Genomic DNA, 47,528 nt, shown 5'->3' on the forward strand with positions numbered 1-47,528 from the left:
CGGGGCGTTGGTGCGGCTGGCTCCCATCAAGGACATCAAGACCCTGCTCTATGCCTTTTGGGAACTGAGCGCCCGGCGGAAGAACGTCCGGCTCCACATCCTGGGCGGGGTGGACGATGCGGAGTACGCGGCCGAGTGCACGGCACTGGCCCGGCAGCTGGGGCTGGAGAACGTCCGGTTCACCGGGCGGGTGGACAGCGCCGCGTACCTGCACCGGCTGGACTTCACCGTCCTGACCAGCATTTCGGAGGGGCAGCCGCTCTCGGTGCTGGAATCGCTGGCGGCCCGCCGCCCCTGTGTGACCACCGATGTGGGCTGCTGCCGGGAGCTGCTGGAAGGAGCCCCCGGTGACACACTGGGCCGGGCCGGGTACTGTGTGCCGCCCATGTACCGGCAGGGCCTCGCGGACGCGATGGAGAAGCTCTGCGCGAGCCGTGCCCTGCGGGAGAAGCTGGGCGCGGTCGGGCAGAAGCGGGTGGCGCAGGATTACCGCTACGAACAGATGCTGGAGCAGTACCGTGCCCTGTATGCAGAGACCGCGCAGGCGCACGGCCTGCCGGATCAAACGGATTCGGAGGAATTATGGCTGGAATTGGGTTCGAACTGAAAAAGCTGTTCCGCCGCAAAGGGCTGCTGGCGGGTCTGCGGGCCTACGGCTGCGCGGGCATCCTCTGCACCGGGCCGATGCTGCTGGGTGTGCTGCTGCAATTGGGCATCCTGGTGCTCTGCAGCTGGGCCGGGGCGGCGAAGACCGAGCAGGACCTTCTGGTCTGCATGGTGACGGACACCCTGCTGGCCTCGCTCACCGTGACGAGCCTGTTTGCCATGCCGGTGACCCGGTTTCTGGCGGACATGCTCTATGAAGAGCAGGAGCAGCTGGTGCTGCCCTCATTCTGGGGCGCGAACGCTCTGTTGCTGGCGGGCGGATGTGGGCTGTACGGGCTGTTTCTGCTGGTGTCCGGTGCGACGCTTTTGCAGGGGCTGCTTTGCCTGGCCCTCTTTGCGGAGATGATCGTGAACTGGAACGCCATGAGCTTTCTGACCGCTCTCAAGGACTACCGCAGCGTCCTCATCGCCTTTGCGGCGGCGGTGGGCACGGCCTTCGGGGCCGGGGCGCTGCTGGTGCTGCTGGCGCGCGCTCCGGCGCTGGAAGGCTTTCTCTTTGCAGTGGCGCTGGGGTACGGCGTCATGCTGATGCTGGACGTCTGGCGGCTCTGCCGCTATTTTCCGGACCGGCAGGGCAGCCCCTGGCTCTTTCTGCGCTGGGTGGACCGCTTTCTGCCGCTGGCCCTGACGGGCCTGTGCACCGACATCGGGCTGTTTGCCCACCTCGTGCTGGTCTGGCTGGGCCCCATCGGTGTGCAGGTGAAGGGGCTGTTCTACGGGGCACCGTATTACGACGTCCCGGCATTGCTGGCCTTTCTGAGCATCCTGGTCACCACGGTGAACTTCGTGGTGTCGGTGGAAGTGCAGTTCTACCCCCGCTACCGCACCTATTACAGCCTGTTCAACGACGGCGGCGTGGTGGGCGATATCACCGCCGCCGGGGAAGAGATGCTGGCGGTGCTGAACCGGGAACTCTTCTACACGGCCCTCAAGCAGCTGTTCACCACGGCAGGGGTCATCTCGCTGGAAGCGTTGGTGATGGGGTATCTGCCGCTCGGCTTCAATGACCTGATGCACGGATACTTCCGCACCCTCTGCGTGGGGTATGGGCTGTATGCGGTGGGCAACACGGTGCTGCTCATCCTGCTCTATTTCACAGATTACAAAGGGGCGCTGGGGGCGGCGCTGAGCTTTGCGGGAGCGGCTGCGGGGCTGACGGCCCTGTCCCTGCGTTTTGACCCGGCGTATTACGGCTTCGGGTTCCTGGCCGGGGCAGCGGTGCTGTTCCTGACGGCGCTGCTGCGGCTGGACCGGTTCACCCGGAACCTGCCCTACCGCATCCTCGGCCAGCAGCCCGTCGTGGCCGAGGAAAAGGCCGGGGCATTCACCCGGCTGGGGCTGTTTCTGGAGCGGCACAGCCTGCAGAAAAAGGAGGAAGCATGATGCAGGGAAAAACGATCCCCCGCCGCAGAGTGCTGGCCCTGGGGGCTGCACTGGCGGGGTTCTGCGTGGGGTGCAGCGTTCTGCCCACGGCGGAGGAAACGGCGGCGTCGGAGGAAGTTTCCACGATTTCGGGAACGCCGGTGGAAAAACAGCCCGATGACAGCATCCACCTGCGGGACAATGACGGGCTGTATACGGTCTATGACGACAGCGGCGTTGTGACCATGTATCTGACCGTCACCCGTGGGAACGAAGCCGAGAACACCGACCATACCTGGGCGGAGATCAATTCCTATTCGGTCTACGACTACGAGTACATGCAGGTGCCCCGCTACCAGACGGCGGCCTTGCTGCAGGTGGGAGACGAGAACGGCCCGCTCCTCTCGGAGGTGGGCTATGGGGAGACGGTGCCGAACGCGACGGTCCAGATCCGCGGCCAGACGTCCAGCCGGAACGCCCAGAAAAACTATAAGATCAAGCTGAAGAAGAACAAGGGGACCTGGCGGGGCCAGCGGACCATTGCACTGAACAAGCATCAGGGCGACGGCCTGCGCTTCCGCAACAAGATGGCGTATGACCTCATCCGGGGCATCCCTCAGATGGTGGGCCTGCGCACCCAGTTCGTGCATCTGTATGTGAAGGACCTGACTCAGGCGGACAGTGGGGCTTTTGTGGACTATGGGCTTTATACCCAGGTGGAGCAGCTGAACCCGACCGCCCTGAAGGCCCATGGGCTGGACCAGAACGGCCAGCTGTACAAGGTGAACTTCTTCGAGTTTTTTCGGTATGAGGACGCCATCCGCCGGAAGACCGACCCGGCCTATGACCCGGTCGCCTTTGAACAGCATCTGGAGATCAAGGGCAGCGACGACCACACAAAGCTCATCGAAATGCTGGAAGCGCTCAACGACGAGACCGTGCCGATGGAGGAACTCTTTGAGACGACCTTCGACACCGAGAACATCGCCTACTGGATGGCGTTTCAGCTCCTGATGGGCAACACCGACACCCAGAGCCGGAACATGTACCTCTACAGCCCGCTGAACAGCGCGCGGTGGTATATCCTCGACTGGGACAACGACGCCATGCTTCCCCGCACCGAGTGGGCGTTCCGGAACTATTCCGACAGCCTGAGCTGGGAGCGGGGCGTGAGCAACTACTGGGGCAACGTGCTCTTCCGCCGCTGTCTGCAGACCCGGTGCTTCCGGGAAAAGCTGGACGCCGCCGTGGAGGAACTATTCCGCTTTTGCAGCGCGGAACGCATCGGGGAGATGACGGCGCAGTACCGCAGCGTGGTGGAGCCCTTCGTTTGGCAGCAGCCGGATATCCTCCACGAGCCGCTGAGCCGGACTGAGTACGACACCGTGGCCAGAGGGCTGCACCGGGAGATCACCGAGAACCGGGATGCCTACCGTGAGAGCCTGCACAAGCCGATGCCGTTCTACATCGGGATGCCGGAGCCAGCCGGTGAACAGCTGAGGCTGCTGTGGGATGCCTCGTTCGACCTGAACGCCGAGGACATCGTCTACACCGCCGAGCTGGCGAAGGACTACCAGTTCACGACAACGTTCTGGTCGGAGGCGGACATCCGGCTGCCGGAAACGGTGGTCTATGCCCTCCCGGCGGGGCACTATTTCCTGCGGGTGCGGGCGACGAACGCCTCCGGCTACACGCAGGATGCCTTTGATTACTACGTGATGGAGACCGGCAAGGCCTACGGCATGAAGAGCTTTTTTGTGGAGGCCGACGGCAGCGTGACGGAGGACCTGTATGAAGAGTGAGACCATCTTCCCCGCACCGGTCCACGCAAAAACGCAGCTGCGCACCCGCACCGGCGAACGCTACCGCCACGAGCTGAAGTACCGGATCTCGTACGGCGAAAAGGCGGCGCTGGAGCTGCGGCTCGCGCCGCTTTTGCAGCGGGACGCCCACGCCGGGCCGGGCGGGTATCTCATCCGGAGCCTTTATTTTGACGACTGCTGGAACTCCGCCTATGCCGAAAAGGATGCGGGCATCCTGGCCCGCAAAAAATACCGCATCCGCATCTACAACGGCAGCGATGCCGTCATCCGGCTGGAGCGGAAGAAAAAAGTGGGCAGCTGGATCTGCAAAGAGGAGGCCGCCCTCACCCGTGCGGAGCTGGAGAAACTTCTGAGCGGGGACTACGGCTTCCTGCTCGCTTCGCCGCAGCCGCTCTGCCGGGAGTTTTACTTCGAGTGCGTCTCCAACCTGCTGCGGCCCCGCGTGGTCGTGGACTACGAGCGGGAACCGTGGGTGCAGAAGGAGGGAACGGTGCGCATCACCTTTGACCGGGACGTCCGGGCGGCAGTGGGCGGCTGGGACCTGTTCGACCCGCACCTGCCCACTTTGCCGGTGCTGGACCCCGGCACCCTGGTGATGGAGGTGAAGTTTACGGAATTTCTGCCCCAGACCCTCCGGGAGCTGCTGCCGCCCAAAGCGCAGGAGTGGACGGCCGTGTCCAAATATGTGCTCTGCTGCGACAAAACGGCCTACTGCCACGGCAGTTCCGGCTGGCAGGGCTGAACCAATGCGAAAGGAACAACGCTATGAGTGTGAAGGATTTCATCAAAAAATCGGTGCTGGAAAATTTCAGTCCCTACAATGTCCCGCAGATGGCGGCGGCTCTGCTGGCGGCTGTGCTGCTGGGGGCGCTCATCTACTGGGTCTACCAGCGGTTCTATGCGGGGGTCCTCTTTTCCCGCAGTTTTGCAATGACGCTGGTGGGCATGTCGGTGCTCACCTGCATGGTCACGCTGGCCATCAGCTCCAATGTGGTCATCTCACTGGGCATGGTGGGCGCACTGTCCATCGTGCGGTTCCGCACGGCGGTCAAGGACCCGCTGGATCTGCTGTATCTGTTCTGGGCCATCACGGCGGGCATCACCACCGGCGCGGGGATGTACCTGCTGGCCGCGTCGGCGTCTGCGGTGATGATCGGGGTCCTCGCCCTGCTCTCCCGCTGGCAGACGGCAGGCCGCATCTATGTGGCGGTGCTGCACTATCAGGGCGAAAAGCCGGGGGATGAAATCGTCCGTGCCCTGGGGCGGAACCGGTACGCGGTCAAATCAAAGACGCTTCGGGGCGAGGCGGTCGAGATGGCGGTGGAGGTCTGCTGCAGGGACGATGTCCGGGATGTTACCGACCGGCTGCAGGAGATCGAGGGCGTGGAGGACGTGACCATGATCCAGTACAACGGAGAATACCATGGCTAAGCGGCACACCGCTGCGGCGGCCGCCTGCCTGCTGCTGGCCGGGTGCCTGGTCTGGGCGGGGCGGAAGCGGACCGTGACCTATCTGCCGGACGAGAGCGCCTTCCCCAATGCGCAGATCGGCTATGCGCCCGGTGTGCTGGACAGCGGCACCGAGGGTGCCACCCTGCGCTATCTGGGACTGACCTGGCGGCAGCTGGAACCCGAAGAGGGGGCCTACGCCTGGGAGGCCATCGAGCAGACCTGCCATCTGGCGGAACTGCGGGCGCAGGGAGTCCATCTGGTGCTGCGCATCTCCTGCGATGAGCCGGGGGACGAAGCACATCTCGACATCCCGGACTGGCTCTATGAACAGACCGGCACCGGCCGCTGGTACGACATCGCCTACGGAAAGGGCTATGCGCCGGACTACACCGACCCTGTGTTTTTTGCCGCCCACGAGCGGCTGCTGCGGGCGGTGGGGGAGCGGCTGGGGGCCGACGGTTTCGTCAGCTATGTGGAGCTGGGGAGCCTCGGCCACTGGGGCGAGTGGCACGTCAAGTCCGGGGAGGGGCTTCCCTCCATGCCCGATGAGGCTGTCCGGGACCGCTATGCGGCGCTTTACCGGGAGGCATTCCCGCAGGCTGCGCTGCTGATGCGGCGGCCCTTCCGGTTCGCGGCCGAACACGGGCTCGGCCTTTACAACGACATGACCGGCTTGCCCGAAGACACCGAAGAGTGGCTGGGCTGGATCGCCTGCGGCGGCTGGTATGAGGGCGACCCGGAGGGGCTGGTCCCCATGCCGGATGCCTGGCAGACGGCCCCCATCGGCGGGGAGCTGACCAGCCGACTTTCGATGGAGCAGCTGCTCACCACCGACCTGAGCCGGACCGTTTCCCTCATCCGGCAGTCGCACATGAGCTTTCTGGGGCCGAAGACGGCGGAAATCGCTTTCCGGGAGGGATATGATGCCGTATTGGCCGCTCTCGGCTACCGGCTGCGGGTCACGGAAGCGTCGCTGCGGCGGGTGACGGGCGGCACGGTGCTGACCCTGACTTTTACGAACGATGGTACGGCCCCGTTTTACTGGGACTGGCCCGTGAACGTCTATGTGGAGGAGGCGGACGGCACGACCGTGGAGGCCCAGCCGCTGGCGCTTTCTCTGCCGGATCTGCTGCCCGGCGGCTGCCAGACCGTGAAAACGAAACTGGCCGGTGTGCCGGGCCGCTGGTGGGAGGAGCAGGACCGGCGCATCACGCTGGGCATCGTGGACCCGATGACCGGGCGGGATGCCGTCCGATTTGCGATGCAGACGGCGCAGGAGGACGGCCGCACCGTCCTCTTTGCGGGAGAATAGAGCCCAAAAAGCCTGAGACCTTGCAGAAAAGGCCTCAGGCTTTTTGGGCTGCGGATGCAGCGATCAGGAATATAGGAAACGGAGAATGGCAGAAAATTACAGGATGCGCACCCGGATGACAGCGGGAATCGCCGCCAGCTTGTCGGCCAGAGCCGCGTTCACGGCACCGGTGGCATCCAGCATGGTATAGGCCATGTTCTTTTTGCTCTTGTTGACCATGTTCTCGATGTTCAGACCGGCCTCGGTGGTCAGCGCTGTGATCTGGCTGATCATGCCGGGCTCGTTCTTGTGGATGATGCAGATGCGCCGGCCGCCCGCACGGGGCTGGACGACCTCCGGCAGGTTCACCGAGTGGGTGATGTTGCCGTTCTTGAGGTAATCGCTGATCTCCTGCGCGGCCATGACAGCGCAGTTGTCTTCGGCTTCCGGGGTGGAAGCGCCCAGATGCGGGGTGCAGATGACGCCCGGCCTGCCCAGCAGTGCTTCGGCGGGGAAGTCGGTCATGTAGCCGGAGACCCGGCCGTTCTCCAACGCCTCCAGCAGGGCGGGGGTGTTCACCAGCTCGCCGCGGGCGTAGTTCAGGATTTTCACGCCGTCCTTGCACAGGGACAGCGTCTGGGCGTTGATGGTGTCCCTGGTGGTGGGCAGATAGGGCACATGGATGGTGATGTAGTCGCACAGGGGGAGCATGTCGTTCAGGTTCACGCAATGGTGGACCTGGCTGCTCAGGTTCCAGGCGGCATCAATGGAGATGTAGGGGTCGTAGCCGTAGACCTCCATGCCCAGCGCAATGGCGCAGTTGGCCACGCGGGAGCCGATGGCACCCAGACCGATGACGCCCAGCGTCTTGCCCTTGATCTCGTTGCCCACGAACTGCTTTTTGCCCTTTTCCACGCTCTTGGCCAGAGCGGGGTCGCCCGCAAGGCCCTGCGTCCACTGGGCGGCGGCGGCCACATTGCGGCTGCCGGCAATGAGCATCCCGACGACCAGCTCAGCCACGGCGTTGGCGTTGGCACCGGGGGTGTTGAAGACCACGATGCCCTGCTCGCTGCAGCGGTCCAGCGGGATGTTGTTCACACCGGCACCGGCGCGGGCAATGGCCAGCAGATTCTTGTTGAAGGTGGTGTTCAGCAGGTCGGCGCTGCGGACGAGGATCCCGTCCGGCGCGTCGGCATCCACCGAGACATCAAAAAGGTTTTTGTTCAGCTTCGCCAGGCCCACCGGGCTGATGGCGTTCAAGGTTTTGATGGTAAACATTACGCATTCTCCTTCCGGAACTGCTCCATGAAATCGACCAGCTTGTCAACGCCCTCGGCGGGCATGGCGTTGTAGATGGAGGCGCGCATTCCACCGACGAGGCGGTGGCCCTTCAGGTTGACGAAGCCTGCCTCTGCGGCCTCGGCGCAGAACTTTTTGTCCAGATCGGCGTTGGGGCTGGTGAAGGTGACATTCATCGTGCTGCGGTAGCGGTGCTCGACGGGGTTGGTGAAGAAGTCCTGCCCATCGAGGTAATCGTACAGCACCTTGGCCTTGGCTTCGTTGATCTTCTGCATGTTGGCCAGACCGCCGATGTCGTTTTCGAGGTACTGAAGCACCAGACCGGTCATGTAGATGCACCAGCAGGGGGGCGTGTTGTACATGCTGTCCTTGGCCAGCAGGGTGGTGTAGTTCATCATGGTGGGCACGGTGTCAGCGGCGTGACCCAGCAGGTCGTCCCGGACGATGGCGATGGCCATGCCGGCGGGGGCAACGTTCTTCTGCACACCGAAGTAGATGCAGCCGTACTTCGTCACGTCCACGGGCTTGGAAAGGATCATCGAGCTCATGTCCGCCACCAGCGGGATGCCCTCCACCTGCGGGACCTCGACGTACTGGGTGCCGAAGATGGTGTTGTTCTGGCAGATGTGGATGTAGCTGGCATCCTTGTCGTAGGCGATGGCGTTCACATCCGGGATGTAGGTGAAGTTTTTGTCCTTGCTGGAGGCCACGATGTTCGCTTCGCCGAACTTGGCGGCTTCCTTGGCGGCCAGATTCGAGAAGTTGCCGGTGACAAGGTAGTCGGCCTTGCCGGTGGTCATGAAGTTCAACGGCACCATGGCGAACTGCTGGGTCGCACCGCCCTGGAAGAAGCCGACCTTGTAGTTGTCGGGGATGTTCATCACCCGGCGCAGCGAGGCCTCGGTCTCGGTGATGATGGCATCGAACCACTTGCTGCGGTGGCTCATTTCCATCACGCTCTGGCCGCTGCTGCCGTATTCAAGCAGTTCGGCCTGGGCCTGCTTCAGGACCTTTTCGGGCAGCATGCTGGGGCCTGCGCTGAAATTGTAAACTCGTGCCATAATGCGACTCTCCCTTTCCTGATTCCGCGCCGCCCGAATCTCCGGCGGCATTGTGCTCTGGTTTTGTCCGTAGTATAATGGTTTTGAGGGTGCGAAAACAAGAGCATCTTTGCACAAAGATGCGCGTCTGACCGTGCACTGAAAGCACGGAACACACAAATGTATTTGACACAAACACAGAAACGGAGACGAATGTAAAATATGCTGCAAAACAGGGCAGAGCAGCCAAAATCCTGCCCTTGAAAAACGCGGGACTTTTCGGTAAAATCAAATAAACAGAGACAAATGTAAAACAAAAAAGGAGGGCGAACCCTGCAATGTATGGCATCCCGGACCGTCTGAGACCGCTTTCGGCGGCGGAAGAACAGGTGCTGCTGGCCGTGTGGAGCTGCAAACAGCCCGCCTCCCGGCGGGACATCGGAGAGAAGCTGGCCGCAAAAGGCTGGCGGCCGGCCACCGTGCTGAATTTTCTCTACCGGCTGGAAGACAAGGGCTGGGTGAAGAGCGGCAAAGAGCAGAACCGAAACACCTACACGCCCACCCTCACGAAACGCGCCTACGGCGTCTGGACCATGCGCCAGCGGCTGGATGCCGTTTTTGGCGGCGACCTGGCCGAGGCCGTCCGCGCCCTTGTCAGCGAGAGCGGCTGCTCCCAGAGCCAGCTGGAACAGGCGATGGCCGTGCTGGAAGAAAAGCACGCCGAGGCCGAAGAATATGATCTGTATGACCCGTATGGGTGAGCCCTCTCAGTCACGCTTCGCGTGCCAGCTCTCCCGAAGGGAGAGCCATTGGCAGGCCGGTATTGGCTGTGCTGGACGAAACGGCTTTCGCAGAGCCGGAACGATGGGGCTTCGCTGGCTGGACAGCGAGCCGGAAAGAGGAGGAAAGAACGATGACTTGTAAAAATCGCGCAAAGAACTGCGGCGGCTGCCCGCTGCTGGAACTGCCCTATGCAGACCAGCTGAAGCAGAAGGAGGAAAAAGTCCGCGCCCTGCTGGGCAGATACGGCCCGGTGCACCCCATCCGGGGGATGGAGACGCCTTACCACTATCGGAATAAGGTGATCTCGACCTTTGCCGCCGGGCAGGGTGGAAAACTCGTGTCCGGCATCTATGCCGCCGGGACCCATAAGGTGCTGCCGGTGGAGCGCTGCCTGCTGGAAGACGAGGTGCTGGATACCGTGCTGAAAGCCGTCCGCGCAGCGGCAGCGGCCTGCCGGTATCAGCCTTTCCGGGAAGACCAGGGCACCGGCCTGCTCCGCCACTGCCTGCTGCGCCGGGGCGCCGCCACCGGGCAGGTGATGGTGGTGCTGGTCACGGCCCAGCCCATTCTGCCCGGCGCAAAGAACTTTGTCCGCGCCCTGCTGGCAGAGGCTGAAAAGCGGCAGGTCCCCGTGACGACCATCGTGCAGAACTACACCCCCCGCCGCACCAGCGTTGTGCTGGGCGAGCAGGAAAAGGTGCTCTACGGCAAGGGGTTCATTCTGGATGAACTCTGCGGCAAGACCTACGCGCTCAGCCCCCGCAGCTTCTATCAGGTGAACCCGGTGCAGACGGCGGTGCTCTACGGTCTGGCCGTGGAGGCCGCCCAGCTGACCGGCAGAGAGGTCGTGCTGGATGCCTACTGCGGCATCGGCACCATCGGCCTGACTGCCGCCGACCGGGCAAAGCAGGTGGTGGGCGTGGAGCTCAACCGGGACGCGGTGCGCGACGCCATCGGCAACGCGAAGCACAACGGCGTCAAAAACGCCCGGTTCTTTGCCGCCGACGCCACGGCCTGGATCTGCGAAGCCGCTGCCGCCGGGGAGCGGGCCGACGTCATCTTCATGGACCCGCCCCGCGAAGGCTCGACGCCCCAGTTCATCGAGAGCGTCGTCCGCATGGCTCCCAGACGGGTGGTCTACGTCAGCTGCAACCCGGAGACCATGGCCCGCGACCTGGCTCTTCTGACGAAAAAAGGCTACCGGGCCGAGGGCTTCACCCCGGTCGATATGTTCCCGAACAGCGAGCATATTGAAGTGGTCTGTGCCCTGTCCCGACAGGAGCAACGGAAGCAAAGCCGCCGATGAAGCATTCCGGGGCCTTTGGCCGCGAAAATGTGAAAGAACGCGGGGTCTGGTTGAGAAAGACACTGCAACGTGATATACTAAAATAGCATATACGTGCCTTGATTACAGAAATCCAAAGGTGAAATGTCTTACAATGAACGGTTATTTTTATGTCTTGACGGCCATTGACCTTTTTGTGCTGAGCTTCATGTGCATCCTCACAAAGTTCAGCGAATCCCTGAACAAAAAGCAAAAACGGGGATTTTTTCTGGCCTTTGCGCTGATTGCGGGGATCTCGGTGCTGGAGGTTGTGACGCTGGCGGTGGATGGCGCACCGGCGGGCTACCGCTGGCTGAACATCCTGTCCAACTATCTGGGGTTCGGCCTCTCCCCGGCGGTGTCCCTCTGCCTGGTGTACGTCATGGACCGGAAGAAAATGGTGAACTTCTGGTTCCGGGCGGCCGTGTGCTGCGAGGGGTGCTACCTGCTGTTTCTTGCTCTGTCCATCCCCGCCGGGCTGGTGTTCTCCGTCAGCGAAGACAACGTCTATTCCCGCGGGCCTTACTTTTGCATTTACATCCTGATGTACCTTGCGGCCATCGTGTACCTTTCGGCGTCCACCATCGTCACGGCGCGGGAGTTTCAGAACCGCAGCCGGGTGCTGATCTACCCCCTGATGCTCTTTCTGACCATCGAGACCATCATTCAGGTGGCTCTGCCGAGCCTCCACGTTACATGGCTGTGCGTTACCCTGCTGTCGGTGCTGTACTTTATTTATTGCAGTGAGATGTGGAACCAGCTGGATGCCCTCACCGGGCTGCTGAACCAGAACAGCTACCTGAACCGCACCGCAGAGATGCGCCGCAGCGGCGGGGTGCTGGTGGTGTTCGATGTGGACGACTTCAAGCAGGTCAACGACCGCTACGGCCACTTACAGGGAGACGTCTGCCTGGCCGAGATCGCCCACTGCATCAAAAAAGCCTATGCCCACTGCGGCTACTGTTACCGCATCGGCGGCGACGAGTTCTGTGTGCTGCTGAAAAACGCAGACCGGGAGGCCTGGTGCGCGCAGGAATTTGAGCGTTGGCTGGCACTGCGGCGTGAGGTCGTGCATTGTCTGCCCAGAGTGTCCCTGGGGTCGGCACCCATTTCGGGGGAGGACCTGCTGGCCGTGAAAAACCAGGCCGACCGGGAGATGTACCGCTGCAAAAAGGCCCGGAAGGCTGCGGCGGCTGCAATGGAAAGGGCCGAAAGTGGGAGGCCCTGACCCATAGGCGGTACAAAAGGGGAGGAAGCCATGAGCGAATTTTCACACTTAAAAAACAAGCTGCTGGCTGAGCAGGTCGAAGACCAGATCTACCATTATATTCTGGATACCCCGCTGGAGCCGGGGGCAAAACTGCCCAACGAGTTTGCGCTGGCGGAAAAGTTCCGGGTGGGGCGCAGCACCATCCGGGAGGCGGTCAAGCTGCTGTCCAGCAAAGGCATCGTGGAGGTGCGGCAAGGCTCCGGCACCTATGTGGTCACAACGGTGAAAGGGCTTTCGGACCCGCTGAATCTGCGCAGTGTGCAGGATAAGAATGCGCTGGCCTTTGATCTGGTCAACCTGCGGCTGCTGCTGGAACCGGGCATCGCGGAGATCGCGGCCCAGAACGCGACCGACGAGGACATTGAGCGGCTGCGGCGGCTGTGCGAGCGGGTCGAGACCAAGATCCACAATGGCGACCGCTACATTGAAGACGACATCGCCTTCCACACCTGCATTGCCGAGAGCAGCAAGAATCTGGTGGTGGGGCAGCTGATCCCCATTATTGATACGGCGGTGATGATGTTCGTGAACGTCACCCACAAAAAGCTCATCGACGAGACCATCATGACCCACCGGATGATCGCGGAGGCCATCGCCAGGCACGACCCCATCGGGGCAAAGTCGGCCATGGTGATGCACCTGAACTTCAACCGCACCTATATCAAGAAGATCTACGACGGCGAAGATCCCGATGATGGGACAGTTGGAATGGCGGGATTTCTCAAATGATACCGGCCCTGCACGGCGAAATACCGTGCAGGGTATTTTTATGTCCAAAGTCATCTGATGACTTTTTACCCCGGCAGTTTGCAAAACCCGGCTGTGAGGGTGAATTTTATGAAAAAGTCGCCCGAAATTGGGCAGAGTGCATGATGTATCCCAGATTTTTTGCGCAAATAGTAGGACGTATATGGAACAACTTGCAAAAAGATGTCTGCAGATTTACAATTGAATCACAAAAGGTTCTACGAAAAAAGGACGAAAACAAGCGATATTTGGAGGTAGGGATTATGGAACTTCGTTCACAGGAAGTCCGCACGCTGGCACCTGAAAACGACCCGCTGAAAATGGGGATGGGCTGGAAGGTCGAGGATCTTGCAAAGCCGCAGATCCTGGTGGAAAGCACCTTCGGCGACAGCCACCCTGGCAGCGCCCATCTGGATCAGTTCGTCAGAGAGGCCGTGCAGGCGGTCAACGAGAACGGCGGCAAGGCTGCCCGCTATTTTGCCACCGATATGTGCGATGGCATCGCACAGGGTCATGACGGCATCAACTACTCGCTGCCCCACCGGGACGCCATCGTAAATCTGGTGGAAGCACAGGCCAACGCCAGCGTCTACGACGGCGGCGTGTTCATCGCCAGCTGCGACAAGTCCGTGCCCGCCATGCTGATGAGCATCGGCCGCCTGAAGGACATGAGCGCCATCGTCGTCACCGGCGGCGTCATGGAGGCTCACACCCTGCCGAAAGAGTATGTGGTCAACGACCCGGCCTGCGCCATCAACGAGCTGCTGACGTTGGAGCAGATCGGCAAGTTTGACGCCTGGGAAAAGACCGGCGTCATCCCCAACAGCCAGCTGGACTACTACAAGCACAACGCCTGCCCCAGCTGCGGTGCCTGCTCCTTCATGGGCACTGCCTCCACCATGCAGGTCATGGCCGAGGCGCTGGGCCTGATGCTGCCGGGCACCGCCCTGATGCCCGCCACCGCTCCGGAGCTGAAGCAGGCTGCCTACGACGCCGGCAAGCAGCTGATGGAGCTGGTCAGGAAGGGCATCACCGCCAAGGACATCGTGACTAAGGAGAGCTTTGAGAACGCCATCATGGTCCACGCCGCCATCTCCGGCTCCACCAACGCGACCATGCACCTGCCCGCTGTCGCGCATGAGTTCGGCATCGAGATCGACGCCGACACCTTCGACCGGATGCACCGGGGTGCGCACTACCTGCTGAACATCCGTCCCTCCGGCGACTGGCCCGCACAGTACTTCTACTATGCAGGCGGTGTGCCCCGCGTGATGGAAGAGATCAAGTCCATGTTGCATCTGGACGTGATGACCGTCACCGGCAAGACGCTGGGCGAGAATCTGGAGGAGCTGAAAAAGAACGGCTTCTACCAGCACTGCGACGCCATCCTGGCCGAAAAGACCGCCGGTTTTGCCCGCCCGGTCAGCCGCGAGGATATCATCCACAGCTTCGACAACGCCAAGGGCACCGACGGCAGCATCGCCATCCTGAAGGGCAATCTGGCTCCGGAAGGCTGCGTCATCAAGCACACCGCCTGCCCCAAGAACATGTTTGAAGCCACCCTGCGCGCCAAGCCCTACGACAGTGAGGAGGAGTGCATCTCCGCTGTCCTGCACGGCGAGGTGAAGCCCGGCGACGCCATCTTCATCCGCTACGAAGGCCCCCGCGGCAGCGGTATGCCGGAGATGTTCTACACCGGCGAGGCCATCTGCGCCGACCCGAAGCTGGCTTCCAGCGTGGCCCTCATCACCGATGGCCGCTTCTCCGGCGCAAGCCGCGGCCCGGTCATCGGCCATGTCAGCCCGGAGGCTGCGGTGGGCGGCCCCATCGCACTGGTGGAGCAGGACGACCTGATCCAGATCGATGTGCCGGGCCGCAAGCTGGCCATTGTGGGCGTGAAGGGTGAGCCGAAGACCCCCGAAGAGATGAACGCCATCCTCGCCGAGCGCCGCGCCAACTGGAAGCCCAAGGCTCCCAAGTACACCAAGGGCCTGCTGAAGCTCTACTCGCAGCATGCCGTCAGCCCCATGAAGGGCGCTTACATGGAGTAAAACACTCCGAAAAAATAACAAAAAGGAAACTGCCCGGTGCGTTTTTCCGGACGGCTTGGATAAGTGCAACAAAAAATCAAAAAATGGAGGAACTATTATGACAGCAGTTGCGACTCCCGATGCGGCACGGCTGGTATTTGCTGCCGTAGCAGGCCTGATCCTGTTGCTCATTCTCATCATCAAATTCAAAGTCCACGCCATGATCTCCATTCTGGTGGGTGCCGTTGGCATCGGCCTGATGGCCGGAATGCCCCTGTCCGACATCGTTGGCTCGGTCAATGAGGGCATCGGCAACACCCTGAAAGGCATCGCCCTTCTGGTGGGTCTTGGCTCCATGTTCGGTGCCATTCTGGAAGAATCCGGCGGAGCACAGACGCTGGCCGTGACCATGGTACGGAAGTTCGGCGACGAAAAAGCCGCGTGGGCACTGGGCATCACCGGTCTGGTGGTGGCCATGCCGGTCTTCTTCGATGCCGGTCTGATCATCCTCATCCCGCTGGCGTTCTCGCTGGCAAAGCGCACCAAGCGCTCCGTTCTGTACTACGTCATCCCCTTGCTGGCCGGTCTGGCGGTCGGTCATGCGTTCATCCCTCCCACGCCGGGCCCTGTGCTGGTGGCGACCATGCTGGGCGTGGACCTGGGCTGGGTCATCCTCATCGGCATCTTCTGCGGCATCTTCGCCATGATCGCCGCCGGCCCCATCTGGGGTTCCATCTGCGGCAGGAAATACAGGATCGAAGTCCCCGAACATGTGGCGCAGCAGGATGATATCGACGAGAGCAAGCTGCCCAAGTTCGGCACCATCGTGGGCATCATCCTGATCCCGCTGGTCCTCATCATCGCAAACTCCGTGGCCAAGGTCGTGCCCGCTCTGGCTGGCATTCAGCCGGTCCTGGCTTTCCTCGGCGAGCCGTTCATGGCTCTGCTGCTGGCCACCATCGCTGCCATGTATCTGCTGGGCACCCGCCATGGTTACAGCAACGCCCAGCTGGAAAAGATCATGACCAAATCTCTGGAGCCCACCGGCATGATCCTGCTGGTCACTGCCTGCGGCGGTGTGCTGCGCTACATGCTGCAGAACTCCGGCCTGGGTGATGTCATCGGCAACGCCGTGGCAAACGCCAGCCTGCCGCTGGTGCTGGTCGCCTTCATCGTGGCCGCTCTGGTCCGCATCTCGGTCGGTTCGTCCACCGTTGCCATGACCATGGCCGCCGGCATCATCTCCGCCATGCCTGGCATCAGCGAGCTGAGCCCGCTGTACCTCGCCTGTGTCACCGCTGCCATCGCAGGCGGCTCCACCGTCTGCTCTCACTTCAACGACTCCGGCTTCTGGCTGGTCAAGAGTCTTGTGGGCATGGATGAAAAGACCACCCTCAAGACCTGGACCATCATGGAAACGCTGGTCGGCGGTGTGGGCTTCCTGGTGGCACTGGTCATCTCCTTCTTTGCCTGACCGCCCGTCCGGGGCCTGCACCCCCGGATGAGCGTCTGGGTGCTCTCCGATCCGATTCGTTTACCTCCTTCGAAATCAGCCGCTCCGGTTTTTGCTTTGCCCGGAGCGGCTGATTTTTTTATTTTCAATTTGTTCAAAAACCTCACAAAGAAACTCCATTTTTATCCGGTACAATAAGGGTGCAGTCAGGGAGGAACGAACGATCCTCCCGCAGGATGCCAATGCAGGCAATGAAAACCGCACACCTCGGCAGAAAACCGATGCTGCGGCCCCCTTTGAAAAAAAACACTGTCCCCCGCGGATGCGAGGCAATAGCCAATGCGGCGGGCAGACTACCAACCATCTCCTGACAACCGCAAATGTTTGGGAGTTCTCATACGACAGGCAGCGCCGCTTTCTCCTCCTTTCCACGGCGCTGCCTGTTTTTGCATTTTTGGCAGAATGCAGCACAAGACCCCCGGCGCAGGCCGGGGGTCTTGTGCGTTGTACGGGGTGCGGGCGGATGAAAGGCAGTTCAGAATAAGAGCTTGCGGAGCGTGCTTTCCCGCAGGCCGGCCAGCTTGTCCGGCCAGGTGTTCAGGCGGCAGAGCCGGTGGAGCAGTTCGGCCTCGGCAAGGTCGTTTTTTGCCGCAGAAAGCAGTACGCTCCGTGTAAAAAGATGAATGTTTTCCGAATCGGAATAAAAAATCAGCTGAACATGGCCGGAAAAAAGGGCAAACAGGGCCGTGCGCAGCTCATGAGAGCCAAACAGCGGGAAAAGGTCGCTGTTTTTCAACAACAAAACGTCCGCCTGTGGAAAAAATGCGCGGGCTGTTTCTTGCAAAGAAGCTTCGTCCGGCCAGAAGGGCGCAGACTCGGTCATCCGGGGCGCATAGCAGACGAAGGTGCCGACATCCCGCGCGGCGGCGATGGCCTTGAGGTGAGTCAGCCGGGCGGGGGAGTCCAGCAGGCAGGCGGAGGAGAAGCAGAGCGCGAAGGCGTCCCGGAAAGTGTCGGCGTCCAGCTGTTCCGGGGCATAGCAAAGCTCGGAGGAGCGGGTGCGATAGGGGAGCGTCTCGCCCGCGCCGGAGAAGACCACCGGGGTGGGGGCTGCATCCGTGAAGCAGAGGCGGGAGCAGTCCACACCGTCTGCCGCCAGCTGGGCTGCTGCCTTGCGGCCAAAGGAGTCGGCCCCCAGCTGGGAGAGAAGCACCGCCCGCCCGCCGCAGCGGGTGTAGGCGCGGCAGAGTCCGGCCCCCCAGCCGCCGACCTGCACCTGAAACTGTCCGGCAAGCTCCGGCGGTGTGTCAGCGGTCAGTTCCAGCCAGGTTTCGCCCAGGCAGAGCAGGGGCTTTTCCGGCATGGCGGCTCCCTCCTTTCCATCAAAATAGGGTACAAGTATACACCCGGTAAAAGCGATTCGTCAACGGGAAATCTGGCGGGAGCTCTATATGAGCCGCATCTCCGGGAGTTTTTCCCGGCGAGTCAAAGGGCATTCCATGCCCTCCCCAATGTTTCGCGTCGGGTCCCTACCTCGGATACTCGCCGGTAAAACTCCCCTCGTGCGGCGGGGAAAAGCAACCGTTCCGTGGGAGCGGTCTGCCGCACGAGATTGACATTTTGCGTAAACCTGTGCTAAACTGGCGAACAAGTGTAAGAATGGACAGAAAGGACGCTTCATGAACCTGACAAAGCAGTTTTTCAAATACGTTTCCCAGAACATTTTCGGCCTGCTGGGAACGTCGTGCTACATCCTGGCGGATACCTATTTCATTGCGCAGGCGGCGGGCACCGACGGCGTGACCCTGCTGAACCTCTGCCTGCCCATCTATAATCTCATCTTTGCCTTCGGCTCGATGATCGGCCTGGGCGCGGCCACCCGCTATGCCATCCTGCGGGCGCAGGGGGATGCGCGGGCGCAGCGCTATTTCTCCAATGCCATTTTCAGCGTCTGCATCCTGGCGGTGCCGTTCATGCTGGTGGGCATCTTCCGCCCGGACGGCCTGCTGCGGCTGATGGGCGGCGATGCGGACATCGTGGCGCTGGGCATGAACTATGCCCGCATCTTCCTGATGTTCACCCCCTTCTTTATGTGCAACTATGTGGTGGCGTCCTTCGTCCGCAACGACGGCGACCCCTCGCTGGCCATGGTGGCGACGCTGAGCGGCAGTCTGTTCAATGTGGTGTTCGACTACATCTTCATCTTCCCGATGGGCCTGGGTCTGCCCGGTGCGGCGCTGGCAACGGCCATCTCGCCGATATTGAGCATTGCCGTATGCAGCGCACATTTTATAAAGAAGAGCAACACCATCACCTTTGTGCGCAAGGCACCGTCCGTCAGGCTGCTGGCCCAGAGCTGCCAGCTGGGCATCTCCGGCTTTGTCGGGGAGCTTTCCTCCGGCGTGACGACCACCGTATTCAACTTCCTGCTGCTGCGCCTGGCGGGCAATGTGGCTGTGGCGGCCTATGGCGTCGTGGCGAACTTTGCGCTGGTGGCAACAGCCATCTTCAACGGCGTGGCGCAGGGCGCGCAGCCGTTGGTGAGCCAGTGCTACGGCAAAAATGAGATGGCCGGGGCCAGAAAGCTCCTGCTGCTGGGCTGCGGCACAGCGCTGGGACTGGCGGCGCTGCTGTACGGCGTCGTGTTCGGGTATACCGATGTGCTGACGGCTCTCTTCAACAGCGAGAACTCCGCGCTCATGGCTGAGTTTGCCCACAGCGGGATGCGCATCTACTTCGTGGGGTACTTCTTCGCGGGCTGCAACATCGTGGCGGCGGGCTATCTGGGGGCCGTCAACCGCCCGGCGGAGGCCTCCATCACCTCACTGTGCCGCGGCATGGTGGCCATCGTGGTCTGTTCGCTGGTGCTGAGCGCACTGTTCGGGATGAACGGCGTCTGGGCGGCGTTCCCGGTCTCGGAGGCCATCACACTGGCGCTGACCGTCTTCCTGCTGAAGCGGAAGGCCGGAAGGGCATAAAAAAGCGGGGCAGAGCAGCCCCGGTACATTAAATATAGAGCTCCTGCTCCCGTTTGCTTTCGGCGGGCGAGAGGGGGCGCACTGCCTGACCGGCCATGGCCCGCCACTGCGCGGGGGAGTGGCCGGTCTCTTTTTTGAAGACGCGGCAGAGGTAGTTCGCTCCGGAAAAGCCGCACAGGCTGGCGATGACGTCCAGCGTGTATTCCCGGTGGAGGAGCAGACGCATGGCCGCTTCGATGCGGACGGTGGTCAGATACCGTCCCGGCGGCACCCCCACTGCGGCCGTGAAGGTGCGGACGAGGTGGCTTTTCGAGACGCCCAGCCGCTCGCTGAGCTCCTCCACGCCGTAGAGGCCCGCGTAGTTCTGGCGGATGTCCTCGATGGCGGCGGTGACGAGGGGCGGCAGGGAGGGCGCAGCGCTGTCGGCCCCCGACAGCTCGCACAGCAGTGCAAAGGCGAGCTGGCTGACGGCGCGGCTGTGCGGGGCGCTGAGAAGCTCTGCTCCGGCCTCTGCGGCCAGCCGCCCCATCAGTTCGGCGGCGGCAGGGCAGGTCTCGCCGCGGGCCAGAAAGGGCAGCTCGGTCAGCCCGGCGAGGAACTGCGCCGCCGCCTGCCCGGTGAGCTGGATGCAGAGCAGATGGCAGCCGCCCTCCGGGGCAAGGGCCAGCGGAGCGCGGCTCAGGATCAGATGGCCGGCAGACACGCTCTGGGGCGGCAGGACGAGAGCCGACCCCGCCGGGGACGGCCCGGCAGCGGGCAGGGAAGCCGTGCATTTTCCGCTGGAGACCAGGCACACCCACAGCCCTTCGCCCGCCAGCGTGAGGGGGCTTTCGGGCTGGACATCCTGCACCGAGGCCAGCGCTGCGGTGGTGCTCCAATCAAAAATCAATATCTGACACCTCAAATCAATAAAATGCTATTTTATATCACAAAATAATCTGCTATTATAATAACAACGAAAGCACCCCTCGTCAAGAAGCGGTGCGAACCTGATAAAAAATAATGGAGGCAAATGACCTATGGCTTCGATTAGCTGCCAGCACATTTACAAGATCTATCCGGGCGCTACCGCTCCTTCTGTTACCGACTTCAACCTGGAGATCCAGGATAAGGAATTCATCATCTTCGTCGGCCCCTCTGGCTGCGGCAAGTCCACCACCCTGCGCATGATCGCCGGCCTGGAGGAGATCTCCAAGGGCGAGATGTACATCGGCGGCCGTCTGATCAACGACGTCCCCCCGAAGGACCGCGATATCGCCATGGTGTTCCAGAGCTACGCTCTGTATCCCCACATGACCGTTTACAAGAACATCGCATTCGGTCTGGAGCTGCGCAAGACCCCGAAGGACGAGATCGACCGCCGCGTCCACGAGGCTGCCAAGATCCTGGAGATCGAGCACCTGCTCGACCGTAAGCCGAAGGCTCTGTCCGGCGGCCAGCGCCAGCGTGTTGCTCTGGGCCGCGCAATGGTCCGTAACCCGGCCGTCTTCCTGCTGGACGAGCCTCTGTCCAACCTGGATGCAAAGCTGCGTACCAGCATGCGCACCGAGATCATCAAGCTGCACAAGAAGCTGGCTACCACCTTCATCTACGTTACCCACGACCAGACCGAGGCTATGACCATGGGCGACCGCATCGTCGTTATGAAGGACGGCATCATCCAGCAGGTCGATACCCCGCAGAACCTGTATGATATGCCCTGCAACATGTTCGTCGCAGGCTTCATCGGCAGCCCCCAGATGAACTTCCTGGACGGCACCGTGACCAAGAATGGCGACCAGTATGCCATCGACCTGGGCGGCGATTCCATCCCCCTGCCCAAGGAGAAGACGGCAGACGGCAAGCTGGACTCCTATGTCGGCAAGAAGGTCAAGATGGGCATCCGTCCTGAGGACATCGACGACGAGCCCGAATTTATGGCAAAGCATCCGGACTGCCACCTGGAAACTCAGGTCGACGTCTCCGAGATGATGGGCGCTGAGATCTACCTGTACCTGGAGTACAAGGGCAACAAGATGACCGCTCGTGTGGCTCCCACCTCCAAGGCCCGCAACGGAGACACCGTCAGGGTCGCCTTCGATCCGCACAAGGTCCATGTCTTCGACGTCGAGACCGAGCAGACCATCCTGAACTAAGTTTTTCCAGGGATCGCTTTTGGTCCTCCTAATAGCAGCAGCCGCCGGGAAGAGATTCCCGGCGGCTGCTGTTTTTGCGTATTTTATTCGCTTGAAAAAACGGATGTCAGGCGTCTGCCTTTTCGGTCAGCACAAAGGTCAGCTCTGCGGTGGCGGCGCACTTGCCGTCCACATAGGCCGAGGCTTTGCCGATGCCCACCGGGCCGTGCTGTTCCACCAGCTCGCAGTGGAGGGTGAGCACATCGCCGGGTGTGACCTGTTTGCGGAAGCGGGCGTTTTTGATGCCGCCGAAAAGGGCGAGCTTGCCCTGATTCTCCGGAAGACTGAGCGCCGCCACAGCGCCGGTCTGGGCCAGTGCTTCGAGGATGAGGACACCGGGCATGACGGGCGCACCGGGGAAGTGGCCGTTGAAAAATTCTTCGTTGCGGGTCACGCATTTGCGGCCAATGGCCCACTGGCCCGGCTCGTAGTCCAGGATGCGGTCCACGAGGGCGAAGGGGTAGCGGTGCGGGAGGATGGCTGCGATCTGCTCTGCCGTGAGGGCATGGGGCGTTTCGCGCACGATGCGGGGTTCAGCCATGGCTCAGCCCTCCCATTTCCGGAACACGAGGCAGGCATTGTGCCCGCCAAAGCCCAGACTGTTGCTGAGCGCGTATTCCATCTTCATGGAGCGGCCGGTGTTGGGAACGTAATCCAGGTCGCATTCCGGGTCGGGCTGCTCGTAGTGGATGGTGGGCGGTGCAAACTGGTCGCGCAGCGCCAGCGCGGTGAACACGGCTTCCACGCCGCCTGCGCCGCCCAGCAGATGGCCGGTCATGCTCTTGGTCGAAACGACGGCGATGTCCCCGGCATGGGCACCGAACACCGCATGGATGGCGGCGGTCTCGCAGCTGTCGTTCATGTGGGTGCCGGTGCCGTGGGCATTGATGTGGTCGATGGCTTCCGGAGCGACCTGACCGTCGGCCAGCGCCAGCTTCATGCAGTCGATGGCACCTGCGCCGCCGGGGGCCGGTGCGGTGAAGTGGTAGGCGTCGCAGTTGGCACCGTAGCCCACCACTTCGGCATAGATGTGCGCACCGCGCGCTTTCGCGTGTTCCAGTTCTTCCAGCACCAGCACACCGCTGCCCTCGCCCATGACGAAGCCGCCGCGGCGGGCGTCGAAGGGCAGGCTGGCGGCATCCGGGTCGGAAGCCGTGGAAAGCGCCTTCATGCTGGTGAAGCCGCCGATGCCCAGCGGGCTGATGCAGCTTTCGGCACCGCCGCAGACCATGACCGGCTCATAGCCATCACGGATGCGGTGGAAAGCATCGCCCACGGCGTTGGTGCCGCCTGCACAGGCAGTCACCGGGCAGGTGCACATCCCCTTCAGCCCGAAGCGGATGGCGATCTGCGCTGCGGCCATGTTCGCGATGGACATGGGGACGAAGTAGGGGCTGACCTTCTCCATCCCTTTTTCCTCGCCGCGGGTGTGCTGCTCTTCGATGGTGGGCAGACCGCCGATGCCGCTGGAAAGGATGACGCCGATCTGGCGGGCTTCCGCTTCGGTGTCCAGGCCGCTGTCCGCAATGGCTTCGGCGGCCGCAGCCAGCGCCAGCAGGGTGAAACGGGCCATCTTGCGGGCTTCTTTTTTGTCTACGACGGTCTCCGGGTCAAAGTTCTTGACTTCGCCTGCCAGCTTGCACTTGAATTCGCTGGCATCGAACTGGGTGATGGGCCCGATACCGCATTTGCCTGCCATGGCAGCATCCCAGCTTGCGGAAACGTTGTTGCCCAGCGGGTTCACAGTGCCAAGGCCGGTGATCACGACTCTGCGTTTTTCCATGCGAAAGTTCTCCTTTTACATTGCCATGCCGCCATCCACACAGAGCACCTGCCCGGTGAGATAGCTGCTTTGTTCAGCGGTGAAGAATGCCACCGCGTTCGCCACATCCTCCGGGCTGCCGGCCCGGCCCGCCGGGATGCCTTTGGCCATTTCGGCGCGGACGGCTTCCGGCAGAGCGGCGGTCATATCGGTCTCAATAAAGCCGGGCGCAACGGCATTCACCGTGACGTTCCGGCTGGCCAGCTCCCGCGCCAAACTCTTGGTCAGGCCGATGAGGCCGGCCTTGCTGGCAGCATAGTTGGTCTGGCCGGCATTGCCCCGCAGCGCCACAACGCTGGAAAGGTTCACGATGCGGCCATACCGCTGGCGCACCATGCGGCGGGCGGCTTCCTTACAGCAGAGGAAAGCACCCTTGAGGTTGGCGTCCAGCACGGCGTCAAAGTCCTCTTCGGTCAGGCGGAGGATGAGGTTATCGCGGGTGATGCCCGCGTTGTTCACCAGGATATCCACCCGGCCAAAGGCGGCCGCGGCGGCGTCAAACAGCGCTTTGCAGCCTGCGGCGGTGGAAACATCGGCCTGCACGGCCACGGCGTCTGCGCCTGCGGCTTTGCACAGCGCGACGGTCTCGGCCGCAGCGGCTTCGCCGTGGCAGTAGTTGACCACCACGTTCACGCCCTGTTTTGCCAGTGCGGTGCAGACGGCGCGGCCGATGCCGCGGCTCCCGCCGGTCACGACGGCGGCGCGGGTCAGAGTCTGTTCGCTCATACGGTCTCCTTTTTCCATGCGTCCAGCACGGCGTCCAGTTCTTCCGGGGTCTCCACCGCAGCGCATTCGACGCCGGGCAGAGTCTTTTTCACAAAACCGCTCAGGGCCTTGCCGGGGCCGACTTCCAGAATGTGGTCCACGCCCAGCTCGCCCAGACGGCGCAGGGTATCTTCCATGTAGACGCTGCTCTTCACCTGCCGGACCAGCAGGGCCGGGATGCTGTCCTCCGCAGCCTTTTCGCGGCCCAGGCAGTTGAACAGCACCGGAACGCGCATTTCGCCGAAGGATTCGGTCTCGAACCGGCGGGCGAGGGCGTCCCCGGCGGGGGCCATGAGCCTGGTATGGAAGGGGCCGCTCACGTTGAGCGGGATGCAGCGGCGGGCACCGGCGGATTTCGCCAGCACGGCAGCCTGCTCCACCGCAGCCTTTTCGCCGCCGATGACCAGCTGACCCGGACAGTTGTAGTTGCAGATCTGGACACAGCCCAGAGCCGAAGCCTGTTCGCAGCACTGTGCAAGGGTCTCGCGGTCCAGATTCAGCACGGCAGTCATGCCGCAGTCGATGCCGTTGGCGGCATCGGCCATGGCTTTGCCGCGGTAGGCGGCCAGCTCGATGGCCTGTTTCGCGGTGAACACCCCGGCTGCTTCCAGCGCGGAATATTCGCCGAGGGAAAGCCCGGCGGTGTATGCGGGCTGTACGCCCTTTTCGGCCAGCACGGCGGTCACGCCGCAGGCAAAGGCCACCATGCAGGGCTGGGTGTATTGGGTCTGCCCCAAAACGCCGTCCGGGTCCTCAAAGCAGACGCGGTGCAGGTCAAAATCCAGCACGGCGCTGTCGAATGCGGCCCGGAAGGCGGGCGATGCTTCGTAAAATTCTTTGCCCATGCCGGGGTGCTGCGCACCCTGGCCGGCATACAACACGGCAAGTTTCATGCGTTCTGCCTCCATTCGGTCACAAGTTCGTCCATCAGTTCACGGACGGTATACATCCGGTCCAGCCGGCCCACATTGTCCCCGCAGAAGAAAAGACCTTCCTCCACGTTGCCCTTGACCGCTTCGATCAGTGCATGGGTGATGCAGTAGGGCACACAGGCGGGGTCGCAGGTCTTCAGGCAGCGGGCGCAGTGCCGGGGCGGAAAGCGTCGGCCTTCCGCCAGCGCCTGCACCAGCGGCGTGTTCAGTGCCCGGCCCGGCATCCCCACCGGGCTGTGGATGATGCGCACATCTTCGGGGCGGGCCTTCAGCAGAACGTCCTTGTACCCCTGCGCAGCATCGCACTCCACCGTTGGGATGAAGCGGGTGGCCAGCTGGACGCCTGCGGCCCCCAGCTTCGTAAAATGGGCCATGTCGGCACCGGTGTAGACGCCGCCCGCCACGAAGACCGGGATGGGGTGGCCGAACTGTGCCTCATAGGGCCGGACTTCGGCCAGGACCTCCGGCAGGATGTCGTCCAGCGTCTGGCAGGCCCCGGCAAGAAGCTCTTCTTCCGAAAAGCCGAGGTGCCCGCCCGCCTTGCAGCCTTCGATCACCACAAAGTCGGCGGTCCGGCCGAAGGCCTTGGCCCAGCGGCGCAGGATGAGCTTTGCCGCCCGGCCGCTGGACACGATGGGGGCGATGGCCACGTCCGGCGTATCCACAAGGCCGGGCAGTTCCAGCGGCAGACCCGCACCGGACACCACGGCATCCACGCCAGCTTCGACCGCTGTGCGGATGGCGGCGGCATAGTCCTGTGTGGCTACCATCGCGTTGATGGCCACCATGCCCGCGCCCTTGGCGAGGTCTTTGGCCTTTCGGATCTCCGCCGCCAGTGCGCGGTGGTTGGCGCGGACCGGGTCGCGGGCAAAATCCGGTTCCCGGTAGCCTGCATCGGCGGTGGAGATGCACCCCATGCCGCCGCAGGCCGCCACGGCCCCGGCCAGCCCGCCCAGCGAAACGCCTACGCCCATGCCGCCCTGCAGGATGGGGACGGACAGAGTCTTTTTGCCGAGGGTCAGCATTCCTCGTTCAGCGCGGCGATGCGCTGCCTCCCGCTGTTCCACAGGTCGTCGAGGATGTCTGCCACCGGGCGCACCTCGTGGAGCATACCGGCCACCTGACCGGCCATCAGGCTGCCGGTGGCGGTGTCGCCCTCAAAGACGGCGCGGCGCAGGCTGCCCAGCGTGTACTTTTCCAGCTCCATCTTGTCGGCTCCGGCCTTTTCCTGCCGGACATATTCCCGGCTCATCCGGTTTTTCAGCACACGCACCGGCGAGCCGCCGATGCGGCCCGTCACGATGGTATCGCTGTCCTTGGCCTTGAGCAGGGCCGCCTTGTAGTTTTCGTGGATGGGGCACTCCTCGCTCACGAGCAGGCAGGTGCCCACCTGCACACCGCAGGCACCCAGTGCCAGCGCGGCGGCCAGCTGACGGCCGTCGGCGATGCCGCCCGCTGCGATCACGGGAACGCTGACGGCGTCCACGACCTGCGGGACCAGCGCCATGGTGGTCATTTCGCCCACATGGCCGCCGCTTTCGGTGCCTTCGGCGATCACGGCGTCAATGCCCAGCGGCTCCAGATGCTTTGCCAGAACGGCGGCGGCGACCACGGGGATCACCTTGATGCCGGCGGCTTTCCATGCGGGCACATATTTGCCCGGATTGCCTGCGCCGGTGGTGACCACCTGCACGCCCTCTTCCACCACGATCTTTGCAAATTCATCGGCCTGCGGGTGCATCAGCATGATGTTCACGCCGAAGGGCTTGTCCGTCAGCTGCTTGCAGCGGCGGATGTTCTCACGCAGGGTGTCGGCGTTCATGCCGCCTGCGCCGATGATGCCCAGCGCACCTGCGTTGGAGCAGGCAGCGGCAAACTCGCCGGTGGCGATGTTGGCCATGCCACCCTGGATGATGGGGTATTTTGTGCCTAAAATTTCATTCAACAGTTTCATACGCACTCTTTGTATTGAAAAATCGCGCCGCCCCAGGTCAGCCCGCCGCCGAAGCCGATGCAGGCCAGCAGCTGGCCGGGCTTCAGCTGCCCGCTTTCGGCCAGCTCGTTGAGAGCGACCGGGATGCTGGCGGCGCTGGTGTTGCCGTGACGGTCCATGTTCTTATAAAATTTTGCCGGGTCGGCCCGCAGCGCCTTGACGCAGTGGTCGATGATGCGGCTGTTGGCCTGATGGCAGACCACCCACGACAGATCGTCGAGGGTGCGCTGCGTTTCGTCCAGCACGGTGTGCAGACAGTGGGGCAGTGCCTCCACGGCAAAGCGGAAGACGGCCTTTCCATCCATCGTGATGGGCGCGGAGCCTGCGCGGGACGGCCCGCCGGCGTGGAGCACATCGCTGCCGCGCGCGCCCAGCGTGAGCGCAAAGGGGGTGTCCGCCAGCTGGAAGACTGCGGCACCGGCTCCATCCCCGAACAGCACACAGGTGGAGCGGTCGGCCGGGTCCATCAGGCGGGAAAGTGCTTCGCACCCGATGACCAGTGCATACTGCCCGCCCAGTGTCGCCAGCAGGCCCCGCGCCACGCCCATGCCGTAGAGGAAGCCGGAGCAGGCCGCGTTGACGTCCAGCGCAGGCCGGTCTTCGGGCAGACCCAGAGCCGCCTGCACCTGGCAGGCTACACTGGGGGTGGCATCCGGCGCAGACAGCGTGGCGCAGATGCAGCAGGCAATGTCCGCCGGGGCAAGGCCGCTGCGCTCCAATGCCTGTTTTGCCGCCCGGACGGCCAGCGTTGCAGCCGATTCTTCGTCTGTGCACCAGTGCCGGGTGCGGATGCCCGTGCGGCTGGTGATCCATTCATCGCTGGTGTCCACCATGCGGCTCAAGTCCTCGTTTGTGACCGTCCGGCCAGGCAGTGCCCCGCCGGTGGCGATCAGCTGCAAACCCTTCATGCGTTCCTCGTTTCTCCGATCTGGCGGTATTTTTTGTAGCGCTGGTCGGCCAGCTGCCGGCCATTCATGCGGCACAGCTCCCGCAGGTGGTTGCGCAGAGCAGTATCCAGGTGTTCGAACAGGACTGCATGGCCGCGCTGTGCGCCGCCCAGCGGCTCCGGGATCACTTCTTCCACGATGCCGTCGCGGTACAGGTCCTGCGCGGTCAGCTTCATCATCTCGCAGGCTTCGCCGCTGCGGGAGGCATCCTTCCACAGGATGCTGGCAAAGCCCTCCGGGCTGAGCACCGAGTAGACGGCGTTTTCCAGCATCAGGATGTGGTTGGCCACGCCCAGTGCCAGTGCACCGCCGGAAGACCCCTCGCCGGTGACGACGGCAATGACCGGAACGGTCAGGCCGCTCATCTCCATCAGGTTCCGCGCAATGGCTTCGCCCTGCCCGCGCTCCTCGGCATCCTTGCCGGGGTATGCGCCCGGCGTGTCGATAAAGGTGATGATGGGGCGGCCGAACTTTTCAGCCTGCTTCATCAGACGCAGGGCCTTGCGGTACCCTTCCGGGCCGGGCATCCCAAAGTTGCAGGCCAGATTCTCTTCCAGCGTGGAACCCTTGCGGTGGCCGATGACGGTCACCGGCAGCCCGTGGAACCGGGCCACGCCGCCCAGGATGGCGCTGTCCTCCTTGCACTGGCGGTCGCCCCGCTGCTCGAAGAAATCGGTGAACAGAGCCGAGACCGTTTCGTCGATGTGGGGACGCTCCGGGTGCCGGGCCAGAAAGACCCGGTCCTCGGCGGTCAGCGGGCCGCAGGAGCGCAGGATCTCGTCCTCTTCCACGGCCAGCTCGGCCAGTTCGGACGCATGGGCCGTGATGGCCTCCATGTCATTGCCGCTGCCTTTCAGCGCGGCGATCTGGGCATCCAGCGGGGCCAGCTGCTCTAAAATCTCTTTGATCATGCGTGTTTTCCTCCTGCATGGAGCTGCAAGACCTGGATCAGGGTATCCCGCAGCTGACTGCGGGGCACCACCTGGTCCACAAAGCCGTGCTCCATCTGAAATTCACTGCGCTGGAACCCGGCGGGCAGCTTTTCGCCGATGGTCTGCTCAATGACGCGCGGCCCGGCAAAGCCGATGAGGGCATCCGGTTCGGCCAGCATGATGTCGCCCAGGCTGGCGAAGCTGGCCGTCACACCGCCGGTGGTAGGGTGGGTCAGCACGCTGACGTACAGCCCGCCTTTGGCGGAAAAGCGCTGGATGGCGGCCGAGGTCTTTGCCATCTGCATCAGGCTGAAGATGCCCTCCTGCATCCGGGCACCGCCGCTGGCAGAAAAGATGACCAGCGGCAGGCGCTTGGCGGTGGCATACTCCACGGCGCGGGTGATCTTATCGCCCACAGCGGTGCTCATGCTGCCCATGAAGAACCGGCTGTCCAGCACGGCGGCCACACAGGCGACCCCGCCGATGCGGCCCGTTGCCGTGACAGCAGCTTCGCGCAGGCCGGTCTTGTTCTGGGCGGCGGTCAGCTTTTCCTCATATTCCGGAAAATGCAGCACATCCTGCGGGGCCAGATCTGCATCCAGCTCCCGGAAGCTGCCGTGGTCCAGCACCAGACTGAGCCGGTAATACCCGCCGATGGGCATGTGATAGCCGCAGTTGGGGCAGACATAAAGGCTTTTCGTCCACAGGGTGCGGGCGGCGCGGCGGCCGCACTGCTTGCACTCCACGAACTGCGGTTCGTGCCAGATGGCTCCGGCATCCCGTTTGGCCTTCAGCTGGAAGGTGCGCTCCCGCATCCGGCCGGGGAGCAGGTCTCGGATATCGTTCATAGCGTTCAGCCTCAGACGTGTGCGGTGATGTAGTTGTAGATGTCGCCCACGGTCTTGAGCTTTGCCAGCTCCTCGTCCGGGATGGAGACGCCGCAGGCATCCTCCAGCGCCATGTTCAGTTCCACAGCGTCCAGGCTGTCGGCTTCGAGGTCCTCGGTCAGGCTGGCTTCCATGGTCACCTTGTCGGCATCGCAGTTCAGGGTGTCAACAACGATCTTCTTCATCTCTTCAAACGTCATGGTAGGTTTCTCCTTTATTGTTTCAATGATTATCTAAATAATTTGAGTTTTCTTGCGAACACGACCATTATACCCAAATCGTTGGATAAGTCAAGAAAAATAGTTAAAATATTTTATCTTTTACAATTCTGACACACTTTGGCTCCTCCGATTGCACGAAAAAAGCGCGGAGTTTTCAGCCATTCGGCCAAAAAACTCCGCGCTTTGCAGTCCGTACGGTCCGGCAGACCGTACCTATTTTACTTTCTACAGAACCGTTCGTCAGACGAGATACCCTTCGAAGCAGTGGAGATCTTCCGTCTTGACGATGCCTTCCAGGTAAAGGCCGTCTTCCCGGTACTCCTCCACCTGCACGCTGCCGCGCTCCCGCATGGGGGCGGCGAGGCCGAGCTTGTCGTAGGGGAGCAGGACCTTGAGGGTGTGGACCCGGTCGCTGAGGGTCTCATCCAGCTTTTGCAGCAGCTTGTCCAGACCATAGCCGGTCTTGGCGCTGGTCAGCAGGATATCCGGGTCAAAGGACAGGGCACCGGGCTTGTCGCACTTATTGTAGACGGTCAGGCGGGGGATGTCGGCGCAGTCCAGCCCGTCCAGAACCTCGTCGGTGACGGCCAGCTGCTCTTCGCGCTGTTCGTCGCCTGCATCGGCCACCCGGACGATGACGTCCGACCAGGCGGCTTCTTCCAGCGTGGATTTGAACGCCTCGACCAGGTTGTGGGGCAGACGGGAGACAAAGCCGACCGTATCCACGAGCAGTACCGCCATGCCGCTGGGGAGCACCAGTTTCCGGCTGGTGGGGTCCAGTGTAGCGAACAGCATGTCGGCCTCGGCGACGCTGGGGCCGCACAGGGCGTTCATCAGGCTGGATTTGCCCACGTTGGTGTAGCCCACCAGACTGACCACCGGCATCCCGGTCTTGGCGCGGGCCTTCCGGCTCTCGCCCCGGCGCTTCTCCATCTCGGCCAGCTTCTCAGCCAATGCGTCGATGCGGGCGTGGACGTGGCGGCGGTCCAGCTCCAGCTTGGTCTCACCGGCACCGCGGCGGGCACCACCGCCGCCGCCACCGCCGCCGCCCTGGCGGCTCAGGCTCTCGCCCATACCCTGCAGGCGGGGCAGACGGTAGCGCAGCAGGGCCAGTTCCGTCTGCAGTTTGCCTTCGTTGGTCACGGCGCGGCTGCGGAAGATCTCCAAAATCAGCATGGTGCGGTCGATGACTTCCAGCCCGCCCAGCGCGGTGGAGATGTTGCGGATCTGGCTGCCGGTCAGTTCGCCGTCAAAGACGGCGCACACGGCACCCAGCTCCTCGGCGGCGAGATGGGCTTCTTCCAGCTTGCCGCTGCCCAGCACGATGCCGGTCTCCGGGGTCTGGCGCTTCTGGGTCACTTCAGCCACGGCCTCCATGTGGTTGGCTTCGCACAGGGCCGACAGCTCGGCAAGGCTGCGCTCGCAGTCCCACAGGCCCTGATCCAGTGCCAGAAGGATGACCTTCGCCGGGGGTGTTTCGACTAAAATATCGTAAAGTTCGCTCAAAATAGTTCCTCTCTGTTGAATTGCTCATTTACTCAACAAAATGTTGCGAAAAACGGGCGGAAAATGCGGCCCTCACCGGCAGGCAAGGGTGTTGTAATGTTCTCTTGTCAAAGCATAGCACTTGCAGGGGACCGGGGTGCCGTCGAATTTGTGGTATGCGGAGTCGTGGTCGTAGACGAAGCCTGCCCTGGTCATGACCTTGCCGCTGGCGGGATTCTCGAATGCGTGTGCACAGGCCAGCCAGTTACTGTCTGTATTTTTGAACCAGTATTCTACAACTGCGCGGAGGGCTTCGGTGGTAAACCCTTTGTTCCACCACGCTCTGCCGATGCAGTAGCCCACTTCCCACACGCCGTTCGTGTGGTCGAAACCGGGCCAGGGGTCACGCTCCAGTTCGGCGGAACTGGATGTGAAAATACTGATGGACCCAAACACCTGCCCGGTGGCCTTTTCCACAATGCCCCACTGGTAGTAATCTCCATTCGGGTAGAGCAGTGCCCATGCGGTCAGCAGTTCGCGGGTCTCTTCGGCGTTTTTGTGCGGCTCCCACCGCAGGTATTTGGTCACCTGCGGGTCGTTGGCCCAGTTCGTGTACATCATCCCGGCGTCCTCCGGGGTCAGGCGGCGCAAGATCAGCCGCTCCGTTTCGATCTCCTGTGTGCCTGCATGGCGCATGGTTCTTCCACTCCCATCCATAAAAGTTACGCATAGGATAGCACAAAATTGCCCCCGGTGCAAGCAAAACCGTCCCATGCGCCGAAAAAATGCTTGACAAGGGCGAAAACTTCATTAAACTGAAGAAAGAACGAAAAAATCCCCGAAGGATCGGGGAGAGGGTTCAATGAGGTGCAAGATCGGTCTTCAGGATGGATTCCCAACTGCTTTTGCCGTAAAGGAACCGAAGGATATGGACGGTCTGTGCAGCTTCATCGACCTGATAAAAGGCCAGGTAGCTTTGCACAGGCACAAACCGGATGCCAAGGCTGGCCAGAAATGGGTCACGGACAACGGGATAGCGTTTGGGAAAAGTGGAAAGCTGTGCCAGCTTCTTTTCGGCGGTATCGACAAGAACATCGGCAGCCAATGGATTTTTCAGAGTAAGGTCAATATAGTCGAATGACTCTCCCAAGTCCTGGCCGGCCTTGTCGGTTACATGGACGAAATAATTCATCGGAAATTCCTCCGGCTGCGCAGATCGGAAATAACATCTTCCAGTGGGCGCGTCCGCCCGGCGGCGACATCGTCAAGACCTTCCTGAAGTTTGCCGTATAATTCAAAACGGCCGACCATCTCTTCGTAGGTCTCGATGCTCATCACGGCCAGATCTCCCTTGCCGTTTTTCGTGATGAACACGGGTTCGGCATAGGTGTGGCAGAACGTGGAAATATCGTTGTAGTTGTTGCGCAGGTCTGCGCTGGAACGGATCTTGGGCATAGAATACACCTCCCTTATAACAAAATTATATCTGAATTTTTGTACAAAAGCAAGCGAAATAGGAAAAAGAGGCTTTTATATGAACGATATTCGAGAATTCTTATCCCGCAGGCCGCTGCTGTTCGATGGCGGCATGGGTACCTATTATAAAGCGGCACCGGGCATTGAGTGCGAGCGGGCAAACCAGACCGACCCGGCCGGGGTGCAGGCAGTCCACCGGGAATATCTGGAAGCCGGGGCGGATGCCATCAAGACCAATACCTTCGGCCTGCCCCGGATGGCGGCGGCGCATACGCCGGGCTGGGAAGCGCTGGCCGAAGCGGGCTGGAAGCTGGCCGAGGCGGCAGCGGCGCCGGCCGGAGCCTTCGTGTTTGCAGACCTTGGCCCGGCTCCGGAGACCGAAGCGCTCCCGGCGGCGCAGGTCTACACGGCAGTGGCCGAGCAGTTCCGGAAGCTGGGGGCAAAGAACTTCCTGTTCGAGACGCTGAGCTCGGATGCAGGCATTCTGGAGGCTGTGCGCACACTCAAGGCCGCGGAGCCGGACACCTTTGTGCTCGTCTCGTTTGCGGTGCTGCCGGACGGCTACACCCGCGAAGGTCTGTATTGCAAAGACCTTGTCCGCCGGATGAGCGAGAGCGGCTGCGTGGATGCGGTGGGCCTGAACTGTGTGTCGGCCCCCGGCGCGATGCGCACGCTGGCCCGGAGCCTGAGCAGTGCACTGCCGCTGTCGGTGATGCCGAATGCGGGCTACCCGGTCGTGACCCGGACGCAGGTGCGGTATCAGGGCAAGCCGGAATATTTTGCGCAAGAACTGAGCGGGCTGGCGGCAGACGGCGTGGTCCGCATTCTGGGCGGCTGCTGCGGCACGACACCGGCCCACATCGCGGCCCTGCGGGCTGCGTTGGACGCCCTGCCCGAAACGGCGGCTCCGGCGCGGACGAAAGAATTTTCCACACCGGAGGCAAAACCGGTGGAAAACGAGGACGCCTTCCTGTGCAAGCTGAACGCGGGCGAAAAGGTCATTGCCATTGAGCTGGACTCCCCCCGCAATGCAGACCTGACGGCTTATCTGGAGGGGGCACGGAAGCTGCAGGCGGCGGGCGCAGACCTGCTGACCATTGCGGACTGCCCCATCGCGCAGGCCCGGATGGATTCCTCACTGGTGGCCTGCCGGGTGCACCGAGAGCTGGGGATGTGCACCCTGCCCCACATGACCTGCCGGGACCGCAACCTGAACGCCACCAAGGCGCTGCTGCTGGGGCTGTATGCCGAGGGAGTGCGGGAGGTGCTGGCCATCACCGGCGACCCCATCCCCACGGCGGAGCGGGACGAGGTGAAGAACGTCTATCAGTTCAACTCCCGCAAGCTGGCGCAGTACATCGTCTCGCTGGCAGGCGAGGGACGCGAGATGCCGTCGGCGATGACCGTCTTTGGTGCGCTGAACCTGAATGCCCGCAACTTTGAAGTGGAACTGCGCCGGGCGGGTGAGAAGCTGGAACACGGCATGTCCGGATTCCTGACCCAGCCGGTGCTGTCCGGGCAGGCGGTGGAGAACCTCCGCCATGCGCGGGAGGTGCTGGGCAGCCGGGCCAGGATCCTGGCGGGCATCATGCCGGTGGTCAGCCAGCGGAACGCCGTCTTCATGGAGAACGAGATCAACGGCATCCATGTGGAGGAGGACATCATCCGGCAGTTTGCCGGGCTGGACCGCGCCCAGGGCGAGGAGCTGGGCCTTGCCATCTCGCTGAAGATGGCGCGGGAGGCCCTGCCCTATGCCGACGGCTTTTATCTGATGACTCCCTTCAACCGGGTCGCCCTGATGGAACGGCTCATCGCCCGGCTCCGCACCGAGGTGCTGCAGGAGTCCTGAAGAGGGAAACGGCAAAACGATTCGATGAAAGGAGCGACAGTCTATGGCAGAACCGACCATCAGCATCATTGTCCCGGTCTATAAAACGGAAGCCTACCTCGAAAAATGTGTGGATTCCATTCTGACGCAGACCTTCCGGGACTTTGAACTCCTTCTCATAGACGACGGCTCCCCGGACAACTGCCCGGCGCTGTGCGAGGAAGCAGCAGCGCGCGACCCGCGCATCCGGGTCATCCACCAGAAGAACGCCGGACTTTCCGCTGCGCGGAACACCGGGGTGGAGGCTGCGCGCGGGGAATGGATCGGTTTTGTGGACAGCGATGACAGCATCGCCCCGGAGATGTACGAGACACTGCTCACCTACGCCCAGCGGGACGGGGCACAGATCGCGGTCTGCGATTACCTGCTGGTGACGGAAGCCGGAGAACCGCTTCCGTCGTCGTATCGTCTGGAGGAAGACAAGGTGCTCGACCGTGTGGGGGCGCTGGAACAGATGAACCGAGGCCACTTCAAAGTGGCATGGAACCGGCTGTACCGGCGGGAGCTCTTTGAAATGGTGCGCTTTCCGGTGGGGAAGATCCACGAGGATGAATACACGGCGCATCAGTTCTACTGGCAGTGTGAACGGATCACGATTGCAGCAAAGCCGCTGTATTTTTATGTGCAGCGGGGCGGCAGCATCATCCATACCGATTCGCCCCAGAAAACGATGGATCTGGCAGAAGGCATTTTCCAGCGGGCCTGCTTCGAGCAGGAGCAGCAGCTCACCAGGCTTGCCATAGAAGCAGCCAAGACGTCGATGCTGGTGTTTGCGCAGGCCCACAGGCGGAAGGACCTGCAGCCGGCGCAGCGGCGGTGGTGCGCAGAGATGCGCGGCCGGATGAACGCGCTGGCAAAGACCCTGCTGAAAAGCGGGAGCGGCTCGCGGGCCGACCGGATCAAGTTCCGGCTGTTCCTCTGTTCTCCAACGCTGTACCGCGCGGCGCTGTTGACCAAAAGCTGGATGAACAAGATCGGTTTCTGAAAAAAGAGATTGACAAAACGCCCAAAAACGGCTATATTCTTTGTATAAATGCAATGAAAAAGAGTGTGCATCGCAGGCAGCTTTCCAGAGAGCCGGGGCAGGTGAAAGCCGGTAAGTGTGCGGGGATGCGCTGTCGCTTTTGAGCAGAGGCGGGGAAATCAGTAGTCGCCTCCGGGCCTGTCCCACGTTATCGGGGCATCAAGGGGCACAAAAATGCAAGGCGCTTTTTGTGCAATTTGGGTGGTACCGCGGTGTAATTGATTTACAGCCGTCCCATGGAACGTTCCGTGGGGCGGCTTTTTTCGTCCCACGTCATCAACAGTTTGGGAGGAACCCCTATGAAAGAACTCGCAAAACAGTACGACCCCAGCCAGGTGGAAGACCGCATCTACCAGTTCTGGCTGGACGGCGGCTACTTCCACACGGAAGCAGACCCCGACAAGAAACCCTACACCATCGTGATGCCGCCGCCGAACGTGACCGGCCAGCTGCACATGGGCCATGCACTGGATAACACCATGCAGGATGTCCTCATCCGCACCAAGCGGATGCAGGGCTACGCTGCCCTGTGGGTGCCCGGCACCGACCATGCGTCCATCGCCACCGAGGCCAAGGTCGTGGAGGCCATGCGCGCCGAGGGTCTGACCAAGGAGATGGTCGGCCGCGACGGCTTTCTGGAGCGCGCCTGGGATTGGAAGACCAAGTACGGCAACCGCATCGTCAGCCAGCTGAAGAAGCTCGGCACCAGCTGCGACTGGCAGCGGGAACGCTTCACCATGGATGAGGGCTGCTCGGATGCCGTCAAGGAAGTGTTCGTCCGCCTGTACGACAAGCAGCTGATCTACCGCGGCAACCGCATGGTCAACTGGTGCCCGCACTGCAACACCTCCATCTCGGACGCTGAGGTCGAGTATGAGGAGAAGGACGGCAGCTTCTGGCACCTGCTCTACCCGGTCAAGGAGACCGGCGAGATGCTGGAGCTGGCCACCACCCGCCCGGAGACCATGCTGGGCGATACCGCCGTCGCTATCAACGGTGAGGACCCCCGCTATGCGCACCTGCACGGCTGCCATGTCATCCTGCCGCTGCTGAACAAGGAGATCCCCATCGTCTGCGACGAACACGCCGACATGACCAAGGGCACCGGTGTCGTCAAGATCACCCCGGCCCACGACCCCAACGACTTTGAGGTCGGCCTCCGCCACAACCTGCCCATCGTCCGCGTCTTCACCTACGACGGCCGCATGACCGGCGCTGCCGACAAGGCGGCGGCCGATGCCATCTTCGCCGCAGGCAAGAACACCGTGAACGAGCCGGAAGTGCTGGACTGCGGCAAGTATGCCGGTATGACCACCCTCGAAGCCCGCAAGGCCATCCTGGCCGACCTGAAGGAGGGTGGCTTCCTGAAGGAGATCGAGCCTCTGAAGCACGAGGTCGGCACCTGCTACCGCTGCCACTCCACCATCGAGCCGATGGTCTCCAAGCAGTGGTTCGTCAAGATGGAGCCGCTGGCAAAGCCCGCCATTGAAAGCGTGGAAAAGGGCGAGATCAAGTTCGTGCCGGAGCGCTTCACCAAGAACTATATGAACTGGATGAAGGGCACCCGCGACTGGTGCATCAGCCGCCAGCTGTGGTGGGGCCACCAGATCCCGGCGTATTACTGCGATGACTGCGGCGAGACCGTGGTCGCCAAGGACGCCCCCTGCACCTGCCCCAAGTGCGGCGGCAGCAAGTTCACCCAGGACCCGGATACTCTGGATACCTGGTTCTCCTCTGCACTGTGGCCCTTCAGCACACTGGGCTGGCCCGATGAGGACAGCGCCGACCTGAAGTATTTCTACCCCACCAACACCCTCGTTACCGGCTACGACATCATCGGGTTCTGGGTCAGCCGCATGATCTTCTCCGGCCTGGCCTATACCGGCAAGGCACCGTTCGACACCGTCTGCATCCACGGCATCGTCCGCGACAGCCAGGGCCGCAAGATGTCCAAGAGCCTGGGCAACGGCATCGACCCGCTGGAGGTCATCGCCAAGTACGGCGCGGACGCCCTGCGCTTTATGCTGCTGGACGGCTCCACCCCCGGCAACGATATGCGTTACAGCGAGAAGAAGGTGGAGGCTGCCCGCAACTTTGCAAACAAGCTGTGGAACGCCACCCGCTTCGTGCTGATGAACCTGCCCGAAGACTTTGCGCCGGGCCTGCCCGCCGACGACCGGCTGGACATGAGCGACAAGTGGGTCCTGACCAAACTGAACCAGGTGGCCGGTGCCATGACCGACAACCTCGACCACTACGAGATGGGTCTGGCCGCTGCCAAGATCAACAGCTTCATCTGGGATGTCTATTGCGACTGGTTCATTGAGATCGCAAAGCCCCGCCTGAACTCCGGCGATGCCGAGCAGGCTGACACCGCCCGCCGTGTGCTGGTGTATGTGCTGGACAAGGCCCTCAAGCTGCTGCACCCCTTCATGCCCTTCGTCACCGAGGAGCTGTATCAGGCGCTGCCCGGCTCTGCCGAGACCATCATGACCCAGGCCTGGCCGACCGTGGACGAGGCCCACAACTGGCCGGAGGAAGAGGAAGCCTTTGAGAAGGTCATGGACTACATCAAGGCGGTGCGTACCATGCGCACCGAGATGAACGTCCACCCCGCCAAGAAGACCAGCATGATCATCGAGACCGCCGATGCGACCCCGTTCCAGAACGCACAGGTCTATCTGGCAAAGTTCGCTTTTGCCACCGAGGTGACCTTCACCGCCAAGTACGAGGGCAGCACCGACGGCATGGTGCAGGTCTCCACCCACGCGGCCCGCGGCTTTATCCCCATGATGGAGCTGATCGACCGCGAGAAGGAGCTGGCCCGCCTGAACAAGGAAAAGGCCAAGGCCGAAAAGGAACTGGCCATGTTCGAAAACCAGCTCAACAACCCCAAGTTCGTGGAGCGCGCCCCGGCGGCTCTGGTCGAGGATATCCGTGCAAAGCACGCAAAGAGCCAGGATAAGCTGGCCAACATCGAACAGAGCATCCAGGCGCTGGGTTAAATACAATGGCAGAAACATCAAATCGCACCTCGCCCTGGCTCATCGCCTGGCGGGTCATCTTCACCTTTGCGCTCATCGGCTGCATCGTCTTCATCTTCTCGAACTCGATGCAGGTAGCAACCGTCTCCGAGGGAGCCAGCGGACGGGTGCTGGACTTCATGCAGAAGGTTCTGCGCAAGCTGGGCATGCCCGGCGCGGCAAACCATCTCACGATGCACATCATCCGCAAGCTGGCGCACTTCTCGGAATATCTGCTGGAGGGCTTCCTGTTCATGCTCTGCCTGCGGGTCTACACCAAACATGTGCTCAAGCATGTCTCGTGGCCTATCCTGGGCGGCCTGCTCACGGCGCTGACCGATGAGACCATCCAGCTGTTCGTGCCGGGGCGCAGCAGCCAGGTGACAGACGTCTGGATCGATTTTTCCGGCGTGATGACCGGCCTCATCGTGGGGCTGATCCTGCTGGGGCTCATCCGGATGTGCATCCTGCTCTATAAACATCGAAACGAGGATTGACGCAATGACCATCGAACAGGCAAATCAATATTTTGCTGCTCTGCCGGAGGGGTTCGCCCCGGCGGAAGAACTGCGCGCAGCGCTGCCCGCAGCGGCGCAGCAGGTGGCCTATGTGGGTGTGGCCGGCACGGCGGGCAAGACCGCTGCCGCCGCCCTGACGGCAGCCGTGCTTCAGGCCGCCGGTTTCGTCACCGGCCTGTACCGTGCAGGCTGCGAGCCGCTGGAACAGCGGGTCCGCATCAACGGCGAGCCGGTGGCAGATGCCCTGCTCTGCGCCGCAGCGGAAACGCTGAGCCGTGCAAAGCCGCTGCCCCGCGCAGCGGCAGAGCTGGCCGCAGCAGCCGTCTGCTTTGGGGCTGCGGGCTGCAGGCTGGCGGTGGTGGAGCTGCCGGATGCCGGTCTGGCCGAAGCGCTCTCCCACATGCCGGTCTGCGTGGTGACCTCCATCGGCCCGGACGGCGTGAGCCGCTCGGTGGAGCGTTCGGCGGCTCTGGCTGCGGGCGTCATGCGGGAAGGTGCCATCTGCGTCACCGCACCGGAGCAGCCCAAGGCCGCGTTGAGCGAGCTCATCGTGGCGGCTGGCCGCGAGGACTGTGAACTGGTCGTGCCGGACCCGGACGACATCACCTTCCTCGAAGCCGAGAAATTCACAAGCAGGGTGGATTACGGCGGCTACACCGTGCCGCTGGCCTTTCTGGGCCGTCATGCGGCGGGCAGCGCGGCCATTGCAGTCGAGACGGCGCTGGCCCTCTGCAAAAAGGGCCTCGACATCCCGGACGAAGCGATCCTCGAAGGCCTTGCTGCCGTCGAGAACCGCAGCAGCATCCGGGTGCTGTCGCAGCGCCCGCTCATCATTCTGGACGCCTGCCGCACCCCGCAGCAGGCCATGGCCCTGCTCCGCGTCCTCAATATGGCCAAGGTGCGCCATCTGAGCGCCGTCATCGGCCTGACCGAGGAAGAAGGCGCTGAGGCGTTCTTCACCGCGCTGGAGACCGGTCTGACCCCGGATGAGCAGAAGAAGGACAAACAGTCCATGCCCGGCATGAGTGACAGCCCCTTTGATAAGGTGTTCCTCGTCACGCCGCAGGGCATCGACGACGCCCTGACCGAGCGCCTGCTGGAAAAGGCTCGGTATCACTTCGACGCTGAGCGCTGCACGAGCCTGGACGAAGCCATCGGTCTGGCCAGAGCCAACAGCCGCCGCGGTCTTCTGATCTGCGGCAGCGAAGCCATCGCGCTGGAAGCCGAACAGAAGCTGGAAGCCCGCTGAGCGACACCATTTTCTAAAATCTACCCCGAAGAGCCTGTACACTGAAGCTGTGTACAGGCTCTTTTTTATGCCATCAAGGAGTTGATAACATGGCGACTGTGACCTTCAGCGCGGCGGACGATCTGCTCTATGCCTATCTGGCGGGCGAGATCGACCACGATGCCGCGCAGGACCTGCGCATCCAATTGGACGATGCGCTGCTCACACGCACACCTCACACGCTGGTGCTGGATCTGGGCGGGGTGGGCTTTATGGATTCGTCCGGCGTGGGGCTCATTCTGGGGCGGCAGCGCTGTGCGCGGAGCCTCGGCGGGACCCTGCGCATCCAGCACGCCCCGGAACAGCTGCGCCGTGTGCTGCGGCTTGCGGGCATTCCGTGCGCGGACGAGCCCGGCCGGGAAGAACAGGAGGAATGAGGATGAAAGCGGAAAACACCACAAAAATTCAATTTGACTCTCTCAGCGTCAACGAGGCCTATGCCCGCGGCGCAGCGGCGGCCTTTCTGGCCCGGTACGACCCCACCGTGCCCCAGCTGGCAGACCTGAAGACGGCCGTGTCCGAGGCGGTCACCAACTGCATCGTTCACGCCTACCCGGACCGGGTCGGCCCGATCGTGATGACACTGGCGGTCTATCCGGGGCGGCTGGTGAAGATCACGGTGGCAGACAGGGGCGTCGGCATTCCGGATATCCCCAAGGCGATGGAGCCGCTGTTCACCACCGGAAACCCCGAAGAGCGGTCCGGCCTTGGCTTCGCGGTCATGCAGAGCTTTATGGATAAGGTGCGGGTCAGCTCCACACCGGGGCACGGCACCCGCGTCACCCTGACCAAGCGACTGGAGGAAAAGCCCTCTACATAAAAAAGAAAACGAGGGGATACGATGGTAACGGACAAGACCCGGCGCAGTGAATTTATCGAACAGAACCTGGGGCTGGTGCATTCCTGCGCCGGACGCTTCCGGGGGCGCGGCATCGAATACGACGACCTTTACAGCGCAGGCTGCATGGGGCTCGTCAAAGCCTGCGATGCCTTTGACCCGGAGCGCGGCGTCTGCTTTTCCACCTACGCGGTGCCGGTCATCCTCGGCGAGATCAAAAAGCTGTTCCGGGATGGGGGCACGGTCAAGGTGAGCCGGTCACTGAAAGAACTGAATCTGCGGATCAACGCAGCGCGGGAGCATCACCGGAAGCTCTGCGGCACCGAGCCGACGCTTTCGCAGCTGGCGGAAGAGCTGGGGGAGAGCGTGGAGAACATCACACTGGCCGTTCAGGCAGCGCAGCCTGTCATGAGCCTGACGCCGGAGAATCGGGATGAACCGGACCGCCAGATCGACATCCCGGTAGAATCGCCCGAAGAGGCGCTGGCGGATAAAATCGGTCTGGCAGAGGTCCTGGGGACGCTGCCGGAGGAAGACCAGCGCCTCATCCGACTGCGCTTTTATGCGAACCGCACCCAGAGCGAAACGGCAAAGATCCTGCACACCACCCAGGTGCAGATCTCCCGGCGGGAGCGCAAGCTCCTCAAGCTGATGCGGGCAAAATTGCTGGAAGAGTAAGAAAATTGGATTTTCTTGAAAAAAGTTGAAAAAAGGGCTTGCTTTTTGTCCGGGGATGTGCTAAAATACATTACTGTCAGGCGGACGTCTGACAGACAAATCTCAACAAAAACGGATGAAAAAGTACGAAGTTCCACGAGTTCTTCCAAGAAATTCAAAAACTTCTGAAAGAGTGCTTGACATTCAAAACCAAATCTGGTAGAATATTTAAGCTATCAGCCGCTGAGGTTGAGAGACAGGACCTTGAAAATTGAACAATATCGAAAAACTTGTAACGGAACCTATTTTCGTGTTGGAAAAACACGGTAAACAATTCCAAACAAAGTAATTCACACAGGACGCAAGCGATTGCGTGCTGAGCGAAGAAGATTTAACACTTTTTAAGTGATAAATATCATTTATAAAGAGTTTGATCCTGGCTCAGGACGAACGCTGGCGGCGCGCCTAACACATGCAAGTCGAACGAGAGAGAAGGAGCTTGCTTCTTCGATCGAGTGGCGAACGGGTGAGTAACGCGTGAGGAACCTGCCTCAAAGAGGGGGACAACAGTTGGAAACGACTGCTAATACCGCATAAGCCCACAGGTCGGCATCGACCAGAGGGAAAAGGAGCAATCCGCTTTGAGATGGCCTCGCGTCCGATTAGCTAGTTGGTGAGGTAATGGCCCACCAAGGCGACGATCGGTAGCCGGACTGAGAGGTTGAACGGCCACATTGGGACTGAGACACGGCCCAGACTCCTACGGGAGGCAGCAGTGGGGAATATTGCACAATGGGGGAAACCCTGATGCAGCGACGCCGCGTGGAGGAAGAAGGTCTTCGGATTGTAAACTCCTGTTGTTGAGGAAGATAATGACGGTACTCAACAAGGAAGTGACGGCTAACTACGTGCCAGCAGCCGCGGTAAAACGTAGGTCACAAGCGTTGTCCGGAATTACTGGGTGTAAAGGGAGCGCAGGCGGGAAGACAAGTTGGAAGTGAAATCCATGGGCTCAACCCATGAACTGCTTTCAAAACTGTTTTTCTTGAGTAGTGCAGAGGTAGGCGGAATTCCCGGTGTAGCGGTGGAATGCGTAGATATCGGGAGGAACACCAGTGGCGAAGGCGGCCTACTGGGCACCAACTGACGCTGAGGCTCGAAAGTGTGGGTAGCAAACAGGATTAGATACCCTGGTAGTCCACACCGTAAACGATGATTACTAGGTGTTGGAGGATTGACCCCTTCAGTGCCGCAGTTAACACAATAAGTAATCCACCTGGGGAGTACGACCGCAAGGTTGAAACTCAAAGGAATTGACGGGGGCCCGCACAAGCAGTGGAGTATGTGGTTTAATTCGACGCAACGCGAAGAACCTTACCAAGTCTTGACATCCTGCGACGGACATAGAAATATGTCTTTCCTTCGGGACGCAGAGACAGGTGGTGCATGGTTGTCGTCAGCTCGTGTCGTGAGATGTTGGGTTAAGTCCCGCAACGAGCGCAACCCTTATGGTCAGTTACTACGCAAGAGGACTCTGGCCAGACTGCCGTTGACAAAACGGAGGAAGGTGGGGATGACGTCAAATCATCATGCCCTTTATGACTTGGGCTACACACGTACTACAATGGCGTTAAACAAAGAGAAGCAAGACCGCGAGGTGGAGCAAAACTCAGAAACAACGTCCCAGTTCGGACTGCAGGCTGCAACTCGCCTGCACGAAGTCGGAATTGCTAGTAATCGTGGATCAGCATGCCACGGTGAATACGTTCCCGGGCCTTGTACACACCGCCCGTCACACCATGAGAGCCGGGGGGACCCGAAGTCGGTAGTCTAACCGCAAGGAGGACGCCGCCGAAGGTAAAACTGGTGATTGGGGTGAAGTCGTAACAAGGTAGCCGTAGGAGAACCTGCGGCTGGATCACCTCCTTTCTAAGGAGTCAGGCAGGAAGGAAGCATCGAAGATGGTTTCTTTCTGGAACAGGTGACAGAGACAAGTAGAGTAGATATTGTTCGATTTTGAGGGCCCTGAAAAGGGGTTACTCAAAACCTTATGTGGGGGTTTAGCTCAGCTGGGAGAGCACCTGCTTTGCAAGCAGGGGGTCAAGGGTTCGATTCCCTTAATCTCCACCACATGGGCCAATAGCTCAGCTGGCTAGAGCACACGACTGATAATCGTGAGGTCGATGGTTCGAGTCCATTTTGGCCCACCATGTGATGAAAATCGAAGTTTCAGGAAACTGGGCTTTGAGGGACATCACCAAGACGTACCTTGAAAACTGAATAATAACTGCGAAACAAAGATTATAGTAAGTTCTTTTTAAGAAATATTACAATTTCAAAAGGAAGGGTAACATAATCTTCGTTGGCAAGAGAGAATCAAGAGGATACCAAATGTTCTTGAAAGAACGTTTGAAAGGTCAAGCGAACAAGGGCGCAGGGCGAATGCCTTGGCACTGGGAGCCGATGAAAGACGTGATAAGCTGCGATAAGCTTCGGGGAGCTGCAAATAAGCATTGATCCGGAGATTTCTGAATGAGGAAACTCACCTGGGTTCATACTCAGGTACGATCTACTGAACTTCAAAATAGGTAGATCGAGGGAACCGCCTGAACTGAAACATCTAAGTAGGGCGAGGAAGAGACATCAAACGAGATTCCGTAAGTAGTGGCGAGCGAACGCGGAAGAGGGCAAACCGGGAGTCGAAAGACTTCCGGGGTACGGACTGCATTTAAGACTTGAGTTGTTAACCGAACGGCATGGGAAGGCCGGTCAGAGAGTGTGAGAACCACGTAGGTGAAAACGACAAGAGCTGAGCAAGTTCCAGAGTACGGCCAGACACGTGAAACCTGGTCGGAAGATGGGGGGACCACCCTCCAACCCTAAATACTACCCAGTGACCGATAGCGTATAGTACTGTGAAGGAAAGGTGAAAAGCACCCCGGGAGGGGAGTGAAAAAGAACCTGAAACCCTGTGCCTACAAGCACCTAGAGCACGTCAAAGTGTGATAGGGTACTTTTTGTAGAACGGTCCGGCGAGCGATTGTATGCAGCAAGGTTAAGGTCTTCAGGACTGGAGCCGAAGCGAAAGCGAGTTTGAAAAGGGCGTTAAGTTGCATACAATGGGCCCGAAACCGGGTGACCTACCCATGGTCAGGTTGAAGTGGAAGTAAAATTCCATGGAGGACCGAACCGACCTCCGTTGAAAAGGCGGCGGATGAACTGTGGGTAGCGGAGAAATTCCAATCGAACCCGGAGATAGCTGGTTCTCCCCGAAATAGTTTTAGGACTAGCCTCAGGTTAGATATCTGGAGGTAAAGCACTGAATAGCCTAGCGGCCGAGAGGTTAGCGAAGCTTATCAAACTCAGAATGCCAGAATATTGATGCCTGGGAGTCAGACAGTGTCAGATAAATGTCATTGTCAAAAGGGAAACAGCCCAGATCTACAGCTAAGGTCCCAAAGTCAGGTTAAGTGGAAAACGATGTGAAGATACGCAGACAACCAGGATGTTGGCTCAGAAGCAGCCACTCATTCAAAGAGTGCGTAATAGCTCACTGGTCGAGCGTCTTTGCGCGGAGAATTTAACGGGGCTAAACCTGGCACCGAAGCTTAGGCAATGTAGTAATACATTGGGTAGGGGAGCGTTGTATACGCGGCGAAACAGTAGCGCAAGCGGCTGTGGAGTGTATAGAAGTGAGAATGCCGGAATGAGTAGCGCGAATGCAGTGAGAATCTGCATGGCCGAAAGCCTCAGGTTTTTGGAGGAAGGTTCGTCCGCTCCAAGTTAGTCGGGAGCTAAGGTGAGGCCGAAAGGCGTAGCCGATGCACAGACGGTAGAGATTCCGTCACCACCAAAAGAGTTAAGCACAGGGACACATAAGAAGTCTCAGAGCCGGGTGTTGGTTCCGGTAGAGATCGAGGGAAAATAGTACCGAAGTCTGGGATGGAAGATGGCGAGAAAAGCTGTGTGGATTTCTGAGGTGCCCGTACCGCAAACCGACACAGGTAGGTAGGAAGAAGATTCTAAGGCCAACGGGAGAAGGGTTGTTAAGGAACTCGGCAAATTGACCCCGTAACTTCGGGAGAAGGGGTGCTCCAGAGATGGAGCCGCAGAGAATCGGCCCAAGCAACTGTTTACCAAAAACACAGGTTTGTGCTAAATCGAAAGATGACGTATACGAGCTGACGCCTGCCCGGTGCTGGAAGGTTAAGAGGAGATGTGCAAGCATTGAATCGAAGCCCCAGTGAACGGCGGCCGTAACTATAACGGTCCTAAGGTAGCGAAATTCCTTGTCAGGTAAGTTCTGACCCGCATGAAAGGCGTAATGATTTGGGCACTGTCTCAACAGCCCGCCCGGCGAAATTGTAGTACCGGTGAAGATGCCGGTTACCCGCGACAAGACGGAAAGACCCCATGGAGCTTTACTGTAGCCTAATATTGGGTTTCGATGTTGCATGCACAGGATAGATGGGACTCTGGGAAGTGATCGCTTTGGCGGTCATGGAGAGGACGTTGGGATACCATCCTTGCGATATTGGAATTCTAACCTGCGGCTCTGAATCGAGTCGGGGGACATTGTTAGGTGGGCAGTTTGACTGGGGCGGTCGCCTCCTAAAGAGTAACGGAGGCGTTCAAAGGTTCGCTCAGCTTGAACGGAAATCAAGCAAAAGAGTGCAAACGCAGAAGCGAGCCTAACTGCGAGACTGACGGGTCGAGCAGTAACGAAAGTTGGAGTTAGTGATCCGGTGGTATGTGAGTGGAAATGCCATCGCTCAACGGATAAAAGTTACCCTGGGGATAACAGGCTGATCTCCCCCAAGAGTCCACATCGACGGGGAGGTTTGGCACCTCGATGTCGGCTCATCGCATCCTGGGGCTGTATTCGGTCCCAAGGGTTTGGCTGTTCGCCAATTAAAGCGGTACGCGAGCTGGGTTCAGAACGTCGTGAGACAGTTCGGTCCCTATCTGTCGTGGGCGCAGGATATTTGATGGGAGCTGTCCCTAGTACGAGAGGACCGGGACGGACGTACCTCTGGCGCACCAGTTGTTCCGCCAGGAGCATAGCTGGGCAACTACGTACGGATCGGATAAACGCTGAAAGCATCTAAGCGTGAAGCCGACCCAAAGATAAGATATCCCA

Annotated in this window: 40 protein-coding genes, 2 tRNA genes, 2 rRNA genes and 1 other annotated feature (1 of these 45 cut by a window edge); of the genes, 26 read left to right on the forward strand and 18 right to left on the reverse strand. The window is 61.1% G+C overall.

Annotation, left to right across the window (positions count from 1 at the left end; genetic code table 11):
• The 6 genes in view from pelF to DWY95_RS04230 are tightly spaced (at most 23 nt apart) and all read left to right on the forward strand, a layout consistent with a single transcriptional unit that may run on beyond the window.
• Positions 1-607, forward strand: partial view of a GT4 family glycosyltransferase PelF gene (gene pelF / locus DWY95_RS04205; protein WP_118552486.1) — the end only. It extends 854 nt beyond the left edge of the window; 607 of the gene's 1,461 nt are visible here — the last part of the coding sequence; its start codon lies off the left edge, out of view; the stop codon is at positions 605-607.
• The gene (pelG, locus tag DWY95_RS04210; protein WP_118552488.1) at positions 583-2,049 is read left to right on the forward strand and encodes an exopolysaccharide Pel transporter PelG; all 1,467 of its coding nucleotides are present in this window, start codon (positions 583-585) and stop codon (positions 2,047-2,049) included. Before pelF ends, pelG begins: the two co-directional genes overlap by 25 nt.
• Positions 2,046-3,830, forward strand: coding sequence for a CotH kinase family protein (locus DWY95_RS04215; RefSeq protein WP_118552490.1), 1,785 nt, complete (start codon positions 2,046-2,048; stop codon positions 3,828-3,830). The genes pelG and DWY95_RS04215 overlap by 4 nt, the downstream gene beginning before the upstream one ends.
• Entirely contained in the window at positions 3,820-4,593 is a 774-nt protein-coding gene (locus DWY95_RS04220; RefSeq protein ID WP_118552492.1) for a polyphosphate polymerase domain-containing protein, read from the forward strand. The genes DWY95_RS04215 and DWY95_RS04220 overlap by 11 nt, the downstream gene beginning before the upstream one ends.
• A gap of 23 nt (positions 4,594-4,616) precedes the next feature.
• Positions 4,617-5,282: a DUF4956 domain-containing protein gene (locus DWY95_RS04225; protein WP_097791672.1), complete on the forward strand. Its 666-nt coding sequence runs from the start codon at positions 4,617-4,619 to the stop codon at positions 5,280-5,282.
• Positions 5,275-6,615 carry a DUF4832 domain-containing protein gene (locus DWY95_RS04230; protein WP_118552494.1) on the forward strand — a complete coding sequence of 447 codons (1,341 nt, stop codon included), beginning with the start codon at positions 5,275-5,277 and terminating at the stop codon, positions 6,613-6,615. The genes DWY95_RS04225 and DWY95_RS04230 overlap by 8 nt, the downstream gene beginning before the upstream one ends.
• A gap of 96 nt (positions 6,616-6,711) precedes the next feature.
• Here the strand turns inward: DWY95_RS04230 and DWY95_RS04235 are convergent, their stop codons facing one another.
• Together DWY95_RS04235 and serC are read right to left on the reverse strand one after the other, a co-directional pair.
• Entirely contained in the window at positions 6,712-7,872 is a 1,161-nt protein-coding gene (locus DWY95_RS04235) for a phosphoglycerate dehydrogenase (RefSeq protein ID WP_118552496.1), read from the reverse strand.
• Positions 7,872-8,954, reverse strand: coding sequence for a 3-phosphoserine/phosphohydroxythreonine transaminase (serC, locus tag DWY95_RS04240; RefSeq protein WP_118552498.1), 1,083 nt, complete (start codon positions 8,952-8,954; stop codon positions 7,872-7,874). The genes DWY95_RS04235 and serC overlap by 1 nt, the downstream gene beginning before the upstream one ends.
• Before the next feature lie 317 nt (positions 8,955-9,271).
• Between serC and DWY95_RS04245 the strand changes: the two genes are divergently transcribed.
• The 6 genes from DWY95_RS04245 to DWY95_RS04270 all read left to right on the forward strand — a co-directional run bounded on the left by DWY95_RS04245 (position 9,272) and on the right by DWY95_RS04270 (position 16,561).
• Complete coding sequence (locus tag DWY95_RS04245; RefSeq protein ID WP_118552500.1) at positions 9,272-9,694, forward strand: BlaI/MecI/CopY family transcriptional regulator; 423 nt, start codon at positions 9,272-9,274, stop codon at positions 9,692-9,694.
• Positions 9,695-9,762: 68 nt separating this feature from the next.
• Positions 9,763-11,022, forward strand: a complete 1,260-nt coding sequence (rlmD, locus tag DWY95_RS04250) for a 23S rRNA (uracil(1939)-C(5))-methyltransferase RlmD (RefSeq protein ID WP_279220010.1) — start codon at positions 9,763-9,765, stop codon at positions 11,020-11,022.
• 133 nt (positions 11,023-11,155) lie between these two features.
• Entirely contained in the window at positions 11,156-12,268 is a 1,113-nt protein-coding gene (locus DWY95_RS04255; RefSeq protein ID WP_118552504.1) for a GGDEF domain-containing protein, read from the forward strand.
• A 30-nt stretch (positions 12,269-12,298) separates the two neighbouring features.
• Positions 12,299-13,039 carry a FadR/GntR family transcriptional regulator gene (locus DWY95_RS04260; protein WP_097791679.1) on the forward strand — a complete coding sequence of 247 codons (741 nt, stop codon included), beginning with the start codon at positions 12,299-12,301 and terminating at the stop codon, positions 13,037-13,039.
• 281 nt (positions 13,040-13,320) lie between these two features.
• Positions 13,321-15,108, forward strand: coding sequence for a dihydroxy-acid dehydratase (ilvD, locus tag DWY95_RS04265; protein WP_118552506.1), 1,788 nt, complete (start codon positions 13,321-13,323; stop codon positions 15,106-15,108).
• 97 nt (positions 15,109-15,205) lie between these two features.
• Positions 15,206-16,561 (forward strand): gluconate:H+ symporter, encoded by a 1,356-nt coding sequence (locus tag DWY95_RS04270; RefSeq protein ID WP_118552508.1) that lies wholly within the window; start codon positions 15,206-15,208, stop codon positions 16,559-16,561.
• 514 nt (positions 16,562-17,075) lie between these two features.
• On the opposite strand, the gene DWY95_RS04275 is transcribed toward DWY95_RS04270, so the two are convergent.
• Positions 17,076-17,903, reverse strand: a complete 828-nt coding sequence (locus DWY95_RS04275; RefSeq protein ID WP_118552510.1) for a PfkB family carbohydrate kinase — start codon at positions 17,901-17,903, stop codon at positions 17,076-17,078.
• 316 nt (positions 17,904-18,219) lie between these two features.
• Here DWY95_RS04275 and DWY95_RS04280 point away from each other — a divergent pair, with 316 nt between their 5' ends.
• A complete protein-coding gene (locus tag DWY95_RS04280) occupies positions 18,220-19,518 on the forward strand; it encodes an MATE family efflux transporter (protein ID WP_118552511.1) in 1,299 nt (432 codons plus the stop codon).
• 28 nt (positions 19,519-19,546) lie between these two features.
• Here DWY95_RS04280 and DWY95_RS04285 read toward each other — a convergent pair whose 3' ends face one another.
• Entirely contained in the window at positions 19,547-20,407 is an 861-nt protein-coding gene (locus DWY95_RS04285; protein WP_118552512.1) for an AraC family transcriptional regulator, read from the reverse strand.
• 130 nt (positions 20,408-20,537) lie between these two features.
• On the opposite strand from DWY95_RS04285, the gene ugpC reads away from it, so the two are divergent.
• On the forward strand, positions 20,538-21,653 hold the full coding sequence (gene ugpC / locus DWY95_RS04290) for a sn-glycerol-3-phosphate ABC transporter ATP-binding protein UgpC (RefSeq protein ID WP_097791685.1): 1,116 nt from the start codon (positions 20,538-20,540) through the stop codon (positions 21,651-21,653).
• A 106-nt stretch (positions 21,654-21,759) separates the two neighbouring features.
• On the opposite strand, the gene fabZ is transcribed toward ugpC, so the two are convergent.
• The 14 genes from fabZ to DWY95_RS04360 all read right to left on the reverse strand — a co-directional run bounded on the left by fabZ (position 21,760) and on the right by DWY95_RS04360 (position 33,131).
• Complete coding sequence (gene fabZ / locus DWY95_RS04295) at positions 21,760-22,233, reverse strand: 3-hydroxyacyl-ACP dehydratase FabZ (RefSeq protein ID WP_179859470.1); 474 nt, start codon at positions 22,231-22,233, stop codon at positions 21,760-21,762.
• Positions 22,234-22,236: 3 nt separating this feature from the next.
• Positions 22,237-23,475: a beta-ketoacyl-ACP synthase II gene (gene fabF, locus DWY95_RS04300; protein WP_118552513.1), complete on the reverse strand. Its 1,239-nt coding sequence runs from the start codon at positions 23,473-23,475 to the stop codon at positions 22,237-22,239.
• 15 nt (positions 23,476-23,490) lie between these two features.
• On the reverse strand, positions 23,491-24,240 hold the full coding sequence (gene fabG, locus DWY95_RS04305; RefSeq protein ID WP_118552514.1) for a 3-oxoacyl-[acyl-carrier-protein] reductase: 750 nt from the start codon (positions 24,238-24,240) through the stop codon (positions 23,491-23,493).
• Entirely contained in the window at positions 24,237-25,172 is a 936-nt protein-coding gene (locus DWY95_RS04310) for an ACP S-malonyltransferase (RefSeq protein WP_118552515.1), read from the reverse strand. The genes fabG and DWY95_RS04310 overlap by 4 nt, the downstream gene beginning before the upstream one ends.
• Complete coding sequence (locus DWY95_RS04315) at positions 25,169-26,236, reverse strand: nitronate monooxygenase family protein (protein WP_118552516.1); 1,068 nt, start codon at positions 26,234-26,236, stop codon at positions 25,169-25,171. Before DWY95_RS04315 ends, DWY95_RS04310 begins: the two co-directional genes overlap by 4 nt.
• Positions 26,230-27,165, reverse strand: coding sequence for a DUF561 domain-containing protein (locus DWY95_RS04320; RefSeq protein WP_097791690.1), 936 nt, complete (start codon positions 27,163-27,165; stop codon positions 26,230-26,232). Before DWY95_RS04320 ends, DWY95_RS04315 begins: the two co-directional genes overlap by 7 nt.
• Positions 27,162-28,112, reverse strand: a complete 951-nt coding sequence (locus tag DWY95_RS04325) for a beta-ketoacyl-ACP synthase III (RefSeq protein WP_118552517.1) — start codon at positions 28,110-28,112, stop codon at positions 27,162-27,164. The genes DWY95_RS04320 and DWY95_RS04325 overlap by 4 nt, the downstream gene beginning before the upstream one ends.
• Positions 28,109-29,062, reverse strand: coding sequence for an acetyl-CoA carboxylase carboxyltransferase subunit alpha (locus tag DWY95_RS04330; protein ID WP_118552518.1), 954 nt, complete (start codon positions 29,060-29,062; stop codon positions 28,109-28,111). The genes DWY95_RS04325 and DWY95_RS04330 overlap by 4 nt, the downstream gene beginning before the upstream one ends.
• The gene (accD, locus tag DWY95_RS04335) at positions 29,059-29,931 is read right to left on the reverse strand and encodes an acetyl-CoA carboxylase, carboxyltransferase subunit beta (RefSeq protein ID WP_118552519.1); all 873 of its coding nucleotides are present in this window, start codon (positions 29,929-29,931) and stop codon (positions 29,059-29,061) included. Before accD ends, DWY95_RS04330 begins: the two co-directional genes overlap by 4 nt.
• A gap of 11 nt (positions 29,932-29,942) precedes the next feature.
• Positions 29,943-30,170: an acyl carrier protein gene (acpP, locus tag DWY95_RS04340; protein ID WP_097791694.1), complete on the reverse strand. Its 228-nt coding sequence runs from the start codon at positions 30,168-30,170 to the stop codon at positions 29,943-29,945.
• A gap of 261 nt (positions 30,171-30,431) precedes the next feature.
• The gene (gene hflX, locus DWY95_RS04345; protein WP_118552520.1) at positions 30,432-31,697 is read right to left on the reverse strand and encodes a GTPase HflX; all 1,266 of its coding nucleotides are present in this window, start codon (positions 31,695-31,697) and stop codon (positions 30,432-30,434) included.
• A gap of 72 nt (positions 31,698-31,769) precedes the next feature.
• Positions 31,770-32,372 (reverse strand): GNAT family N-acetyltransferase, encoded by a 603-nt coding sequence (locus DWY95_RS04350; protein ID WP_118552521.1) that lies wholly within the window; start codon positions 32,370-32,372, stop codon positions 31,770-31,772.
• 163 nt (positions 32,373-32,535) lie between these two features.
• Positions 32,536-32,868, reverse strand: a complete 333-nt coding sequence (locus tag DWY95_RS04355) for a type II toxin-antitoxin system RelE/ParE family toxin (RefSeq protein WP_118552522.1) — start codon at positions 32,866-32,868, stop codon at positions 32,536-32,538.
• On the reverse strand, positions 32,865-33,131 hold the full coding sequence (locus tag DWY95_RS04360) for a type II toxin-antitoxin system prevent-host-death family antitoxin (protein ID WP_097791698.1): 267 nt from the start codon (positions 33,129-33,131) through the stop codon (positions 32,865-32,867). The genes DWY95_RS04355 and DWY95_RS04360 overlap by 4 nt, the downstream gene beginning before the upstream one ends.
• Before the next feature lie 79 nt (positions 33,132-33,210).
• Between DWY95_RS04360 and DWY95_RS04365 the strand changes: the two genes are divergently transcribed.
• The 12 genes from DWY95_RS04365 to DWY95_RS04420 form a co-directional block, all read left to right on the forward strand.
• A complete protein-coding gene (locus DWY95_RS04365) occupies positions 33,211-35,001 on the forward strand; it encodes a bifunctional homocysteine S-methyltransferase/methylenetetrahydrofolate reductase (protein ID WP_118552523.1) in 1,791 nt (596 codons plus the stop codon).
• Between the two features lie 43 nt (positions 35,002-35,044).
• Entirely contained in the window at positions 35,045-36,025 is a 981-nt protein-coding gene (locus DWY95_RS04370; RefSeq protein ID WP_118552524.1) for a glycosyltransferase, read from the forward strand.
• A gap of 44 nt (positions 36,026-36,069) precedes the next feature.
• Positions 36,070-36,304 (forward strand) — a binding site (T-box leader).
• Positions 36,305-36,363: 59 nt separating this feature from the next.
• Positions 36,364-39,069: a valine--tRNA ligase gene (locus tag DWY95_RS04375; RefSeq protein ID WP_118552525.1), complete on the forward strand. Its 2,706-nt coding sequence runs from the start codon at positions 36,364-36,366 to the stop codon at positions 39,067-39,069.
• A 5-nt stretch (positions 39,070-39,074) separates the two neighbouring features.
• The gene (locus tag DWY95_RS04380) at positions 39,075-39,584 is read left to right on the forward strand and encodes a VanZ family protein (RefSeq protein ID WP_097791702.1); all 510 of its coding nucleotides are present in this window, start codon (positions 39,075-39,077) and stop codon (positions 39,582-39,584) included.
• 4 nt (positions 39,585-39,588) lie between these two features.
• A complete protein-coding gene (locus tag DWY95_RS04385) occupies positions 39,589-40,854 on the forward strand; it encodes a folylpolyglutamate synthase (RefSeq protein WP_118552526.1) in 1,266 nt (421 codons plus the stop codon).
• An 89-nt stretch (positions 40,855-40,943) separates the two neighbouring features.
• Complete coding sequence (locus tag DWY95_RS04390) at positions 40,944-41,270, forward strand: STAS domain-containing protein (protein ID WP_097791704.1); 327 nt, start codon at positions 40,944-40,946, stop codon at positions 41,268-41,270.
• 2 nt (positions 41,271-41,272) lie between these two features.
• Positions 41,273-41,713, forward strand: coding sequence for an anti-sigma F factor (gene spoIIAB / locus DWY95_RS04395; RefSeq protein WP_097791705.1), 441 nt, complete (start codon positions 41,273-41,275; stop codon positions 41,711-41,713).
• A gap of 21 nt (positions 41,714-41,734) precedes the next feature.
• A complete protein-coding gene (locus DWY95_RS04400) occupies positions 41,735-42,409 on the forward strand; it encodes a sigma-70 family RNA polymerase sigma factor (protein WP_097791706.1) in 675 nt (224 codons plus the stop codon).
• Positions 42,410-42,806: 397 nt separating this feature from the next.
• Positions 42,807-44,317, forward strand: a 16S ribosomal RNA gene (locus DWY95_RS04405).
• 125 nt (positions 44,318-44,442) lie between these two features.
• Positions 44,443-44,518: transfer RNA gene (locus DWY95_RS04410), tRNA-Ala, on the forward strand.
• A gap of 3 nt (positions 44,519-44,521) precedes the next feature.
• Positions 44,522-44,598 (forward strand) — tRNA-Ile (locus DWY95_RS04415).
• Between the two features lie 205 nt (positions 44,599-44,803).
• Positions 44,804-47,528, forward strand: a 23S ribosomal RNA gene (locus DWY95_RS04420); the annotation flags it as partial.

Source organism: Faecalibacterium sp. AF28-13AC (assembly GCF_003478405.1).
Classification (GTDB): Bacteria; Bacillota; Clostridia; order Oscillospirales; family Ruminococcaceae; genus Faecalibacterium; species Faecalibacterium prausnitzii_E.

What these genes read in the sequence shown, in the direction of transcription:
- DWY95_RS04310 (WP_118552515.1), bottom strand. Translation starts at nt 25,172, where the DNA reads ATGAAACTTGCCGTGTTGTATGCCGGCCAGGGTGCGCAGCACCCCGGC.
- serC (WP_118552498.1), bottom strand. Translation starts at nt 8,954, where the DNA reads ATGGCACGAGTTTACAATTTCAGCGCAGGCCCCAGCATGCTGCCCGAA.
- DWY95_RS04315 (WP_118552516.1), bottom strand. Translation starts at nt 26,236, where the DNA reads ATGCTGACCCTCGGCAAAAAGACTCTGTCCGTCCCCATCCTGCAGGGC.
- DWY95_RS04400 (WP_097791706.1), top strand. Translation starts at nt 41,735, where the DNA reads ATGGTAACGGACAAGACCCGGCGCAGTGAATTTATCGAACAGAACCTG.
- DWY95_RS04230 (WP_118552494.1), top strand. Translation starts at nt 5,275, where the DNA reads ATGGCTAAGCGGCACACCGCTGCGGCGGCCGCCTGCCTGCTGCTGGCC.
- DWY95_RS04220 (WP_118552492.1), top strand. Translation starts at nt 3,820, where the DNA reads ATGAAGAGTGAGACCATCTTCCCCGCACCGGTCCACGCAAAAACGCAG.
- ugpC (WP_097791685.1), top strand. Translation starts at nt 20,538, where the DNA reads ATGGCTTCGATTAGCTGCCAGCACATTTACAAGATCTATCCGGGCGCT.
- DWY95_RS04360 (WP_097791698.1), bottom strand. Translation starts at nt 33,131, where the DNA reads ATGCCCAAGATCCGTTCCAGCGCAGACCTGCGCAACAACTACAACGAT.
- DWY95_RS04375 (WP_118552525.1), top strand. Translation starts at nt 36,364, where the DNA reads ATGAAAGAACTCGCAAAACAGTACGACCCCAGCCAGGTGGAAGACCGC.
- DWY95_RS04270 (WP_118552508.1), top strand. Translation starts at nt 15,206, where the DNA reads ATGACAGCAGTTGCGACTCCCGATGCGGCACGGCTGGTATTTGCTGCC.
- DWY95_RS04215 (WP_118552490.1), top strand. Translation starts at nt 2,046, where the DNA reads ATGATGCAGGGAAAAACGATCCCCCGCCGCAGAGTGCTGGCCCTGGGG.
- DWY95_RS04350 (WP_118552521.1), bottom strand. Translation starts at nt 32,372, where the DNA reads ATGCGCCATGCAGGCACACAGGAGATCGAAACGGAGCGGCTGATCTTG.
- DWY95_RS04275 (WP_118552510.1), bottom strand. Translation starts at nt 17,903, where the DNA reads ATGCCGGAAAAGCCCCTGCTCTGCCTGGGCGAAACCTGGCTGGAACTG.
- DWY95_RS04245 (WP_118552500.1), top strand. Translation starts at nt 9,272, where the DNA reads ATGTATGGCATCCCGGACCGTCTGAGACCGCTTTCGGCGGCGGAAGAA.
- fabG (WP_118552514.1), bottom strand. Translation starts at nt 24,240, where the DNA reads ATGAGCGAACAGACTCTGACCCGCGCCGCCGTCGTGACCGGCGGGAGC.
- spoIIAB (WP_097791705.1), top strand. Translation starts at nt 41,273, where the DNA reads ATGAAAGCGGAAAACACCACAAAAATTCAATTTGACTCTCTCAGCGTC.
- DWY95_RS04320 (WP_097791690.1), bottom strand. Translation starts at nt 27,165, where the DNA reads ATGAAACTGTTGAATGAAATTTTAGGCACAAAATACCCCATCATCCAG.
- DWY95_RS04355 (WP_118552522.1), bottom strand. Translation starts at nt 32,868, where the DNA reads ATGAATTATTTCGTCCATGTAACCGACAAGGCCGGCCAGGACTTGGGA.
- pelG (WP_118552488.1), top strand. Translation starts at nt 583, where the DNA reads ATGGCTGGAATTGGGTTCGAACTGAAAAAGCTGTTCCGCCGCAAAGGG.
- DWY95_RS04255 (WP_118552504.1), top strand. Translation starts at nt 11,156, where the DNA reads ATGAACGGTTATTTTTATGTCTTGACGGCCATTGACCTTTTTGTGCTG.
- DWY95_RS04365 (WP_118552523.1), top strand. Translation starts at nt 33,211, where the DNA reads ATGAACGATATTCGAGAATTCTTATCCCGCAGGCCGCTGCTGTTCGAT.
- fabF (WP_118552513.1), bottom strand. Translation starts at nt 23,475, where the DNA reads ATGGAAAAACGCAGAGTCGTGATCACCGGCCTTGGCACTGTGAACCCG.
- DWY95_RS04390 (WP_097791704.1), top strand. Translation starts at nt 40,944, where the DNA reads ATGGCGACTGTGACCTTCAGCGCGGCGGACGATCTGCTCTATGCCTAT.
- DWY95_RS04370 (WP_118552524.1), top strand. Translation starts at nt 35,045, where the DNA reads ATGGCAGAACCGACCATCAGCATCATTGTCCCGGTCTATAAAACGGAA.
- acpP (WP_097791694.1), bottom strand. Translation starts at nt 30,170, where the DNA reads ATGACGTTTGAAGAGATGAAGAAGATCGTTGTTGACACCCTGAACTGC.
- DWY95_RS04225 (WP_097791672.1), top strand. Translation starts at nt 4,617, where the DNA reads ATGAGTGTGAAGGATTTCATCAAAAAATCGGTGCTGGAAAATTTCAGT.
- DWY95_RS04380 (WP_097791702.1), top strand. Translation starts at nt 39,075, where the DNA reads ATGGCAGAAACATCAAATCGCACCTCGCCCTGGCTCATCGCCTGGCGG.
- fabZ (WP_179859470.1), bottom strand. Translation starts at nt 22,233, where the DNA reads ATGGCTGAACCCCGCATCGTGCGCGAAACGCCCCATGCCCTCACGGCA.
- ilvD (WP_118552506.1), top strand. Translation starts at nt 13,321, where the DNA reads ATGGAACTTCGTTCACAGGAAGTCCGCACGCTGGCACCTGAAAACGAC.
- DWY95_RS04280 (WP_118552511.1), top strand. Translation starts at nt 18,220, where the DNA reads ATGAACCTGACAAAGCAGTTTTTCAAATACGTTTCCCAGAACATTTTC.
- DWY95_RS04235 (WP_118552496.1), bottom strand. Translation starts at nt 7,872, where the DNA reads ATGTTTACCATCAAAACCTTGAACGCCATCAGCCCGGTGGGCCTGGCG.
- DWY95_RS04325 (WP_118552517.1), bottom strand. Translation starts at nt 28,112, where the DNA reads ATGAAGGGTTTGCAGCTGATCGCCACCGGCGGGGCACTGCCTGGCCGG.
- DWY95_RS04260 (WP_097791679.1), top strand. Translation starts at nt 12,299, where the DNA reads ATGAGCGAATTTTCACACTTAAAAAACAAGCTGCTGGCTGAGCAGGTC.
- DWY95_RS04385 (WP_118552526.1), top strand. Translation starts at nt 39,589, where the DNA reads ATGACCATCGAACAGGCAAATCAATATTTTGCTGCTCTGCCGGAGGGG.
- DWY95_RS04330 (WP_118552518.1), bottom strand. Translation starts at nt 29,062, where the DNA reads ATGATCAAAGAGATTTTAGAGCAGCTGGCCCCGCTGGATGCCCAGATC.
- accD (WP_118552519.1), bottom strand. Translation starts at nt 29,931, where the DNA reads ATGAACGATATCCGAGACCTGCTCCCCGGCCGGATGCGGGAGCGCACC.